This window comes from Gimesia sp., assembly GCF_048262075.1.
Classification (GTDB): domain Bacteria; phylum Planctomycetota; class Planctomycetia; order Planctomycetales; family Planctomycetaceae; genus Gimesia.
This window is the reverse complement of record NZ_JBLXFK010000003.1, coordinates 115,344-173,014: the sequence shown is the minus strand read 5'-3', so window position 1 is coordinate 173,014 and position 57,671 is coordinate 115,344. Positions and strand designations below refer to the sequence as shown.

The window sequence follows — 57,671 nt, the reverse complement described above, 5'->3', positions numbered from 1 at the left end:
CGCGGAAACTGCTCCTCGTTTCTCAACTGGACCGGAAATTGGGGATGACGATCCACTTACTCATCGCCTCGGGGGAAAGTGACGTCGTCGAGTTCAAATCCTCGTTGCGGTGGGACCACCGTCAGAAGAAGTGCAATAAGGCTCTCGAGATAGTGATTGTCAAAACGATTGCTGGATTCTTGAACCATGATGGTGGTGACCTACTAGTCGGTGTGGCCGATGATGGATCAATTGTCGGCTTGGAAGATGACTACGCCACCTTGCGAAAAAAGGACCGTGATGGCTTTGAATTGCTGCTAATGCAGTTGGTCAAAAACGCACTCGGCGGTGAGGGATTACCCCATGTTAGAGTTCGACACGGCAGACGAACTCGCACAGACGCTTGCTGACCGCTCGCTGGTTGCGCAACTGCGCGAAGCGGCGTGGAACTTGCGATCAAATTACGATGCGGCACGCTACGGTCCGGTGCTCGCTCAGTTCCTGAATCGACTGCTTTAATAGCAAACGATCAATTATCAGGTGTCCGGTCGAATCAGGATGCGAGCAGAAGGGCTCTCGGGTAGTGCTCCAGGGGGGCATGATCAAAGCATCCAGGCTTACGTTCCAGTAAAATCAGATAATGGATCGCGTTAAAACAGGTCCGTTCCAGGCCCCAGTCCCGCTTGTGCCAGGCGATTAACGTCTCTTCAAACACCAGCCGCACATCAGCGATGGTGGCCACGATGGTGATCTGACGATGCGCTTATTTTGTCGGGACCGAGTAACTGTTGGTATCAAAGCGGACCAGCGACAGGGAATTGGCGTGTGCCTGTCCCAGCCGGCAGGCTTCGAATGTCTGCTGTGGCAGGGGACGCAGGAACTGCTGTTGTTTTTCCGCCAGCAAGCTGTGTTTGGGGGAGGTCTGTCCACGCAACTGGCGATTCAGATCGTTCCGGTCACTCTGTAGAATCTCATGAATGATTAGCATGTTCCAGGCAATCTCTACCGTCTTAATTTGAAAGCCAACTTCAAAGAAAGGAATAGTATGCAAACAAGACAAGAAATCATGTTGATCAGAGCTAATTGGACTTTATGTCCCCGTGACCTAGACTTCAGCAACGTCTGTCTACGGCTTAATTGCATTTTTCATTTTCAGAAGCGGGCTGAATTAACATGGGCTACTCTATCACCCAGGCCAAACCGAGTGACGATCAGGAAGAATTGATTTCCCTGATTAATCGGAATTTTCAGAAAAACGACCCCCAGTGGTTTAACTGGTCTCAACGGCAGAATCCATTTGGTGAAAACCTCTGCTGGCTGGCCCGGGAAGAATCAGCCGGCAAACTTATTGGTTCTACCGGCATGTTGCGAAGGCGTATGAACTATGACGGCCAGCCGTTCACAGTCGGTCAGGCTGAAGCAATCAACATCGATAAAGCACACAGATCGGCTCAGGCAGCGCTCAAACTGCAACGTGCCTTAATCTCTCACCTACCTGAAACCGACTTTCACTTTGTGTACGGCATGACGGAAACTGCGGCGGCGGTCTTTAAACGATGTCGCTACAAACAAATCGGCACCTTCCAGCATTGGGTCAAACCGCTGCGCAGTGAATACAAGATCAAGAATAAAATCTCAAACAGATTTGTCAGAAAAGGAGCGGCAGCACTCGTTGATCTGGCACTGCGTCTCTACTCTCTCGAATCCAGAACATTCATGTCGCATCGCCTCAAAGTAAATTATGACGCAACGATTGATGAACGGTTTCATCGGCTTTATGAAGAGCATGCTCACAATATTATCATGGTCGAGCGCACGCGCGAATTTCTGGAATGGCGTTTTTGTCATGAACCGTCGGCTCGCTACCAGATCATGACTTTGGAGAACCGTGAGCAGGATCTACTGGGCTATCTGGTTTATGTGATTGGAGAAACCGGCCGAAATGGTGACCATGCAGCGGGAATTCAGGACTTTTTCTATCGTGACCAGAAATCATTCCAACAGTTACTGGCGGCGTTCACCCAGCACTGCCGTCAGATCGGTATGGAAACGATCGTCATGCATTATTTTGGTCGAAAAGAGATCGCAAACATACTCTCGCGATTCGGCTTCTTTCAACGTAAGTCGTCGGCCCAGGTCTTTGTGCATGACAATCCCCAGTTTAAAGACTTTCAATTGGAAGCCCTGCACGACTCCAATTGCTGGCACCTGACAAACGCCGAACGGCTATAATCGTCTCAGGAAAACACGGTCTGTCAACGAGCATCGAAAGCTATGCCTTTGAGAGTCATCTGTAACTAAACGCAGCGTAGAACCACTGTCAGTTCATCGTCGTCGGGGACTATGGGCTTCCGGGTGGTGTTTTAACCATTGGTCTGGCAGCAGTTCTTCCGGCCGATGGCGCTGGGACGCAAGGTGCGTTCGGCCAGATTGTTATCAATCGATAGAATTCCCTGCGTACAATACCGCGTAAAACCCGACCAGCGACTTAACAGATAATGGACGGCCGCTGCCACCAGCGTTCACGGTCCACGGATCATAAAACTTGCGTCGCGCATGTGCCCAGCACAAAACCTGCTGAATCCTGCCTGACCGGTAACGGTTGCAGGAATTCCGCAGTTTCCAGTACCCAGCGGCTCATGGTGCTCCGTGAGAGCTGTACGCCATTTCGGCTGAGAATCGATTTATGACGATACAGGGGGAGATGATCTGAGTATTTCCCCACCAGGATCGTCGAGAGCAAACCAGGCCCGGAGAAGCTCTTGGCAATCGGCTGGGAAGGAGTCGCCGCCAGCGCCACGTGTTCTTCATACTCCCGGCACGCGTATTTGAAACGTACGTGCTCGATTACTTTCAGGCTGGCTGGAATGAATTCCAGCTGTTCGTGGCTGATTTCTTCGATCCGCTGACGCCTCTGGTCACAGCAGGGACAGCGTTTTTCGGATTCGGTCAGGTCATGCTCTACCCGTTCTCGAGGCAGATGATCGGGCAGGTTGTTGCGGCCGTCGGCACGACGGCGATGTGTGGAAACCGCCGTAGACGGACAGCGCAGGGCAATATCTGTAATGCTCTACTGAAATTCAGAATTACTTCCTGAAGTGGAATCGCTTGTTCTGCATCAAGATAAAGTAATCTGTTTGTCCAAAAAACGTACTCATAGAATAATTCTGGTTGCGATTTAAATATAGAATAGAAAACAACCTATCCCCCCATACCATGTCTAAATTGAGAATCGAAAAAAAGGTAGTAAGAACCTCAAAATAATGTCCTTTGACATGAAGAAAGCACGAGTAGGTTGCATCCAATATCGAAGAAGCCGGGAATGTGCGCCCCTCTCTTTACACATTACAACGACATGAACTAGCAGGAACGTGTTATATGGCAATTGATCCAATTTGCGGGATGCAAGTTGAAGAAGCAACAGGGTTAAATTGTGAGTTCGGTGGAGCAACATTCTATTTCTGCAGTAAGAATTGTAAAGAGAAATTCCAAAGGCAACAGACTTTGGCTGCTCTACTGATTCCAGACAATCAGCATTCCAGTATGAAGACCGGTGCTGGTAAAAGCCATGGAAATTGTGATCTTGAATCAGAGCTGGGAGGAAAAAACACCACAACAAAACTTGTAGCAACTGCGAAGTCCCACAAATATTTCTGCCCAATGTGCAAAGGAGTCGGAAGTGATCTACCAGGCGAGTGTCCTAAGTGTGGAATGGCCTTAGAATTAGTCAAACCAAATCTTGCAAAGACTCGTACGATTTATACCTGTCCGATGCACCCAGAAGTTGAGCAGAATGAACCAGGTACTTGTCCAAAGTGTGGGATGGAACTTGAACCGAAGTATGTAACCGCGATTGAGGAAGATGACGACACTGAACTTAGGAGCATGACACAACGATTCTGGGTCGCCGTAGTTTTGGGGATACCGGTGCTGCTGTTGGCGATGTTACCAATGGTCGATAAAGCACTGGAACTCTCACCGCTTGTTTCGCGTTGGGTTCAATTTGCGCTGAGTTCACCGATTGTACTCTGGGCTGGCTGGCCGTTCTTTGAACGTGGCTGGCGGTCCTTGGTCAATTGGAACTTAAACATGTTCACATTGGTCTCGCTTGGTGTTGGCGCAGCGTATTTATATAGCACAGCCGCGCTGCTGGTGCCCGGGATGATTCCAGATTCTTTCAAAGAAAATGGTCACGTTGCAGTATATTTTGAAGCTGCTGCCGTAATCATTACCCTGGTGTTATTGGGACAAGTGCTTGAATTGCGTGCCCGTCGTCGAACTGGCAACGCAGTTCGTGAACTTTTATCACTAGCACCACCAACGGCCCGTGTTGTCGTTAACGGGCAAGAGCAGGAGCTTCCATTAGAAGAAGTTCGCGAGAGCGACATTCTCAAAGTAGTTCCTGGCGAAAAAATACCTGTTGATGGAGAAATCATTTCCGGCAAGAGTTCGATTGACGAATCAATGTTAACCGGTGAGCCAGTTCCGGTCTCGAAGCAAACGGGCGATCTAGTGATGGGCGGCACGGTGAATCAGACTGGTTCGTTCCAAATGCGAGCAAAACATGTAGGTGAGGATACTGTATTGTCACAAATTGTGCAGATGGTTGCTGACGCTCAACGCAGCCGTGCACCAATCCAACGTATCGTTGACGTGGTAGCAAGCTGGTTCGTGCCCGCAGTAGTCTTAGTTGCCTTAGTTACATTTGTTGTTTGGGCATGGTTGTCACCAGAAGAGCCGCGGCTTGGCTTTGCATTGATCAATGCTGTGGCAGTACTCATCATCGCTTGTCCTTGTGCGTTGGGCCTGGCCACACCGATGTCAATCATGGTTGGCATCGGTCGTGGAGCACAGGAAGGTGTACTGATCAAAGACGCCGAAGTCTTAGAAGTCCTGGAGCAGGTGGATACGATTGTCGTTGATAAAACAGGTACACTGACGGAGGGGCGGCCAAAACTCACCGAATGCATTCCTACAAAGTCCATTTCAGAGAAGGAACTATTGGAATATGCGTCAGCGGTCGAACGAAACAGCGAACATCCACTAGGCCGTGCCATCATCGATGCTGCCAGGGAAAAAGGAATTGACTTGGCAGCAGTTGATGAGTTTGATTCCACAACCGGGAGTGGAGTATCAGGAACGGTTAAAGGCAAGAGCGTTTTGATTGGTAAACTTGACTTTCTTGTCGATCAAAGAGTTCGTAACATTGAGACAATGCGAGAACGTGCTGAAGCGCTGCAGCACGATGGTCATACAGTGATGTTCGTTGCTGTTAATGGGCAATTCGCCGGACTACTGGCTGTCTCTGATCCTATCAAAGCGTCAACCCCCGACGCTGTGCAAGAACTACACGATTTGGGCTTACGAATTATTATGCTCACCGGTGACAACAAGCGTACTGCGCTGACAGTGGCCAAGAATCTTGGCATCGACGAAGTGGAAGCAGGTATTAGTCCACAAGACAAAAACGCGAGAGTACGAGCACTGAAGACAAAAGGTAGTAAAGTGGCGATGGCTGGCGATGGTATTAATGACGCACCAGCACTTGCTGAAGCTGACGTAGGTATTGCGATGGGGACAGGCACGGACGTGGCCATCGAAAGTGCCGGTGTGACGTTAGTGAAAGGAGACCTACGTGGCATTGTTAAAGCTGTCCGATTGAGTCGCAGTACTATGCGCAATATCCGCCAAAACTTGTTCTTCGCATTTATCTACAATATTCTTGGCGTGCCCGTTGCCAGTGGAGTACTGGTTCCGTTTCTTGGAATGGGGGCTCTGTTGAGTCCCATGATTGCTGCTGCGGCAATGAGTCTTAGCTCAGTTTCCGTCATTGGCAACGCCTTACGTTTGCGACAAGCGCAATTGTACAAGTAATGAGTATTGATCAAAATGAATTCTTCGGAAAGCGGAAGACATTATGGATAATATTATCCTAAAACCATGAGGATTGCATCCAGCACTGGTCCACGTTCCAATTGCATTTCTTCTGGGGGGCGTCGTCCTCTTACTGTGGGCGTGATGGAGAGCGAATAAGATACAGCATCGAGTGGCCACAGGAATGTTACCGGTTGGAATGTTTTCGGGCTGGCTCGCCGGCGGATTGGCGTACTTTACGGTGCCAGTTCATACCGCGTAAGGCCACGTACTCATGTACTGGCATTTCGGATACGACTAATAATTAGCGTGACCTTTACCCAAGATTAATTTCAAGAATCGAGAGAATATTTCGTCACCTTTCTTGTTCGACTGTCCTACATTCTTTTGCGTTTCGATTGAGAAAGGAAAGATTCTGCAGCCATTAGTCGAACTGATTCTGTTTCAAATTTCTGCAGAAATTGTGCTCTGAATTGGAAAACTTTCGATCACTTCTCTGATAGCTAAAAATAAGGATCTCGGGCCACCACTGCAGGTGGCCCGAGATCCCATGTCATTTCTGTTTGCATTTCTCTAATATGTCTGCTCATTTTAAACTTCATTTTACGTATGTTTCACCAGCAAGAAGATTGGAGGTGGTATCAAAATCAACAGGAATATCTCGCAACCAGCGAGTGAATTGATGTAGCATCAGGCCGGCAGCAATGCTGGCTGCATAAATCGTACTGCGTGAGGTACAGCTTCCGGTCTGTGCCTCATTTTGTGGAAAGAGTGTTTCTTCATACTGTTTCATTCCATGATGCTGAGTTGCTGTCAGTATCCGGATTGTTTCTCCCAGCATTCTTCCATCTGTCCAGAACTCGCATTTTCTACTAACAGGCCGCCAGATTGCGAACCGCGCGGAAATGGAATCGACGCAGCAGAACACCGCCTGACCAACGGGCACAGATGGGCGAAACCGATCGGAAGTCACCCTCACCTGAATCGATTCACCAAGCTCCTGGATGGCTCTGGCCGTCGCGTCCACTTTAGACTGTCCCAGATCCTGACACCGATATCCCTGTGTCGTGATATTTGTAGATTCCACAGTGTCAAAATCAATCAACTTGATTTGCGGCGTCCCAATCGCTGCCAGTTGCAGGGCCACCTGACGACCAATGGCTCCTACACCGATGACAGTCGCATTAACTTGGGAAAGCCGTTTCGCCGGGATCAGATCGCTCTGTCTTTGGAAACGATCCGTAGTCACATTTAATTTATTCAAATCTGTTCTCCCTTCAATTCGTTCGCAGCAAAGAGCCAGTCTTCTTCCCAGTCAAAGTCTGCGTTTCGATTAAAATCAGACTGGATCAGACGACTGTTATGTTGCGGATGCACGTGACCTAAATACTCATCCTCCCATTGGTCTGGATCACATCCGGCAAATGCGTGAGAGTAATCCCGTTTGACCGGAATTTCATATTCAGCCGTGGGACCCACATTGAATTTTAACCGAGCATAAGTTTGCCCTGTCCGTGCCAGAATAAACATCACGGCCCAGTCGGATCGACCAAAGACACGATCAAAGGTTTTTTCATCAGTCGGACTGGGTAACGGACAATCCCCAGGATGCGTATGAATCCAGATCCGACCAAACTGCTCAGGATGGAGACCCGCATCCACTTGGTCGTCAAAGAAATTGGCGACCGCATCATCGACGAAGGCCACATGAGCCAACGAACAGGTCTGTTCCACAATCTGCAGATCCTGCACCAGCAGCAGGTCGTCCTGCGGGGTAATCCCGAAGCCTCCGACTTCGGTCTCTCCATAGTCACGCAGGTACAACAGTTTCGCCCAGGCAGTCGGGCTGAACCGGAATTGCGGTAACCGGGATTGTTGCTGAGGTATGGGTTTCCTGTAATTCTTCATTCGTTTCTTCGAGTTCTTCTGCATCACAATTAGAGCACCTTTCATTTTCAAGTAAACAGCGTTGACAACAGTCGGCATTACATTGAATGCACTGTTTTGAACAGGACGAACAGCAATAGCTGTGACAAGAATCACAGTGCGTCACACATTCATGACAAAACGGACAATCACAGTCCGAACAATCCTTGGCACACTCCGTACAGAGTGTAATTTCACAGTTTTCACAGCGTGTCTGTTGGTGAGCCATGACCACATCGGCACACTCCGTGCATTCGACACTGTCCCAGTCACTGAGCGCCACATACGGACTGTCGGGGTTATAAGTTCGCAGCAGGCTGGCCACCATCGTGAAAAAATCAAACAACCGTCCCTGTTCCAATGACCGGCTTATTACCAACCGTCCTTCCCCTTCACAGACGACTTCAGATTGGACGTGCGGATGTGTGACGCTGTCATTAGTGATCGCCGGATTGGGGTCTCTGGCAATCACGCGATAATGGAGTGATCCATCAGTGTTCGGGCTTCCATAGTGGAAACAAATCTCAAATGGCCCCAGATAGACGGCCTCTAGTTGAATTGGTTCTGTGATAACTGAAATGGTCTGCGCACGGAGATCCAACTTCAGTTCACCAAATTCATCTTCTAACGCCAGCAGTTCTGCATAGAGTTCCTTGACTGAGGAGATCTGCTGTGGTGAATCAGACGATAACTCCGTATGTAGTGCTGTTAGCTGTTGGATTAGCTGGGTAACACTTGTTTTCAGATCTCGTTCCATTTTTAAAGCCGCAGATTTCCACCCCCTTCGTAGTGCCCGCTGACGTTTCCGAATCAATCGGTCACAATTCCACCAGTCTTCGAAAGGGAGTTTTAATTGTGTCGCGGAGTCTTGCGAGACCAGACGGTCATGAATACTACTACCAGCCCGCCAGAATCGTTTTCGTAAATGTTTCATTGTCTCCTCTTTTTAATAAAGTGATTCCAGAACAGGCTGCCGGATACAAAATCCCGACAGCCTGTGAGAAAACAAAAGCTAGGAACGCGCCCCTTCAATTTTTGTCGGCGTGATCGAAATTCGATCGGCGTCCTGTAACTGCTGGTCCGGGGGACAGGGCTGTCGATTCACGCGAATCAGGTAATCGCGTGCTTCCGCATCCCCCATGTGTTGTTCAAAGAGTTGTGCCACAGTCGTTCCTGCGGAGACATCGATATAATCAGCGAAACCACCGCCATCGTTGTTGATCAATAAAAGTTTCATAAAAGTCCTTTCCATTGCAATTAGAATTTGGTTAAAAACACACAATGTTTGTTTATGGGAGCGGCCATCGTTTACGAGGTCGTTTCCTGCGGCGTGTATTACCCTTCACACCACGCCGTCCCTTGATGCGACCAGCGTGCATCGTTTGCCGCAGGGCTGACAGCGAATTCGACCGAGCACTGAGGTCACATAAGACAGTTCGACAGCATTCGCTCGTTTGAAGATCAGGCCACCACTGGTTCATGGTGCGCCCCTTGTCGTTCGGAATTTAGTCGATTGGTTTCCAGTTCATCCCAGTCGATCACATAGGGCCCCGATTCCTCTGCTGCGGGATCAATGGCCTCATCGGGCTCTGCCAGTAAAAAGCCCAGACGTTTCACTGTCGACATGCTTTCGCCGGTTGCCAGGGCAACCGCCCGATTCAATTCTGCCTGTTTCATTAGTCGTCTCCTTCGAAATGAAAGTGTTTAAACAAAAAAACGGACCTGCAGAAACGATTCTGCAAGACCGGGGCGTACTGTTGTGAAATTTAATTATCAGTTTTCAGGAACTGGTAGGCGGCAACCAGTGCTGCTCCAGCCAGTTCGTTTCGGATTTCAGGGCAGCACTCCGCTGCGCGAAAGGTCCCAGTTGCGGCCCATCCACGGGGGACAGATCCACGAGCCACTGACCTGCTACATTCGGTTCGACATAAGAGCCACGTGAAATGGTCAGTCGACCGATGGTTGCCAGGTCAATGGCTTCTGCGTAAATGCAGTGCACTGTCCCCTGTGGCGAGATCATGAGTTTCATCTGGCATCCTTATTTTGGAGTTCGGATAATCTGACGCCGCGGACGATCAATCAACAGACCATCCAGGGTGGCCTGGACTCCCGACAACTCGGAAGCGACCTGCTGACGGAGTTCACCGCGTTTTCGCAATTCTTGGGGCTGGATGCCCTGCACGATCCCCTGACACTGGGCTACCAGAGTATCCAGCTGTTCGTTGGAACGCACATTCAGGGAACGGAAGCGTTCAAAGAATTCGTGCAGGTTACCGATGGCGGAATCCCGAAAGACTTTAGGCCGGCCATCAGCTTGTCCACTCAAACGGTCCGTCAGATGAGACACCAGTTGTGACAGTTCTCCCAGAAAGGCATCTTCAGCCAGCCTGACTGCTTCCTCAAACCGCGATTGCACCCGCTGGCACTCCTGTTCGTAGAGTTCCGGGTTGAGCTGCCTCAGGTAATCCGGCGGTTCGACGCTGGGAAAATCCCAGGAAACCTCGAACAGACCAGTCAAGGTCATGGGATAATCAGTATCGTTGAAGAGACTTCCCAGTCGCTCCCGGGCCGCTGACTTCAGAGACAGATATTGTTCATCCAGTTGTGAGACAGCTTCATTGAGTTCTTCAGTAAACTGGTGCATCTGTTCCTGGAAAGCAGTCAGGGCATCCTGCCGCAATAACCGTATCCCGGGTTCTGGAAACGGCAGGCTGATCGAAGTCCAGTACGAGCGCACCCGTTGACGAACCGCGTTCACGGCACGGAAACGGGGATGCCCCGTATCGAGCAGTTTCTTGCCCGCACTCAGGAAGGTCCCCTCCGCCCCAAACGATTCGGCAGCCTGAGTCTTCTGGTCGCGTGTCAGGGACTTGCGTGTGCCAAACCATTCGAAACTGATGCGTGTGGCACACATCGTCGCTCGCAGCCGATCGATGGGATCGGTGCGGGTATTTACATCTTCGATGGCAGTCATAGTCATAATGTCTCCTTTAATAGAGTGTGGTTTAGTTTCTGTGAGGATCGCGTGAAAGGTTCCGGCGCGAACGCGAACCGGAACGTTCGTCGTTACTAAAAACACCTGGCTGTTCGGCAGACAGACAGCGTTTGCTGGCCCAGCGTCGTAAACGGGCCACCGATTCAGCGGCTGTAACGGCCACGGGAACCACGTTTTCAGCTGCCTTGGTTAAAGGGATGTCGAGCAGTGCCGCCAGACGACAGCAGGCCCGGATTTCTGAGCCGGTCCAGTGTCGGTCATCTGGCAATGGCTGATCGGATGTAAGTCCAAACAACTCACGGTACAGGCACCAGATCGCCTGCTTCTGATCATCTCCTGGTAAATCCAGAAAGAACAGCGCATCAAAACGTTCGGCTCGCACAAACTCCGGTGGCAGTTTGGAAATGTCGTTGGCCGTACAGACCACGAACACATCAGATGTGTGGTCGTTGAGCCAGCTGAGCAGAGTCCCTAGCATGCGCGTGGAAACTCCGCTGTCTGACTGTCCGGACGAGGCAGCACCTCCCAGTCCTTTTTCGACTTCATCGATGAACAGGACAGCCGGTTGCATCGCGTCAACGATCCGAAGTGCTCGTCGTGTTCGCTCCTCCGTTTGCCCCAAAAGCGAACCCATCAGAGCCCCCACGTCGAGTGTCAACGTGGGACGTCCGGTCTCTTTTCCGAGTGCTTTGGCAAACGCACTCTTACCGGTTCCGGGAACCCCCAGTAGCAAGACGCCACGCGGACGAACAACTGTTGCATCCTGTGACCGGGGACGGAGAGCTTGCAGACAAAAGGCTTTGAGGGCTTCCAGGCCTCCCAGACCATCGAACGATTCCGATCCCTGGTGCAGTGATAACAGTCCGCTTTTGAGGAGCGTCTGAGATTTCAGTTCCAGTACGACAGAGGCTTCGATGCGCCCGTGCCGTACCAGCGAGAGACTGAAGGCTCCTTCTGCTTCATAACGGGTTAGCCCCGAAGCGGCATCCAGGACTCGCTCCAGTTCCGGTCCCTCTGGTAATTCACCGAGTTCCGTAGCGATACTGTGGGCGATTTCTTGTAGCTGGCTCCGGTCGGGAAGTTCATGCTCCAGGCAGACAAACAGTTTTTCCAGTTCCGTGGGGATCTGCACCAGACTGGAAAGAATAACAATAAACGTCCGCGTCTGTTTTCCGACGTTGATCTGTTGTGTCAAAGCCTGAATGATTTCGGGAGAATTGATAAACCGATGGAAGTTTTTGAGGACCAGAAGCGTGGGATGATCCGGGTCGGCCTGACTGTTTAAGCTGTGGATGGCCGCCAGTGGATCGGGGGTTGACGTGTTGCCGTCATCAACGAGTTCCGTCCCTTGAAGTCCCCGGTCAATGTCCCAGGAAAGTAACCGCCAGTCTTCGCTGTGGCAGAGTCGGGTCATCTCCAGCAAAGCTTCGTCATGTTCATGGCTCTGAATCCAGATCCCGGTAAAGCAGGCGCGTACGTTCTCCGCAAGTCGTTCGGATAGTAACATAAATGTTTCCTTGATGGTTTGAAGAAAAAGAAAGTGAGAAATGTTCTTAAGCGGTTTCAGCCAGTTGGCCAACCGACTCCAGCCATGAGATGATTTCCACGCCAGGAGCGCGTTCCTGTAGCAAGGAACTGTCATGACAGTTTTCGAATACTTGTAGGGAAGTTTTAGGAATGAGATCCAGTAAGACGCGAATGTGTTGATTCTCGAAAGCTAATTCTCCTGTGTTAAATGGTTGGGTTGATGTTGGACACTCTGGTGGTATTCGGCAGTCAGTTTTTCTGAGGAGACCTTTCCCAGCGCTGCTTCCAGAAACCGGCTGGCGTCCTTGCACCGGGAGCCTGTAAAGCCATGGGTTTCGATCCGGGACTGACCGACGGTAGAAATGATGATGTCGATTTTTTTCAATGATCCGCTCCGATCTGAATGGTAAGTTTGATGGAACCGTCGCTCAGCTGGTTTTCCAAGACCGAATGCCCCTTCCGACGTGCCTCCAGGCGGCATTTTTCCACGCCATAAAATTGAAGTAGTCTGTTGAGGTGCGCCGGCTCTCCCCAATGACCTTCAAAGTTGTCGTAACGAACCTGGCCTTGATCCACGTCGAAGACAACAGGATACCGCCAGTCCGGTAGACGAACACAGTAGCCGGTCGCTTCACCGCTAAACAGAGGGACGGTTTCGTGAACGGGTTCGCCCAGTTCAAGCCGGTGGCAGGCCAGACCCAGTGCCTCGGCGTCGCGAACTTCTGTTTGGATGATAACAATATGTGACATTTCAGTTTTCCTTTTCTGTAGATGGGTTTTCAAGAGATTTTGGTAAATCCGTTAATCGGCGTTTGTCTGGCTTTGATTTAGCAGGTGGCACCAGACGTGGTTCCGTTGAGACCAGATCGTCCAGCAGTAATTCTGTGATCTCATTCTTGTCCGTCGGTTCAACCTTCTGCTGCAGTAACAGCCAGCAAATCAACAGGGGCAGCAGACTGACCACTACAAACGCCACCCTGGTGATCGCAGCCGCAATGATCGGATCTCGGTTTCGGCTGTCAGCGATTTCGCGACGTTCTGCTTCCAGTTGATCTCGCTGGAAACCGATATCATTTTGCCCAGCCTGGATTTCGCGTTGAAGAGCTGTCATCTCCTGTCTGGCCTTGGCATCTGCCTCCACCAGTTCACGAGAACCCGAAGCGACTTCCTGTTGCAGTTCCGACATCCGGCGGTTTTGATCTGCCTGGCGTTCCAGTTGCTGTGTAGCCAGATCAGCCACGCGACTGTTTTCGTCTGAATTACAACTGGCTCCGGTCAGCAGGATCAGAATTAGTGTGATTCGAAGCGTCTGTTTTTCCATGTGCCCTCCAGCGATGAATCAGGTGTCTGAGAATTCCCTGTAACGTCAGTCGCAGCCGTCGCTCTTTGATCAAAGCGACAACGGCCAGCAACAGCGCGACAGAGACAAACGTTAAAACAATAATTTCCAAGCAATGCTCCTTTCTGTTGAGGTTTCAGAGTGAAAAGCAAAACACCTCGCATTCCTGTGAAATGCGAGGCGTTTTAAAATGACGACGATCTGAAACCGGTGATTGATTTTGATACAGAATAGATAATCCGTGCCCCTATTTATTATGACACGTTTCATGCTAAAATTTAGATAGTCGGTGATTCCACTGTTTTAAAGTGACAATCTGAAATGCGCTCGTGGTAATCAGCCAGGAACCGACTTATCCATCCTTAATTCACCGTATTAACAAAATCATTTGTAATACGTCTGCTGGTAGATTCCAGACTTCTTACAAAATCGCTTAATTGTTATTTTTGGAGTTCAATTCATTTCCCAGATTCAAGGTCGACAGTGAGAGTCTTTTTGTATTTGTAATTCGTATTGGGAAAAGAAACCTCGAAATCAACCCTGTCTGGATCGAATGTCAAACCTCCCTTTGGTGTATTAAACGTCTTTGTTTCTCCTTTCATCCAGGAATCATGATTCCAGTGCCAGCCTTTCGATTGGTCACCTTTTCGAAACGCAACATCAACCCGACACTTTGGAAGAAATGAAACTCCATTCAAGGTAAATTGAGCACCACGCTGTGTATCCCAGATAACCCCTGATTCGTAAGGTTGGTAAGCACCCTGAAAACTCAAGTCTTTACAAATATGTGTAATGTCTTTGTCTTTTTCCGCTCCCTGATAAACATATTGAATCTGCGTTGCGAATTGCGGTGAATAGATTGTAATGTCCAATTTTTGCACGTGCTTAACAGTCGTCCTTTCCACTGTACGTCCCAAGACTTTCTCTCCGCTTTGATACCGCCCCCACATGCTGGTATTAGATGGCCATGTTTCTAGGAAATGTACGTTTTTTCGCACCTTTCCGCTTGCCCCAGTCAATTGCACCAAAATGGTACAATTTTTAAGTGATTCCCCACGGTTCTGAAGTACAAGCCAATCATTTGGTCCGGAGTTTCCCCAAGATTCATTAAAATCGACTACGATACGACCAGCCGAATCACTTAAGGTTGCCGAATATTTTTCAGCAACTTTGGGAAGCAACAGTAGCGCTGCTTCAAGTTGATCGACCGCGGCAATAGCTGACTGTAATTCTACATTTAAAGCATTCTGCTTCGCCTCTGCATCAAGGCCACGGTGATAACTACCCAAAAAATTACCAAAGAATCCATCAAGCATCGAACCTACAAACAGTGTTCCCTCATTGGGAGGCTTTGGGAGGGCGTTCAATTTGTTAATACATTGCAAGAATAAGGTATTCGCATTTTGGACTTGATCAGCAAGATACATAATCTCTTTATCGTTTGATTTGATCTCACGTAAGTCTAATAAGGCGGACTGTACCTCCGCCATGATTTCTGCTATTTCGTGATTATCCCGAAAATGGCCTGGATCAGATTTCATCTCCATACTGAGGTGTGAAGCAAGCACTCGGTATTCTTCAGGCAAGGGTTTACTGGAGGGTGTCGAGTATTTAGGGAGATTGCTTGCTGTGTTGTCGCTACCACATCCCGAAAGCATTAGAGCCAGCGGTAACACGCATACAGATACAAATATTTGATTCACCGAAATCCTGCTTTCGATGGCGCAGCTGATTCTTCTTGATAGTTGCAACATTGATCATCTCCTCTTTCAGTAAAGAATACTTTTGAATCACTGTATTCTAATTGTCCAAGTTTACACTTAATAATGATACTCATAATCCGTGGTGTTATCGTCATTGTCAAGTGTTAAATGCTCATATGACAAAACGAGCAGACATATTGATGAGATTTGGAAAGCGAGTCCGCAAACTGCGCAAAGAGCAAGGCTACTCTCAAGAGAATTTTGCTTATGCGTGTGAGCTGGACCGGACCTATGTCGGCGGGATCGAACGTGGAGAACGAAATCTTTCATTACGGAATATCGAACGGATCGCCGATACCCTCGAAATCAGCCTGGCCGAACTAATGGAAGGGGTTTGAGGGAGCTTAGACCGCAGGGTCAACAACCAGGACGACTCCCAGTTGGTCAGAGTCGTCAATTTTTGCCTGATTGGCTGCTACTGGAGTAATAAACAGGCAGGGACTTTTTACGCAAGTTGCATCATGCTGGCACACAGCATACCGTAGTCGTGCTGTCAGAAGCTGCTGACGTAACCGCTGGATGTCTTCCCCACTACTTGGTGGCTCTATCGGGGAGCCACCAGCGTATATCTCGAAGATTTTTACATCTTCGAGATCCATTTCTTCATACCAGAACTGCAAAGCGGCTCTGATCAACATAATATCTTGTCTCTGTAACATCGATCTCCTTTCTGTCCCCTGGACTAAATGTCGAGTTATCTTGCTTGAACATCATTCTTTCACACTGACTGAATCGTGAGTTTGAACTGTTTTCATAATCGCTAAGCTACGCCCTGGTTATCATGACATTTTTTAGGACAAAAATTTAGGTCTTACCGTAATCACGTTTTGTGTCGTCTGGTTCGTACTTTTTGACGATTGATTTGGCAATCAGTTGCAGTAGTCGATGAACGGGGCTTCCCGTCAGGGCTGGTTCAGGTTGATGATTTTGGCTCTTTTTTGATTTAGATTGTCTGGACTTCAAAAGCAGCTCCTTTCAGATAGCGCATTAAAAAACCCCGGCAAAGTGCCGGGGTCGGTAAAGTAAATATTGTGATTATTTATTTTCAGAGCGGAGGTCGCTGATAACCGGCCTTCACCTGAAACGAATACTTCTTATTCTTGTGCCTGCGAAGTTTTTTGTAGTCTTCAGGTGGTTCTTCTAAAAATATATACGGACTTGAAAGCCCCTCTTCCTGCATCTGCCGATGCAGGAAGAGGGCGTAATAGACCGCTGTCTGGGTGGGTTTACCTTCCAGCTGACGAGCGATTTCCCGTTGTTCCATACCGACAGTAGCCAGTCTGATGGCTTCTGGACGAATCAACTCGCGTTGAGGAGGCTCAAAGAGATCCAGGGTCAATTCCCGGGTCAGTAACTGCTGTAACTCTGGAGACGCCGCCGCATCGGGAATGCTCCCGGCTAGATTGAGGCGGATCTTTGCACGAGGCAACAGATGACCGCCATCAATGAGGCGTACCTGGTAGACATAGATTTCAGGGACCAGTTCCCGGATCAAGTCACCGAATTCATGAGAGTGAATATCGATGGCTTCGAGGTGATGTAGCAGTATTTCTTTGAGCTCCAAAGTTGATTTCGGAAGATTCAATTGCCGGTTTTTTGCTAGCTCGAATGCGACACGGTCCAGCGATAGCTTTTTTTTCCGTTCGGTCAACTCTGACGACAGTTCATATAGAATATCTGCGTTAAAATTCTCGACTTCTCGGACCAGTTTTTTGATCTTTTCACCTTCACGCTCAATTTCTTCCTCGGCCCGGTTCAGCTTGTTTTCACGGGTACGAAGTTTTTCAGGCCCACCAGATTGTGCCTGCTGTAAGATCTCCTGATACTGAGCATCAATCCCCTCCAATGACGAAAGGCTCTCCAGGATCACTCCCAGCAGTTTCTGGGCGGCTTCAGGCCCATTAAACCCAATGGAGTTCCAGCAGTGCCAAGACCGCGAATTAGAACACATCAGACTGTCGGTTATGCCATTGGCTCCCCAGACGTAATGATGGCCACAGTAATAACAGGTGGCATGCTGGCCAAAGGCCCGTGTTCGTTTCTTGGGAACTTGATATCTGGAATCTACGCCGTTTGTTTTTTTCTTACGCTTATAATGGGCATTCTTCTTTTCCAGTGCTTCGAGGACTGGGTCAATTTCATCAGGTGAGAAGAAGGCCAGATGAGGTTCCTCACGGTAAGTGGGCCCCTTTGGATTGAGAGTAGAACTTCTTCTGCCCGTTTTATGCTTCTTAGTGGTATGCATAGTACCCCGTGCTGGTAAGCCTTTTAAAATCGAGTTGCGATAGTATCGAAGTGTCATTTTTCCGTCCCATTTTTCATTTTTACAATAGGGGCCTGGAGAAAATCCCACTTCATTAAAGTACTCCGCAACTGCTTCACCATTCAGTGTCCTTCTCAGTATCTGTAACCCTTCCTTGAGGTACTCAATAGCTTCCTCATCTTTAGACCAGTCTGAGAATGTCTCGGCTCCATCTGGTTTGATATAACCGGCGATGGGGCAGGGAGTCGCAGCGCCATATTTTTTAAACCGGTTCATTTTTTTCTGTTTGATCCGGCGTGATGTATGCTCATTATGCTTCATATGCTCTTTGCATGCATCCATCACTTTGGCTTCCCAGTCCGGATGGTTTGTATCAATATCATCATTCGGTGAAATCACTCTAGTACTTTGGTCCACCGCAGTAGCAAAAATAAAACAAGCCGTTACTCCGCGTACCAGACGCCCGACATCCTCAAACGTCAGTAAGTCAAATTCGTTAGCAGTGAGTCTGGCTTCAACTTCGGCAAGCTCAGGACGGTCAAGTCGTTCCCCCTTTCCTGTCGTCGCGATGATCCTGAAATCGATCTCTCCGTCATAATATTCCCTCGCAATTTCTTTTCCGTGGTCAACCTGGTCCTCAAGGCTGAGTTCCTTCTGGTTTTGACATCCAGAAATTCGCGCGACAATCCCAACGATTAGGGTATGACCGTTCCGTGGTACAAGTTCAACTTCTTCTCTATAGCTCATTATTTATCACTCCGTTTTAAATAGTTTTTTTTTAAATGTGTTTAAAGCAAGTCAGTATGTTTAGAGTCACACTTTGTTAGAACTGGCCCATTGCCTCGCAAAAGCAAGAGACTGAGGCCAAAGACGCAGTGCTTGTTCGATTTCACGTTTTTGTGTCGTGGCACGGGTGTGCGTATAAACGCCCGTCATGCCCAGGCCGCCGCCACGGGCGTCCTCGCTCGGTTTATGCCCCAGTGTGATCTGCCGTATGAGCGGATCAACATTGGCATCCTGAAGTAGAGTGGCAAAAGAATGCCGCCAGCTTTTGGGGCAAGATGACTGTTTCAGGCCTGCTGCCTTGGCGGTACGGATAAATGAAGTCCGCACACGCTCAGATCGTACCACGCCTGCTTCACGCCAGACTGATCTGGCGAGCTTCTCCTCCACTGTTTGTGAAAGAGTGAGCACACTCCCTGAGGCTGCATACGAGATTCGCTGCTGAAGCAATTCCTGGAGTGCCATCTGATCCAGGTTCCCCAAAGGGGAACTGAAGGCGTCAAACTGGTGCCGGATAAAGACAGGACCTGACGTTCGATTGCCAATCACCCTGCGTAAGACGGCGACTGCTTCCTTTACTAAGGGCACAGAACGTTCTCGCCTGGTTTTGACTTTCCAGTGCAACTCAGGCTTATTGCGTACATGCACCCATCCGCTTTCCAGATCGACGTCTTCGATCAGCAGATGGATCAGTTCGCCCGACCTTAATCCTGTCTTGGCCAGAATAAAGTGGATGGGGAATGTCCAATCATCTGCATTCTGAAAGAAACGCAATTCATCCTCAGCATCGAAGACAAAGATGGGTTTGGCATCTTCGATTTTCATCCGCTCCAGGTTGAGCTTGGAGAACGGGTTTTCGAAAGTAGGAGGAAGGAACCGTTGTTGGGCGGCGTAGATATAGACCGACCGGCAAACTTCCAGTATGAAACGCAGCCCTTTATCACGAAGTGCCCGTTTGGCCGTATTAGGATGGCCGTTAGGGGAAATTTTCTGTTTCCTCAACCAGGCCACAAAATGATCAGCCCGGATGGAATGGGCCAGATCAGATGAGCGGCATTCATTGAAATAGTTTTCAAGATGCTGCGTTGCCGATCGATAGCGCCTGATCGTGGCCGGTGAGGACCTCACCACAGTTTCATGGTGATTGAGAAAGGCCTGCCGCAGTTTTGAGAAACTGACAGACGTAAATGAAAACAGTGTTGGGCTGGATGAAGCCAACTGCGCATTAACTTGCGCTGCAATTTGTGCGGCTTCGTCTTCAGTTTCAGCCACTTTGGAACGTCGTTGTACCTTTATTCCATCTTGGTATTCAAGGTAATAAAGAAACCAGGCACCGTGATGAAGATAGTACGAAACGCGCCCCACGCGCTTTCGTTTTGAAGACTTCTTGCGTCGTCTCATCAAAACCTCCTGTGCACAATGTGTGCACCAACTGTGCACCAGGAGGTTTATTATGTCGCGCAAAAAATAACGCTAAGCTATTGAAATCAACAGCTTAGCGCGTTTAGTCAGTTTGATAAGCGGAGAGAGGGGGATTCGAACCCCCGGTCCCGTTTCCGAGACACAGCATTTCCAGTGCTGCACAATCGGCCACTCTGCCACCTCTCCGGGGTGACTCCGTCAAAATGATGGGGAGTCGTTATCTCTGCGTGAAGACTGTGGTCTAGTCTTCTGAAGATTCGGAAGCTGCGAGTCCCTGCTTGATTGCTTCTTCGCGATCTTCGATGACTTTAAGGGACTTCAATCGTTTCATGATCTGAAGCCGTTGGGCGTTGACCTGCTTCCACTTCGGATGTTTTTTGCGTTGTTCCGGAGTCAGCTTCTGCTCGTCCAGGACCTTGCTGTAATCGGCAATTGCGGTTTCAGCGTTTTGTAACTGACGTTCCAGTTGAGATCTTCGTAAAGACATTGTCTTCCAGTGTCCCTTAGTTTGTATGTAATGACGGTTTTATCGTGTCGGGGGTTCACCCCGAAACTCTGTGCGTACAATGACTATTTCCCCGTAGAAACGCCGGGGAACGGGGATTCTAACAAGATTCGCACGGAATTGACAACGGTCAGCCTGCGCAACCTGATGTATTGTCATGTTTTTTGCTGGAAAGTATACATAAAAACATGTCAATGAGAGCGTAAAGTCTTAAATCGTTCTCAGTTGTGTTTTTACCGTCAGTTCAGTTTGTGCTGAGTGTCGGCTGACCTGTTTGATCCGGAGTGACCGTCAGTCGATTATGGACCTGCCTGACCCCCTGGATGCGGCTGACTGATTCCTGGGCCAACTGTTTCGCATAATAGCTGCCGACGATGCCCGTGAGAACAACCTGTTCCTGTTCAATCTGATATTCAACATTCTGGTTGGCGACCAGTACAGATGTGGAAATCGCCTGTTTGATTAGTTCACTCATTTGATGAGCGTGATCTATGGTGATGTGTTGTGACATATTGAAGCCAATACTCAGAGGATCTTAAAAATTCATTCTATCCTTATACCTGTTTCTCATCCTGAGATTAAAAATGACACATTGTCTGCGGGTACGCATGCTGGTTACTTCGACAGTCCGTCTTGAGTCAAATCAGAAAAAATGTGATGATTCGACCGGTTCCGTAGTTCTGGTTAAGTTCAGGGATTACAATCAGAATATTTGTCAGGAGCAGTTCTTGTGTACGGTGAAACATGTTGTCTTGATTGATGTTAAACCCTGCCTGGTGTCTGCCATCTGAGGTATTTTCCTGTATGCAGAGTGTTCTCTGGTTTTCAAGAGCGATACAATACAGGCTGATTCAATGAAACTTATATTTGAGTGATCTTGCATCGTGTCAGCGGGTGGCAGTCCACCTGCGGTCATGAATGCGTGGAAGGATAACCCCTTGGTAATTATCAGTGATCAGGAACTGTTGCAGCGATCGGTAGAACCTGCTCAGGATCTGTTTCCGGTGATGCGACGTGCGGCGGTGATGTCGCCTCTGGTGGCGTTGCTGGCACTCGGGCCGGGCCTGCTGGCCTTTCACTCTTACCGCATCGACGAACTTTCTGCCTGGTTTGGTCTGCAGTGTCTGGGGAAAGCGGAACTGATTGGGGACAGCACGAATGCCCTGATCTCACAGCCCCCTTTGATACGCTGGATGTTCACGGGGCTGCTGTCTGTGATTGGTCACTGGTCTTCTTCACTGGTTCTGTTTTCCTATTTTTCAACGGCCGGCATGCTTTATGTGGCCTATCGGCTGACCAGGAAAGTGTGTAATCCCCGCTATGCGCTGGTATTCTGCTTTCTACTTGCGTTTCATCCGGTGGTACTGAAACAGGTGCAACTGATCGAAGCGCCTGCGTTTCCGATTCTGTTTGCGTTGCTTACGATCTGGGGCTTTGTTACACATCTGCGTTCCGAATCGGGAATAGTCTCTTACAAACTATTGAGTGGCGGGATTTCGCTGGGACTGTGTCTGCTCTCGGGGGGCGCGCTGGCACTGGCTGTGCTGCTGATGTTGGGGCTTTATATCTTGAATCCAGCGGAATTGCCCAAAACCCGATCAGGGGGCGAACAGAAGAAGGCACCGGTGATCAAGCAGGCCGTCCGCATCTGGAAATCATTTTTTATCCTGGCCTTTACCGGATTTGCAGTCGGAGGCTGGTGGGAACTGATGGTGGCATCTCAGGTCGACGGATTCTGGGGTAAGTGGTTTGCCGGCCCGGGGCAGCCGAATATCAGCCTCTATTGGAAAACGGAATTTTATCCGTCGTATTTTATACGGGATATCATTTCTTCCATGGGGTTCCTGTTGGGGTTCGCCGTGTTCGGGCTGTTCCATGGCCTGAAGCGGGTCATTAATCCCCAGGGGAACGTACAGGAGATTGCCTGGTTAAGACTGATTGTGATGTGGGTGTTGAGTGGTGCTCTGTTCTGGTGGGGCGTGCAATATTTACCTGAGATGAATGCCAGCACCCGTGCCATGTGGAAGCTGTTTTTTATCATTCCGATGCTGGCCATTGTCGCCTGGGAGTTTCAGCAGATCGCGCTGCGTCGTGTCAGTTACCCGACGGTCCTGGGGGTGTTTACGGTGGGGGTCCTGGCAGTCATCTTTATCAGTGCTTCGCAAACAGATACGCTCAGTCCCCGGATCTCAGCTCATTTTCTGCGACAACTGATCATGCTGGGATTGTCACTGGTGATGGTGCTCTGGTACAGCCATCGATTTAAAAAGGAGCAGGGGCATCGGCTCGTGGAGATTGCGATGGTCATTTCCCTGTCCGCGCTCCATGTTGTCTATGGAGTGTATTCCGTTCCCAAACCAAACCCGGCAGGTGAGCGGTTGCTGCAGTTTGAAAATCAATTGAGACTGACTCAGAATGTGGATCATTGTCTGCTGGTCAGTAAAAGCGAACCGCCGCTGGAACTGACCTTTCTGATTTTCTATCTCTGGGGAAACATTGACTACAAACAGGTTCAGGGGGCGGTGATCCCGCAGGATCTGGCGATACCGGTGGAACAAAGTACGGCAGTTGCAGCAGAAAAACCGGACGAAGAAAAATCGGATGTGGGAAAACAGGTGATTGTTCGCTGGGGGGCTTCTCCTGTATCGTTACGAAATCTGGTGAATGCCGGCTTTGTTTTGAAGCCTGTGGCGGCACCGGATGTCTATAAGCAGCTGGAACTGCAGGCTGATCTGATTACAAATGCACCCCCGGGTTTTTGAGTGTTAAACAATCTTTAACTGAGAGATCTTTTACTTCGGAGCTATCAACATGCATCATTTTCAACACGATTCTGCCTGCAGGCCTTCACTTCGTCTTCCGGCAGTCTGTCTGCTGTTTCTGGTCTGTATCTGTCTGGCAGGTTCGCTGGCAGGTGCCGCAGAAACGATGGAGTTAAAAGAAACTGCGGACCAGAAGTGGTACAAGGGAAATTTACATACCCATTCACTCTGGAGTGACGGAGATGATTATCTGGAAATGATTGCGGACTGGTACAAGTCCCATGGATATGATTTCCTGTCGTTTACCGATCATAACGTCCTTTCAAATTCAGAACGCTGGACGGTACCTGAAAAAAACAAGGGGAAGCTGCATGCTTACGAAGAGTTGAAGAAGCGTTTTCCTGACTGGGTTGAAGAACGAAAAAATAAGGATGGTCAACTTGAAGTTCGCCTGCGCACGTTCGAGGAAGTCTCGGACAAACTGGGAGAACCAGGTAAATTTCTGATGATTCAAAGTGAGGAAGTTACGGATCGTTACAAAAATTATCCCGTGCATATGAACGCGACCAACGTACATTCCCTACTGACGCCGCTGGGTGGTAAGAGCGTATATGAAGTGATGCAGAACAACACCAATGCCTTACTATCGCAGCGGGAACGAACCGGACAGAAAATGATGATTCATTTAAATCATCCGAACTTTCATTATGGCGTCACAGCGGAAGATTTGATGAAAGTAATTGGTGAGAACTTCTTTGAAGTTTATAACGGACATCCCGGTGTGAATGATTCGGGGGATGAAGCGCATGCCAGTACGGAACAGATCTGGGATATCGTCCTGACGAAGCGGTTAGCAGAACTGAAGCTGCCGATGATGTACGGACTGGGGACTGATGACGGACACAATTACCATAAAATTCCGAGCCGCGCGAGTGAACCAGGCCGGGGTTGGGTTGTGATCCTGTCGGAAACGCTGGAACCCGAAGCCTTGGTCGAATCTCTGGAAGCCGGTCGGTTTTATGCTTCTTCCGGAGTCAAACTGAAGTCGGTGACATATTCTGACCAGGGGATTCAGGTCGAAATCGATCCGGAAGAGGGGGTGACCTACACCACCGATTTTATCGGTACGCTGGAAGGATATCCCCAGCGGGGTATTCCTGTTCTGGATAAGCAAGGCCAGGAATTAAACACGACGAAACGTTACAGCAAGAAAATCGGCGCGACATTGAAATCGGTCAAAGGGACTTCTGCAGGGTATGATTTGACGGGGAAAGAAATTTACGTCAGAGCCATCGTCCGGTCCTCCAAACTGCATCCAAATCCATCGGAAATTGGTGAAGTGGAACGCGCGTGGGTGCAACCTGTCGCAGGTCCTGCTGCTCCGAAAGAGTAACGTCTTAAGGATCCTCAGCCGATGCGGGACTGGTCTGACTGCTGCAGTCAGTGACTACCAGTGTCTGTCGGCTGAGAAGCAGATTGGAATCAGCGTCATAGACTGACGTTTCCAGTTTTGCGATTCCAAACGGAATCTGGTCACAGAGCCAGAGGTCTTTGCGATACCGCAGTTTCTGCTCTGCTGCTGTTTTGGCGGCGATGGTAACGGAGACCTGGGAGGCTGCCAACTGACATTCAAAAGCATCTTCACGGAGTGGGGTAAACAGGTGACGGAGTTTACCCGGATTGTACTTTCGGGGACGAGGCATGCCGTAGAAGAAGCGGTTGGCAGCAAATTTTTCGGTCTGACTGACTTCCTTGCTCGGCCAGCGCAGGAATTCCTGTGGCCATTTTCCTGCGTTAAAGTCGGCGACATTGATCGTGTATTGTTTCGTATCGTGTGTCTCGCTGCCGATCGAGTGTGTGACCTGAATCGTGCGTACAGAATCATCGGAAGATGGTAGCAGACTGATTCTGAGTTTGACCAGGCGACCGTCATTGGCAGGGCCGGAAAATTCGACGAAGGGTTCAGGTGTTTTCCGAGTGGGCTCGGGAAGGGATGCCAGCCAGGTCGTCAAGGGGCGTTTCAGGGCAGGTGGGGGTTGTTTATATTCAATCCAGCCGGCCTGCTCCAGCATGGTATAGATCCAGGGAGCCCGCCAGGGGTTATGCAGTGGATGATGTGCGGAGAAAACAGAACCCAGCAGGCAGAGTGTTCCGAGTCCTTTCAGCCAGCGTTTCTCTGCGAACTCATCAAGCAAGGGGATCATACTGATGAGCCAGAACGGTGTCAGCCAGAGCATCCAGCGGAGCGCTGCACTGTTCCCGCCATAGTTATAATTGTCCGTTCGTGAGAGGTAAAAACCAAACACGATCACGCTTAAGGTCAGACTGATCCACAACAGCGGACGCAGGAGATGCGTTTTGTTTTTGCTGATTCTCAACCAGGAGAAGAGTGTGAGGAAATAGAGTGGCGAGAGTGAGAAAATGCCGTGATGGCCGAGTGTGCAATGGAAAAAGTAGACCAGGGGGGAATCGAGATTGCGGTCGAGGTCTTGCGGATTGTTCCAGTAGCTGGGAACTCCCTTGTGCTCGTACAAATACTTTTCGGTGCCGTAGTACATGTAAAAAGGTTTCCAGCCCCCCGTCGCCGCATAATTGGTGATGAAGAAGCCGAGCAGGGGAACCAGTGCTGCAGGTGAAAAGACAAGTAAGGTCAGACGTGGATTGGCTCGGAATAATAACCCAAACACAATCAGGCCAAACAAGGCCGCTGGCAGTTCATTGCAGCAGGTCAACATGGCGAAGAAACCAGCCAGCAGAAAATAGCGTTTGCGCTGTTCGCCGTCGAGCAGGATTCGCATCAGCGGATAGAGCGTGAATACGGCACATGATGCAGCGATGGAATGATTGTTTAAGGTTAATAGAAACGGTGTCAGCAGCGTGCCGAAACAGGCTGCGATGACCACAAAATAGCGTGTGAAGATTTTTGTTGCGTACCGTTCCACTATTCTGCAGATCAGCAGCAGCGCAATCAACATGGGAATCAAATTGACTGCGATCAGGATCAGATGGGCTACATCGTGCAGATTGCGGTTCAGGTTCAATCCCGTTGTGGTTTTGATGAACCAGTAGATACCTGCGACCATGGTCGGGAACAACGGGGGCTTCGATGAATAGAAGTGACCCTCATGTCTGACTTTATCAATACTCGACCAGCCGGAGCGATCGTTGATGGCATCGATCTGGTAGGTGCCTTCTTCTACCAGCGACCAGACCGTGCACCAGCGGGAACGGTCATTGGCGCTTTGCAGCGGCGCGCTGTTCATGATGGCTGCCAGGCTTTGTCCGCATGTGACTGTTAACAGCAGGATATAAACAGACCAGCGCAGGTGCGAATCCTGTGAGGATAGATTGAGAGTTTGGTCTGGTGTCGAAGCAGCGGAACTGGTCATGGAATCCGATTGATTTCTGAAAGAGCGGCGGGTGGTTTGATATCAACAGGGTCTGCGAAATCGAGATCCGCAGCGTATGCAGCGGGGATCTCTGCATGCAGATTATCTGATGCTCCCGGAAAATCAAACGGGGAATCGCAGGGTTTAGCGACGGATTTCAATTATTTTAGACTGAATCCAGTTTTATTGTAGCGTCTCCAGGGACCTTTGGACCGGGTATAATAGATTGAGAGACGCTATGTTTAAATCTGATGTGCTCCAGAGAGCGTCCCGTTTCACCAGCTCGTTTTTCGAGCTATTTCAATCGAATTAAATGGTGATTGAGAGTCTGCAATCGAACCGGGGCAGTCTGAGAAATCGAAATCAGAGACTGGGTCTGAGTCATGAGAAGTGTGTATGGTCAGAAGAGTTCGTGAATCGGTTCGCCATTTTCAACAGCAAAAATGGGGCGGCCCTTATCATCAATGTAGTGAGTATCGAGGGGGACTCCCATGTAACGATAGATGGTCGCTGCCAGATCTCCCGGTCTTACGGGGCGGTGTTTGATTTCGCTGCCATCATGCTCGCTGGCACCGATGACCTGTCCGTGGTTCATTCCGCCGCCTGCCAGGCACATTGACATGACGACCGGCCAGTGGTTGCGGCCGTCTGTACTGCCTTGCGTTCCCGAAATGGGTGAGCGACCGAATTCTCCCATTGCGATTACGAGTGTATCATCCAGAATAGAACGTTCTTCCAGATCCGAAACCAGCGTCGTCAACAGATGGTCAAACAGGGGGAGCAGGGGACCGAGCCCATTTTTAATTCCGCCGTAGGGGGGAATATTGTCACCATGGTTATCCCAGGTTCCGGAAGCGGTATGGTAACTCAAGTCCAGCGTGACGAAGGAACTGCCTGCTTCTACGAGTCGTCGAGCCAGCAGCGCCTGCTGACACCAGAGGTGTTTGCCATAGCGGTCGCGGATTTCCGGGCTTTCCTTATTGAGATCGAAAGCGTCCTGCACGCGTTGTCCCAGTACCATGTCATAGGCACGGCGACTATAACTGTCGATGGCCTGCATGGAGCCAGCCTGATCGATGCCACTTCGCATCTGATCGAACTGCAGCATCAGATCTCGCCTGTTTTTCATGCGATCAAAGGAGAGCCCGGGGGCAAACTGAAACATTTTTCCGCCACTAGTTTTTCCGGTATCATTGCCCACCATGTCATAGACGGGCAGATCTGCTGCATCATTGGCGATGAACGGGTCGTATTGTTTTCCCAGATATCCGCCCCAGGCGATATGGGAATCGTGTTTCATGAATGAGACATAGGGGGGCATACCGGGATGATTGGCGCCGTGATGCTTGGCCACAATTGATGCCATGGCCGGGTACCGGTCGCCTTTCCGATTGGTACGGGGAGTCGCGAGCAGGTTGGATGTCTGCATCACCTGGTTGGGTTGATGGCTGCTCATTTTGGGATCAACAGACCGAATCAGCGTGAAGCGATCCATCATTGCGGCCTGCTTGGGGAGCATGTCTGTAATGGTGATGCCGGGAACTGAGGTTTGTGTCACGCCGAACGGGCCACGGTTCTGAATGGGACGATCCGGTTTGGGATCCCAGGTATCAATATGACTGGGGCCGCCTGTCATCCAGAGGAGAATAATGCTTTTCCTGGGTAGAGAAGATTTTCCCGCCAACTGCAACTGATCAGAGGCTTTTAACAATCCGGGCACGGACAGACCAGCCAGTCCCGCAAGGGAAGCTTTCAGCATGTTACGACGACTCTGCAGCACTAAACCTTCCGGAACCAGCGGATTAAACGCTGTGAATGCATGCTGTGAATGAGTGCGCGAATGGGGACCGAACTTCATTTCCGATTCCAGTTCCAGTGGATATTTTCAAAGTCTGAGCGGCATCAGGTCTTATATTGTTAATCTTATTAAATATATCGTCAAGACTTGATGTGTTCAATACGATTCTGTGTGACTGGTCAAAATAAAGGACAAATAGGCGTGATGAGACTGGTTCTGACGTTTTTAAACGGAATTGCCTGAGGGAAAAACTACAATTCAGGTCAGGGTAAGTGGAGTTTTCAAAGTGGGATTATCTGGGTTTATCGGCTGTTGTGACCTGTTCGAAGGTAATCCAGTTCAGGCAGGTATTGGTGCCTGCCTTTGATTTTCCGATCTCAATCGTCAATCGACCATCTCTGACTTCCACCTGGATTTGCTTTTCCTGAAACGATCCGCCGGTTGTGGAAAGGTCCTGGATGATCTGGTTTCCTTCGACAGAGACCCACTGTCCGATCTGATCATGGCTTGCATCCCCGACGCAGACCGTGACCCGCCAGTTACCATTAGGGACCGTACATTCCCAACGGTCATGATCGCGGGTAAACACGAAAGTATCACGATAGGTTTCCGGTACCTGTTTGCGCTGGCGCACATTCTGACTCAAGTCACGCTGCCAGCCATACCCGCGCTGCGGATTAAAGATGGCTCCCTGATCTGCTTCAAATCCAGACAAGGGAGGGAGATTTTTTCCAGCGAAATTAATCCGGCGTTCCCGGGGGGATTTTATAAGATTCACAATGCCATCCTGATCTGCAACAGTGACAGGAGTGGTTTTTTTCCACTGGACTGGTTCACCGGGCGTAAACGGTGTGGGATCATCCCGATCCAGGATGCCGTCTGCATCTGCGTCATCTGGTTTCTTGCGGGTGTAAGGTGGGAGAGGCAGGTCTTTCAATCCACTCCATAGCTGCTGACAAAATTCTCCGCGACTCATGTTTTCGTTGAATGTAAACGGGAGGTTCGCCACACTGACAGATTGACTCGCGCGTTGCTGTACCTGTTGGCGCCATGCGAGAGTCGCAGGAGCATCGGGGTGGAAATCCACTTCGCGAACCTTCAGAGGTAAAACGCCGCGCGCCGCCAGTCGGTTCACAGCGATAAATGCGGGATGTGCAGGAGCCAGATCACGGTATGGCCAGATCAATAAGGCGACGCCTGTTTCTGATCCGCCGCATAAGGCATTCCTGACCTGTTCCAGTTTTTCACGATCGTAGGGGATTTCCCGAGGTGCCATCTCGTGTTGTAATGAAATCGCAGCCGTCGCGCCTGCTGCCTGACCGATGGCGACACATTGATCGTGCAGTCGAATCGCCGCACTGACAATGCTGCTGTAGCCCACATTTTTCTGGGCACCCAGTAAGCCATCCATTTCGACGGGCACCAGGCTTCTTAAAGGAAACAGACTGCGGTCACTGACCAGGCTGGTGTTACGCCCCGGTTTTTCATAGTCAATCCAGGGGCCCGAATTTCCTTCTGATTTCAGGTAGGCACGACCTGTACGATGGAAGTCGTAATGAAACTGCCAGGCAAACAGTCCGTCCGGATACATGACCTGCGAGAAACGCTCGCGCGCGAATTTTTTGTCAGGACCATCCTGATTGCGCCCGTCCTGTTCGCGCATCATATACATGGCTTTCAACCGCAGGGACTCACGAATGTAGGGTTTGGGGGGCAGGTGGTCTGCTGTTCCGAACTCGTCACTCAAATGAAAATGACGAAAGCTGTTGGTTTTGTCGGGAGCACGATCATGGACAAAATTCTGCAGGTGATAGAGCAGGCTCAGGGAATGCCGTTTTGCGTCCTCAAAAATTATCTGGCGCTGTGGACGTGACATTAAGACGATGTTTTTCTCGGCTGCGCCTGGTTCGGTGGCTTCAAGTGCTGTGACGACATGCTGAGGCAATCGCTCAAGTGGGTAATCCTGACCGAGCATGTAATTCAGCAGGATACTGGTGCGCTGATCTTTGCTGGTCTGGCCATCTACAATCCGCCGCACAGTAAATATGGAAAGCTGCCGCGGAGACGCTTTGCCTTTGTCGGGCCAATGCGGTATCGAGCCCAGTTTGACGGGACGATCCCATTTTAATGGTTTCATTTCTGCCAGGCTCAATTTGGAAGTGCGGACAAAATTTCGATCGTCATAGTGATCGGGTTGTGGAACAGGAGTGTCCCTATTTGATTCTTCCACGATCATGGCCCAGGTGATCGGATTCATTTCATTGGCAGGATAGTCAGATAAGTCCAGGGGGGCACTTGGTTCCTGGTAGCGCGAACGGGGATCAGCGCCCATTTCAAACTCAGCACCGGAGACCTGAATGACATCGCCCCAGTCAGAGGCATCAATGGTCAGTCTCGCCTGAATGTGCAGGTCCGGCTGTTCTGAACCAATGGGCGCAAACCAGAGGCCCGTTAATCGGGGGCGAGGTCCAGATTGTTTGAGATCCGCTTTGACGGGGTAATGTCGCGTGATGAGTGAGACCTGTCCCTTGTCGATATAAGGTTGTAACAGTTCCCGAAAAATGGCTTCTGCTTCTGCAGGCCGAAAAGTGGATGGGCCATGAAAGGGGCGACCCGGCATGGGGGAGCCATACTTTTCCGTATTAAAGGCTTCGATGCGATCCATCAGTTCTTTGAACAGTCCACTGCGGTGGAAGGAGCGTTTCATGGGATGCCAGTCGACTCCCCAGCCGACTTTCCCCGGACCTTTATTTTCATCCACACAGGCCAGCGCCTGTTCGGTGTATTGTCCGCCCAGCCAGTCCCCATCCAGGACCAGCGTAATGGACTTCACCCCCTGCCGGGCAGCTTGAATTGCGGCAGCCCAACCGGACTCGGTTCCTCCCACAATGAGCAGATCTGTTTTTTTTAACGATGGTTCCGCCTGGGCAGTGTTCAGGACAAGACATGTGAGAGCCAGGAATGCGAGCGTAACTGATTTCATAGATCATCTGACCTTCAATGAAAGTATGTTGGGGGACATTCATTAGTCCATGATAAGGTGCGGGACGTGTCTTGTCAGGTATGGAATTGTTTGATGACTCAAAAAAGATTCATTGAATTCCAGAAAGAAAGTGGCACTGATTTTGCTTAATTAAGGTTTGTTGAAAAAAGCCGATTTTCAGAATCCAATTCAGCACAAAATTGTCGCAGCCTTGCAGGTTCGACAAGCAGTTGAGCAGGCAGCCTGAACGGAATGATTCAAATTATTTAATTTCATCCAATATATTTCCAGGAGATACTGATGTCAGGGTTTGTTCAACGTAAACGCGGTTTCACTCTGATTGAGTTGCTGGTGGTAATTGCGATCATTGCGATTTTGATTGCACTCCTGCTGCCTGCCGTACAGCAGGCGCGCGAAGCAGCCAGACGTTCACAATGCAAGAACAATTTGAAGCAACTCGGGCTGGCGTTGCATAATTATCATGAAACATTTTCGGTGTTGCCACCAGCTCATATCGGTCGCTGTACGACTCCCCGGTTGATGGCCTCTGGTTTGACAATGATTCTTCCCTATCTGGATCAGTCAAACCTCTATAATCAGTATAACTCCAGTGGCTGTGCCACGACACACTCCAGTATCTCAACGGGGCCAGGGACTCTGTCTGCGGGGGATGATCCTGTGACGAATGGAAATGCAGCCGTCGTCAAAACTCTGGTGACTGTGTTTCTGTGTCCTTCTGATTCAGGAACCGAATTTATTTCCGCTCCTACAAGCAGCTATGGGATTTCAGCAACGAATACCGGTACCGGGGGTGCCAAAACGAATTACGATTTCATTACCATCACTCCGTATAACTCTTGCGAAAACTGGTCCGGGACAGCACCCACAAATCGCTGCATGTTTGGTGACAACAGTAAATGCCGCCTGGATGATGTCAAGGATGGTACCAGCAATACGATGATGGTCGGTGAAACGACACGCAATGTTTACAACGGCGGTACCAATGCCTGGGGTTATCGCGGTCACGTGATGGTCGGTTTGAACCTGGTCTCTTATCCGATCAATCGGTTCTGGTACAGTTCTGCTTCACCGCAGCAACAGCCACAGGGAAAACTGGGGAGCTGGGCTTATGCGGGAAGTCTGCATACGGGTGGCGCTCACTTCACACTGGCTGATGGATCCGTTCGCTTTATCAGTGAGAATATCGATACCACCACACGACAGAACCTGGCCCGTATGGCAGACGGTAATGTGCTGGGAGAGTTCTGATTGTAAGCCGGTCGTTTGAGGATCATTTCACAGATTCAAATCTGTCGCTTCCGATGTTTCAGATCAGTCAGAAGCCGGACTGCAGACAGATGCTTCAAATTAAATCCGAACTGATTCTGTATGTCATAGCATAAACGGAGCAGCCCGGAATTTTCAGGAAAAACAGCAATGTACTATCGTCTGAGTCTTTATTCCCTGTTACTGGTTTTTACAGCAGGATTAACCGGGTGTGGTGGAACAACGGTCGCGGAATCGTTGCCTGATACGGCTCCTGTTTCGGGAGTCGTGACATTGAACGGAAACCCGATCATGTCTGCTACCGTGACCTTCGTTCCGATGGGAACGACAAAAGGAATTGAATGTGTCGGGGTGACCGATGAGTCAGGGAAATACACGTTGCAGCAGATTCGAGGAGCCGCGGGTGCACCTCCGGGAGAGTACCGCGTTGTAATCAATTATTTCCTGAAAGCAGATGGAACTCCAATCAAAATTGATGGATCAGAGCCACCGGCTAACCTTGGCGCTGATGAAGCACTGCCACCCATGTATAGCAGCTTCACCGATTCGAAACTGACCGCCAAAGTCACAGAGGCAGGTGGTGAATTTCCTTTTGAGTTGAAGGCAAAATAGTCTGATCTGATGGGGTGCAGCGGTTACAAGGTGGAGCTGCCTGTCTGCATTTGCCAGTTCCCCAGGCTGAATGAATCTATTTTACGTAGACTCCCGCGATCGACTTGCGTCAATATAATATTGATACGTATACATAATATTACGATGCTTTTTGCCTGATCGAACATATTGTCCCGGTGGTAAAGTCTGCTTTCGCTATCTGGTTGGTATTGTGGCATCGATTTTGCGGATTCCACAGTTAACTTTAAAATCTCCCTGAATCCATATTTTACTGGGCTGGTTTCAGCGCACAAAGCATGCATCGATGGAGGTTCTTGAGGCAGAATTCTTAGTACTCTTGTAGTTCATCAAAATTATTTTTTATTTAATTAAGGATTTTTTATGTTTCATTCTCTGAAGCGAAAACGGGGATTTACGCTGATCGAACTGCTGGTGGTAATCGCGATCATTGCCATTCTGATTGCTTTACTGTTACCGGCGGTTCAACAGGCCCGCGAAGCAGCACGACGCAGTCAGTGTCGTAATAATCTGAAGCAGCTGGGGCTGGCATTACATAATTATGTTGATACCACAGCTGGCGTGATTCCGCGTGGGGTGAATCATTACAACTCCCCCTCCTGCTGTTGTACTTATGATAATGGGAACTACGCCCATACTGTCTACACCATGCTGCTACCTTATCTGGATCAGACCAATCTGTATAACACGATTGATTTCGCAGTCGATCCACAGAATTCGGCCAATGCGGAAGCACGGAAAACAAAGGTAACGGTCTTCATGTGTCCGAGCGCGATCGTTATTGATGATGCGACTTATGCACAGCATAACTATCCAACCGCCAGTGCCAATCATGGCTACGGATTGTGCGGGGTGCATGGCTCAAGAACCACGAATGGTCTCTTTGCCTCACGCTGGGGAATTGCGGATAGTGTCTCTGGTGCTGTGGCAGATCCGCAAATGCGATTGCGAAATATTACGGATGGTACCAGTAATACGATCACCTTTTCCGAGTTCGCCAAAGGGCTGGATTATATCCTGCCCACCTCTCATAAAAATAATATGGGACGCAGCTGGTATGACGCGACAGCCGGTTATGGAAACGTTGGTTTCTCAACACGCATCGATGCAACTCCTAATAATCCGAAGGCAACTTACAGCACCACAATCAACTGGGGCACGGTGGGTAGTGCCCATACCGGTGGTGTGCATTGTGGATTTATGGATGGTGCGGTTCGTTTTATCAGTAGTAATATCGATGGTAGACAGTGGCAGGCACTGTGCACTCCCATGGGAGGGGAAGTTGTTCAGGTTCCCTGAGTCTGGTTCTTTGTCTTAGTACAAGAAAACAGATGATAACGCACGCTCTGGACAGATCCAGGCGTGTGTTTTCGTTTCACAGGGGCATTGGTCGATGCGAATCCGGGGATTCAGAATGCTGATCTTAAAGGTGAAGAATTTTCATTGAAACCCATTTCCAATAAACAGGGTTAAGAAAATCAGGTTAGTTAATAAAAAATGGTCAAATTATTAATTAACTAAAATTAGTAAAAAGAGATGATAATAATATTGCTATTTATAAGTGTATTTTGATGTAATTGAGAGATCCAATCTGAGCATTCCGCTCATTAAACAGCTACCACTGGAGAACTAAATAATTATTTACTGACCTTTCTATATTAAATCGGTTCTTTTTCAGGAGTATTGTGATGCCTCATTCTTCGAGACGTAAACGTGGTTTTACTTTAATTGAACTATTGGTGGTGATCGCGATCATCGCCATTTTGATTGCACTTCTTTTACCCGCTGTTCAGCAGGCCCGCGAAGCCGCCCGCCGCAGTCAGTGTCGCAACAATCTGAAACAACTGGGCCTGGCGTTACACAACTACATTGATACGACATCCGGTGTGATTCCCCGTGGCGTGAACCATTATAATGCCACTTCCTGCTGTTGTGAGACCGACAACGGGAACTATGCCTATACCATTTACACCATGTTGTTGCCTTACCTGGATCAGACAAATCTATATAACAAAATTGATTTCTCGGTAGATCCACAAAACGCTGCCAATGCTGAGGTACGACGCACCAAAGTAAATGTCTTCATTTGTCCCAGTGCACTCCTCATTGATGATGCGACTTATGCACAGCACAATTATCCCACTGCGAGTGCCAATCACGGTTATGGGCTGTGCGGTCGTCATGGTAGTGATACTACCAACGGGATCTTCGCATCTCGCTGGGGCATGACGGATGATGTCTCCGGGGCTGTTTACGCTCCCCAGATGCGTTTACGAAATGTGACTGATGGAACCAGTAATACGATCACCTTTTCAGAATTTGCCAAAGGATTGAATTACGTCCTGCCTACTTCCCATAAAAATAATATGGGGCGCAGCTGGTTTGACCCTGCTGTGGGGTATGGCAATATTGGATTCTCGACGAGAACTATATCAACACCTAATAATCCCGTGCCGACTTACAGTACTACGATAAACTGGGGTACTGTAGGCAGTGCCCATACCGGGGGCGTGCATTGTGGGTTCATGGATGGAGCCGTGCGTTTCATCAGTAACAATATTGATGGCCGTCAGTGGCAGGCACTTTGTACTCCGATGGGCGGAGAAATAGCGGAAGTGCCTAATTAATGTTTGTGAGTGAACTATTTTGTTTTTTTCAATACACACTGAAGGGTTCTCAGTGTGTATTATTTTTATCCGTTGATTGAATGATTTAGAAAAAGTGAAACAACTATGAGAACGTATCGATGTTTTATGCTGATGATCCCCGTATTTTTCAGTCTCATCAGCCTGGGCTGCTCTGAACAGAAAATGGTTGATCCCAGTGAAGCTGTAGAGATAACGGGTGTTGTGACCCTGGATGGAAAACCGCTGCAAGAAGCAGAAGTCACATTTGTTCCCGCCGACGGCGATCCGCTGGTTGGTCCAGCTCTTGCGATTACGGACAGCAAAGGCAGTTATACCATGTCAGTGAACGCGCCCCGCGATTATAAAATTACGGTGGATCGGATGTCGAATGGTGGTCCCAACCCGGCACTCAAAGAATACCAGGGCGAAGAAACTTCACTCAAAGCCGGGGTTTCGAAAGAAGACAAAACCTTCAATTTTGATTTAACCAGTGCAAAATAATTTGAAGCTTTGAACTCAATAAAGACAGGCTGGCAAAATCTGTTTCTCCCAGCCTGTCTGTGTTTTACTGTCTGGTATCCGGGGTAATAAAATCTGCTGGGAGAGTCGGTCCTTTTCAACGCATAAAAGATAGGTTATATTAAATCGAGTGAGATCAAACGGTTCCGGCTTCCCTATGTGGCAGAGGAGATTTGATGCGAGATCGATTATTTCCCTGTATGTCGGGTTTTCTGAATCTTCACCTGCGCGTCGGTTGTGTGCTTCTGCTGATGTCTCTTTCGTTCGCGTTTGCGGAAAAAGAGAACAACACACAAAAAACGGATGCGATTCCATTTACGCGTGAGATCCAGCCCGTTCTGGAAACACACTGCCTCAGCTGTCACGGTTCGGAGCAGCCGGAAAGCAGTTTCTCACTGACTTCGCGAGAATCTGCTTTGCGCGGCGGTAACTATGGAACGGCGATTGTTCCCGGTAAGCCAGATCAAAGCCCGCTCTTACAGATGATTTCCGGAACGCATCAGGATGAAATCGTCATGCCTCCCGAGGGAGAAGGCGAACGACTCAGCATGCAGGAAATCACTGCGATTCGTCAATGGATCAGACAGGGAGCTGTCTGGCCGGAAAATCTGGTTCTCGGTGCGAAATCAATACAGCGAAAGCAGCACTGGTCGTTCCAGCCGATCATCAATCCGGAACTGCCTGTCGTTCAGAATGAAAACTGGTGCGAGAATGAAATCGATCACTTTATTCTACAGCGTCTGGAACAGGAAAAAATATCGCCTGCGGAAGCCGCCGACCAAACCACATTGATTCGACGCGTAACGCTTGACCTGACCGGTCTGCCTCCCACGCCGGCAGAAGTGGATCAGTTTTTGAACGATTCCAGTCCAGAAGTCTATGAACGACTGGTTGATCGCTTGCTGGCTTCACCCCGCTTTGGTGAGAAGTGGGCTCGACACTGGTTAGACCTCTGTCACTATGCGGACAGCGATGGCTATCTGACAGACGCGGTCCGTCCGCATGCCTGGCGTTATCGAGACTGGGTCGTGAACTCATTGAATGAGAACAAACCCTTTGATCAGTTTACAATTGAGCAACTGGCGGGTGACCTGCTGCCAAAGACAACACCTGCACAACACGCGGGAACGGGTTTTCTCAGGCAGACACTCAGTAATCGCGAGGGGGGAGCCGACCTCGAAGAATTCCGGGTGAATAAAGTCGTTGATCGTACCAAACTGATGGGCACGGTCTGGCTGGGGCTCACCCTGGAGTGCTGTCGCTGTCACAATCATAAATACGATCCGATCACGCAAAAAGAATTTTATCAGTTCTATGCGTTTTTCAATTCCGCTTATGAAGTCAATATCGATGCGCCCTTAGAGGGAGAGGAACAACGTCTGCAGCAGCAGGCAGAGTACCTGGAGAAACGCCAGGCTCTGATTGATCCGATCCGTGAACCACTGGAAAAACTACAGCGGGAATGGGAGCAGAAAATGCTCTATGCCGCCATGCATCCGGCCGACGATCATCACTGGGCACGTGCCTGGGAAGTAATGGGGCTGGTCTGGGGCGTAGGGACCGGAGAAGGGCAGCAGGAAGGGCTGGAGATACTCAAGATGGAACCCGCTCAGCGTAATCAGAGACAGCAGGACGATCTGCTCGATTATTTTCTGGGGCGGGGGCATCTGGTCAATGGAGGCAAATTTAAAGAACTCAAGTTGGGGGAACTCGCCAGTAAACTGGGTGAACTCCGTAAAGCGTATCCTGCCGTCTCCCGGGCACCGGCGGTGAGGGAAATGCAAATACCGCAACTGGCGTTTGTGCATTTAAGAGGTTCTTTTCAGTCTCCCGGAATTCCGGTCGAGCCGAGCACTCCCGTTTTTTTACCTGCAATGGAGCAGCAGAAACAGAACCGCCTCGACCTGGCGCGGTGGCTGGTCTCGAAGGACAACCCGCTGACGGCGCGGGTGACGGTGAATCGGATCTGGCAGGAATACTTCGGGCAGGGGATCGTAGTCTCCTCAGATGATTTCGGCACGCAAGGCGATGCGCCCTCGCATCCGCAGTTACTGGATTGGCTGGCTTATCATTTTCGCAGTCAGGGCTGGAATGTCAAAGACCTGCATCGTCTGATCGTGACTTCTGCCACGTATCGTCAATCAGCTCGCATGCGGGCCGATATTCACCAGCAGGATCCCTCGAATCGGTTGCTCAGTCATCAGGTCAGTCTGCGACTGCCGGCGGAAACGGTCCGCGATCAGGCACTGGCGGTGAGTGGGCTCTTATCAGAAAAACAGGGTGGCCCCTGTGTGCGACCGCCTCAACCTGCCAGTGTGGTGATGGAAGGCTTCGGTTCAAACTCATGGGACATCAGTACCGGAAAGGAGCGTTATCGTCGCGGGCTTTACACGCTGACCTTAAGGACTTCACCGTATGCACAGTCTGTGATTTTTGATGCACCCAATCCCAGTCAGAGCTGCAGCCGTCGCGATCGTTCGAATACACCGTTACAGGCTTTGACGCTGTTAAACGATCCGGTGTTTTTTGAAGCCGCCCGTCACCTGGCGCAGCGCGTATTGCGTGAACAGCAAAGTGATCTTGAGGAACAACTGCGCTATGCCTTCCGGCTTTGTCTGGCACGAGAACCACAGGAACAAGAGCTGGAACGATTAAAGTTACTGTATCAGCAGGAGTGGAATCAGTCGGAAGCATCAAAGAGAAAGTGCACCAAGGAAGAGGCGGCGTGGACCGTCGTGGCTAGTGTATTACTCAATCTGCATGAATTTATTACACGGGATTGAATACGATGAGGGAACCAGAGCAGCATCTTCAGTTGAAACGCCGCCACTTTTTACAGTCCTCCGCGTGTGGCCTGGGTTCAATTGCGCTACAGCAGCTGTTAGCGGAAGAGTCTGTGGCAGGGATGTCAGCTTCCAATGCCGTCAATCCCCTCGCCGTCAAATCGCCTCACTTTAAACCCAAAGCAAAAAATGTCATCTTCATTTTCATGTCAGGCGGACCGAGTCAGATGGATCTGTTCGACCCTAAACCAGAGCTGCAGAAACTGCATGGTCAGCCGGTCCCGGAATCCTTTCTGAAAGGCATCAATGATGCGCTGATTAAAACGACGGCTCGAGTCATGGCGTCTCCGCGGCGCTTCAAAAAATATGGTGCAGCCGGGATCGAGTTTTCTGACCTGCTGCCTCACCTGGGAAGCGGCGCGGATGACCTGTGTATGATTCGCACGGTGCACACTGATGTCAGCAACCATCATCCGGCCCAGATGCTGATGAACAGCGGTTCGACGATGTTTGATCGACCCAGTATGGGTTCATGGGTGACCTATGGGCTGGGCAGCGAATCGAAGAATCTGCCGGGTTATGTGGTGCTGCTTTCGAATTCGGGAAAAGGCGTTGATGGCGGTTCTTCCCTGTGGACAAATGGAATATTACCTTCAACGTATCGGGGGGTGACGTTTCGCAGTCGAGGAGAAGCAATTTTGTATCTCTCTAATCCGGACGGTATTTCCCAGACCACGCAGCGTAATCGTCTGGATGCGATTCGGGATCTGAACGGTCTGCGGTTCGATCAGATTGGTGATCCGGAAATTGCGTCGCGGATCGCCTCCTATGAACTGGCCTATCGCATGCAGACTTCCGCGCCGGAACTGCTGGACTTTAAAGATGAGTCACAGGCAACGCTTGACATGTATGGGATCAATCACGAAACGACCAACTGGTTTGGCAGTAATGCGCTGCTCGCGCGGCGGATGATTGAGCGCGGCGTGCGGTTCGTCCAACTCTATCATTCCACCTGGGATGATCATTCGAACCTGAATCAGAATCTGAAAACCAACTGCAACATGACCGATCAGCCCAGTGCTGCCTTGATCAAAGACCTTAAACAGCGCGGCATGCTGGATGACACCCTGGTGATCTGGGGAGGCGAATTCGGGCGTACGCCGATGACGGAAGTGCGGAGAGGTTCCACGCCCGGCAAAGAAGGCCGCGACCATCATCCCTTCAGTTTTACCATGCTGATGGCCGGCGGCGGGATCAAACCAGGAACGATCATCGGCAAAACCGACGAACTGGGATTTCATCCCGTGGAAGACGAAGTGCACATTCATAATCTGCACGCGACGATCCTGCATCAACTGGGTTTTGACCACACCAGGCTGGTCGTCAAACACAAAGGGCTCGACTATCGACTGACGGGTGTCGAGGGCAAAGTGCTGGAGAATCTGATTGTCTGATGGACTTGGAAGTTGATCTCTTAAAAGCCCTCGATTTCCCGCGTCGCCGAAAAAATGACTCGATGGCTTATTTCTGCCTGGTTTTAATTGGATACTGTACCGGTGTGTGCTATGCTGGGGGTTCTTAGTCAGCAGTCGTCACAGTGATTTTTCAGGGTGGTTTTCGCATGTCGTTTTCAGCTCATTTTAACCGAGTTCGTTTTCTTTTTTCGAGCGTTTGTTTTCAACAGCCCATGGCTGGGAAACGAATGAACTGGGCCGGGCTGCTGCTGATCGGTATTGTCTGCGCGACGGGTTTGTTTTCATCGACTTTGGAGGCGAGTCAGAAGCTGTCAGCAGCGGCATTGCGACAGCCCGTTTATCTGGATCTGCAGAAACAGGATGTGAATGTCCGGGTGCCCAGCATCTTAGTTCGCGAGCTGTTTCGGCAAGCCTTTCTGATCGCGGCGCGCGAGGAAATGGGCTATCGGACACGTGATGCTTCTCTGGGAGATCAGCTTCCGCCACCGGGGGCCACCGGGGATGTTCCGGTTTTCAATGTGCATGTCACCATTAACCGCAGGCATCGATATATTGTTCAGGTCATGCAGCGGGATGGTGATACAGAAAAGCTGATTGAGAAGCGGGATCTGAAAATGACCAATCGCACTCCGCTGACTGATGTAACCCGCTTAGCAGAAGAATACTCTCGCACTTGGTTTAAAGACCTCCTGCAGCAGGCTGGTTACATCCCGCTGAAACGAAAAGCAGCGACGACTGAACTTTCACGGAATCAGCCCCTGTTTATCAAGCCGGAAAAATTAAATTATCGGCAACAATTCACCCGGCTGATCGATACGCACCGTGAGATCAACGAGCAGGGGGAGTCTCCGGAGCGGCTGGCGACTCTCGCGCAAAGTTATGCTTTATATGGGACGTTGACGGAACAGTACTGGAGCCTGATTCCCCTGGCGGCCAAAGCACGCGGGTTATTGTATGCGGAGCGACTGCAGATCAAGTGTCCGCACAAAGCCTATGCGTTTTCGTACCGCGCATTGGTGCGCACCTTAGTCGGCCTGGATCGGATGGCGCTGAAAGATCTGGAAACGGCGTCCGCTCTCCAGCCAAAGCTGAATGAATCTCCGCAGTGGTTACCTGTGATTGAAGCACACTGCCTATACGACAAAAAGCTTCTGGAAGGCAAGAAGTTAAGCCCGGAGAATGAACTGCTCCGACGCTATCTCAAGCTGTTAGAGGTAACTTATTTCGGTACATCTCAACAGAAGAATGAAGCCGTCGATGCCTATCTGGAACAGGATTCCCGCTCCCCCCGGGCATTTTATACCAGCCCCAGAACCATCAGTGATGGCCAGAGTCTGGCGATGATTCATGATGCAAACGAGGACCTGATTAACTACGCATTTGGTTATATTGAAGAAAAAAATGTTTTGAGAATGCTGCCGGAAAGAACCGGGACCAAACTGCCAAACCTGATTAAGAGTCGCGATTCCATCGTGGCTGATCTGAATGCTATGGGAACCAGTCCGGATGAAAAAAACGAGCCCTCATTTTCGATGCTGGCAAGTACAGTGCAGGAACTGACGATGCTGCAGGCCTGGGATTTAATCAGTCGTATTCAGGAACTGAGGGCTGTGAATGCGGACCCGATTCTCGATCTGTTTTTGATGTCGCTCGCAAAGCATCCCTTCAAACCGTTTCTGCAGAGCTTTGCCTGGCAGCAAGCGGTCGCGACTGACGCGTTTTCCGAATTGCGTTTTGTGCCGGGACAATACTGGACGCCGGCAACGTATCCCATTCTGGTGCGAGATCGTCAGATCAGCCTGCCTGACGAACCATTGGAATCGGTTCGGTCTCCTACCTTTATTCGCAATGCCGGTCATGTAATATCTGAACTGGCTTACGCGATTGACCATGCAGTCCCCGAAGCGGAAAAACAGCAGTGGGTTCCCTATCTGACAGCCGTCAGTCCGCATGCGCCTTATACGATCATGCAGGAACTGAATTACAACTGGGAGCAGAACCAGCAGCGAATCACTGAATTACTCAAGAATTATGCTGATGCCGATTTGCTGATTCGTGCGATTGCACGGCAGTATCTGCTCAGGTTTGATTATCCCCGCGCCGAATCTATCTATCAGACAATGTACAATCAGGAACCTTCCTATGAAAATATTCAGCCATTAATTAATCTGGCCCGGGTCCAGGAGAACGCGGAACTGGAATTGAAGCTGCTTAAGGAAGCGCTCAAACTGGCAGACAAAAGATCGCTGCAGAAGCGGCGTCAGCAGGCTGATCTCGCGGAATATTATATTCGACAGGGAGATTATCAGCAGGCTTTGTCCTATGCTGAACTGGTAGTGAAAAATAATTCCAGTCGGGGGTTAAGAATCGGGGCGGAGTGTCATCGACTGCTGGGTGATCTGGACAGTGCCTTCGAGCTGCGAAAACAGGAGTCGCTCCGCTATAACAATCAATTTAATTTTCACGCCTGGTGCCGCGCTCACGGCTTGGAACCTCCCGGGCCGCTTCAAGACCAGCTTAAGCCTGTGCTGGAATATTATTCCAACGTGCCGCTGCCTGATAATCGTTTTCTCATCGCGGACCAGCTGATATATGGTCAACTCTCTGCGGTCGGTAGTTATCTGATTCTGGAAAATAACCCACGGACCGCGATGAAAGTCTGGAACTATTCCGCAGAGGAATACGATTTCGTGGCGGAAGCGTTTCCGGCGATCATAGCTGCGTTGCTGGCAGACGAACTAGGGTTGACGAAAGAGCGGGATGAATATCTCTCGAAAGCGATTCAGATTGAATTTCGTTCCCAAGGCAAAAGTTATCATGTACCGCAGATCAAGCAGATCCTGTTGTTCAAACAGATTCTGACCGGAAGTGACATTCCGTCCGCCGAAGTGATCGACTGGTATCTGCAGCAGCCACCCAATCAGCAGATTCGTACCAACTTTCAGTACTTCATCGGCAAAGCCTTACTGCAGAAAAAGCAGCACAAGCTGGCCATCCCGTATCTGCAGCAGGCAGCAGATTCAGGGAATTCGGAGCAGAGAACCGCCCGGCTGGCCGCATTTACGCTGCTCAAATTGAAAAACAAGCCAAAGCCTGCCGACACGAAAAAATCAGAGAATACCCCGGCAGGGTTACCGGGGTTGTTAGATCGAGTGCATGCTTACGGGTATCATAAGAAACGCGACCTGGAACTGGTGACGTTGAACCGGGCGGCTGAACTGTTCCCCGAATCAAGCCTGGTACTGGTCAGGCGGGGCCATCTGTATGCGACCTTGAAAAAACGTGATCTGGCGCTGCAGGACTTTGACAAAGCAATCGAACTTTCACCACAGGTGCCGGAAGTCTGGATGAGTCGTGGCGAATTTTTGGAATCGACGGGCAAGGATCAGGCTGCCATCAAAGATTATGAGCAGGCAGTGCAGTTGGATTCGAATAACTACTTTGCTCATCAAAAAGCCGCATTACTGCTGGCTGCCAGTGCGGATGACAAGGCACGGAACGGAAAACGGGCCTTTGACCATGCCCGACAGGCGGCCCGACTCCTGACCGAGAAGAAATCTGAAAACATGGCGTTACTGGCAGCCGCTTATGCCGAACTCAAAGAGTTTAGTAAGGCGAAGGAGTACAATCAAAATGCGATTGAGAGCGAAAGCAACTTTCGTCTCAAACGACATTACCAGAAACGCCAGAAACTCTATGAGGCGAAAACACCTTTGCGATTAGGGAAGCGTTCCTGATCGGGAGAGCAAGTGTACCTCTTACTGCGTGTGGCAAAATGATCTGCGTGAACTTCTTTTCCGTTCTGCCTTCTGTTTCAATACTGCGCACTCACAAATCCATTTTGAAGAACACTCACGATCGGGGGTGAAAATCTTCTCTTCGCTTGATATTCTTCAAGACAGTTGCTGATCCTGTGGTATGCATGCAGCTAAGAAAACAGATCAATTTCGTTTTCTTCTATCAAATCCACAATCATTCTTCGCTGATCTGTCTCCAATAGAAAACCGTCATGGAAGAACGTCGCCAGAATAGACAGGGATGGGAGTGCGTCAAGTCGGAGGGGCCACCTCCGTTTATTACGCACCGAGTGTTTCGGCATGCGAATGGCTCAATACAGGAATGGCTCTCGCGCAAACATCGTAAGAAACTGGTTACCCGGGAAATCGGCCTGGTCGAAGCGGTCGGCAAGCTGTTACTCCGCTGTCTGTGGATGCCACACGAATTGAACTGGTGGATTGGTGTTGTCTTTGCCGTGGGGGCGTCCCTGTTTGCCATCGCCAGTATTCTGAATCTTGCTCCTGATCTGGCGGCAGCACTTTTTCTGGCTCCCTCTCAGGTCAATGGGATCTACTTTTTCGGTTCGATCCCGTTCACAACAGCGGCTTATCTGCAACTGTTTCAGGCAGCGAATTCAGGCGCACTTCCCGATGAAGAACAGGAACAACCGGGTCGTCGGAAAGTGTTTGGCTGGAAACCGGCCAGCGCAGGCTGGCTGAGTTGTGCTCTGCAGTTTGCCGGAACGATTCTGTTCAACATCAATACCTTTGATGCGATGCTGCCGTCCCTGTCCTGGTTCAAGACCGATCTGCTGGTCTGGATTCCGAATTTCGGGGGTTCGATTCTGTTTCTGGCGTCGGGTTATCTGGCTTTTATCGAAACCGGGCATCGTTATTGGGCCTGGCAACCGGGAAATCTGTCCTGGTGGATCGTGTTGATCAATCTGCTGGGATGTATCGGCTTTATGATTTCTGCGCTCCTGGCGATATCATTACCCGCACCCGCTGCGACATGGCGAGAGACACTGTCGGTGGCATTGACACTGCAAGGCGCGGTCTGTTTCTTCCTGGGAGCAGTGTTAATGCTTCCCGAAACCGTTCGAGAGGAAACAAGTCAGCTCTAATATCCGGGTTGCATGCGATCGCCTCAGTACGACATTTTTGCGCAGCTGAAAATGCTGTATCTCAGTGTGTCAGATGCCATCGGTGTGGGGATGGTTACGCGATCATTTGGGCGGGGTTAACAGTCCTACCCAAAGGGCACACGCGGCGGATCTTTTCTCTCTGATTTCCACTGGTCATGTCGCCCCGGGGATAATAATTGTACTCAGGTAGTTGCAGCACGAAATCCTGGGGGGTATGATAGGTTTAGGCAAAATGGTTGTGGTGGATTACGTAAAGTGGTCAGACTTGCCCAGTGTCTGGATACTTATAAATCAGGCCGCCCACTGCCAAAGGCAACCAGGTTCTCAATCTTACAGATAGTCTATCAACGATCTATCAGGAGGTCTTATCATGCAGCGTAATTTGGTTTTTGTATTCACATTGGCCGTATCCCATTTCGCCTGCACTGCTTATTCCCAACAGGGTAATGAGGGACGTCCGGCAAGACCGCTGGAATCGCGAGAGCAATGGCGGATGATCTATGTGGGAGGCTCGAACATTGGCTATGTTCACGATGCAGTCGAAACAGTCAACCGGGACGGGAAACAGGTTGTCGTTAATCAGCATACTTCAGTCTTCGATGTTACGCTGCCACGCCGAAAAGGGGGAGTGCGTGTTCCCTCCGATACCCGTTCTAAAATTACGATTCAGACTGAGGAAACGATTGACGGCGATGTGCTCGCCTTTCGATACCAGGTCCAGAACCCGCCCTTAGCTAGCACGCGCAAGCAGGGGCGTGTTGCAGATGGTCAATTGCAGATTAAGACGGAAGCCAATGGCCGGGTAGCGACAAGAACTGAAGAATTTCCGATTGGGGTGAAGGGCCCGGCTTATGCCGACCGGATGTTGTTGAAACAACCGCTGAAAGCAAATGAAACCAGGGTCATTTCCACATTTGATCCCAGGTCGGCTCAAGTGGACACGATCCGCTTTGAGGCGCGTGATTTTGAAAACACGCTGTTCCAGGATGGTACTGAGAAACGTCTGCTGCACGTGGTGGTCACACACAGCACCGCGCCCAATCAGGTGTTTCATGAGTTCCTCGATGCAGAGGGGGAATGCTGGAAAACAACGATTCCTTCCCAGGACATGGTGGTCTACACTACTTCCAGAGCAACAGCACTCAAGCTGTTTGGAGACGTCAAAGTTCCCTAAACGGCATGTAATAAAAACCAGTCTTAGACTGTGTCCCGTTTTACTGTAGCGTCTCCAGGGCTGTTTGGCCCGAGTACATTAGATTGAGAGACGCTATAGTTAAATGTGATGTGCTCTAGCCTCGCTTCCCAGAGCGTGGCTTTTTTTATGCCGCAGGTATTTTTGTGGACTCCTCATTTCAGCAGCTTGCACTGTTTCTGCTCAGTGCAAGCTGCAATTGGCGAGAGTTGGTTGTGATGTCTGAACTTCACCTCGCCTGGCTTGTGCTGATCTGTATGATGTGCTGTTTTCTGTTCGCTGCGCTCGGCCTGAAATTGATTCAGGCCTATCTATTGATGTGGTGGTGTGGGGGTGATTCTGTCTTTGAATAGAAGCTCTGCGGAATGGAAGCTCTGTTGTTCAATTGATAAGGAGACGAAAAAAATGTTGTGCCAGTGGGGTGGATTTTCTCGAATGGCGTGGGGGAGTCAAGAGCTTATGCAACAAAAGTTGTGGCGATATTTGCTGATCTGTGCCGACAGGAAGGCGATGCCGGGGCGCCCCGTTGTGATAGCGGGGCGTTGTGTGTCGACCCACAGAGAATGTTTGAGCAGCTTTTATTCAAAATTGTTCAGAAACAGGGGACTTTTATAGTGCGGGTTTTCTCAGTGGTTTGTGATGATCAGGTGCAAAAATAGTGGACCACGCGCGCGACTCACATTTAAGCGGGAATGATGGCGAACGGCGGGCAGGCGTCAAGGGGAGTTTCATCAGTGAGAGAAAATATATTCACAAGTGAATGTCAGGAGCAAGTAACTTCATGTGCAGAACCATCTGGTTACGTGGTCTGCAGTTGTGACAGGGGCGCCGTTCAGGAGAGCGATTGTTGAGCCTGTTCCTGGATATCCATACCTACGAGCTGGCTCCAGGCACTGATCAGTTTTCTGGTGATCGGGCCGACTTCGCCGTTGCTGATGGTGATGCCATTAAATTTTGTGGCGGGCATAATGCAGTAGGGAGTGCTGGTAAAAAAGGCTTCATCGGCGGTGGTGACATCGTAGGGAAGCAGTTGACATTCTTCGATGGGGATTTCCAGTTGATTCGCCAGTTGGAAGATGGTCTGACGGCTGATGCCATTCAGACAGTTGATGGTGCTGGGCGTTTTAATGCAACCATTGGTCACCAGAAAAAAGTTGCCGCCTTTATTTTCGGAGAGAAAGCCATTGGTATCGAGAATGAGACTTTGTGCGAGCGGGTCGACCAGTTTGACTTCTGATTCGGCCATTGTGTAGAGGAAGCGGCTACGGTTTTTAATCCGCGCATCAAGGGATTGAGCCGGTTGTACGCGAGTGAAAGGAGTGACAGCATGACAGCCTGTTCGAAAGAATTCAGCCCAGTAAGAGAGATCGAGAGGGAGTGTAACGATCATGACGGTGGGCTTGGACTCAGGCGGCTTCTGTCCACTGGAGGGAACCCATTGGCCGGGTGTGATGTTGTGAATGATCCAGGCATCGGTATCAACGGGATAGTGTGGTCGATTTTTCTCCCAGACTTCGAGGGTGAGTTGTTCCATTGTTTCGAGCGTCATGCCGGCATCGAAGCGGGCTGCTTTGAGACTGAGGTAGAGACGCTCAAGATGATCTCGCAAGCGAAATGGCTGATGGGCGAAGGTTCGTGTAGATTCGGTGACAGTCATGCCGAGGCTGATCGCGCCGTCAAAGATCGAGATTTTCGCTTCAGCCGCGGGTACATATTCGCCATTGAGATAGACCAGATTCTGCATCATGTCGGTTCCAGTTTATTCTTGATTAGGTTTCAGCTCATAGCAGAAGAAACAGGGGGATTCATAAGACTTCATCTTATCGTTTTCATGACGCAAAATCAGGCAGGCAGTACCTGGTTTCTGTTTTAAAAGTTTGATTCCTGCAACAGGACCGAGAACACTGATAGCGGAGGCGAGACTGTCTGCTGTAGTGCCATCGGACGCGATGACTGTAACTCGACTCTGGTCGGTGAGACCCAGGCCCGTGCGGGGGTCGACGATATGTGAGTACCGTGTGCCATCAATGACGACATGCTGCAACGCATCACCCGAGGTGGCGACGGCCATATTGTGCAGATAAAGGAAGCGGTCGATTTTTGCCTGCGGAGCGTCTGACGAAGAGATGCCGATTTTCCAGCCACAACTGTCCGGCGGTGGGTCGCCGAGAACGAGGTCGCCACTGGCATCGATCATGGCGCGGTTGATGCCGCGTTCTTTCAAAACCTGCAAGGCGACATCGGCTGCATATCCTTTGGCAATCCCTCCCAGATCGAGTCGCATGTCATCCTTCAGCAGTTCGACGGTTTGTTTCTGCTCTGATAGTTTCAGGGACTGGTAACCGACTTTGGCGCGAGCGTCAGCCAGTCGAACAGGGTCCGGCAGTCTGGTTTGTCTGCGGGCCCTTCTCCAGAGACGGACTACCGGGCTGATGGTAACATCAAATGCTCCTGCTGTTTCCCGTGAGAGTGCTTGACTTCTTTTCAGTACCTCCAGCAGGGGGGAGCTGACCGGGATCGGCTTTCCGGGGCCGGATAACCGGCATAACTTATTTAACTCGCTTTCCGGGTCATAATCACTGAGCAGTTTGTTAAGTTCCTTTACACGCTGAAAAGCATTTTGAGCGGCATTGTTTGCGATTGGTTTGTCGGTAGCATATAATACGATTCTCCACTGCACTCCCATATGTACTTCCTGAAATTCATACCGATTCAGAATTTCGCTATCCGTGCACTGTTGATTGCCTGACAATGTGGAGAGCAGCAGGCACGTCTGAATAATGTATGACATTATCAATCCCGATTCAAAGTCCGATTGCAGCTTACCGATACGGAGTAAACTAATATGCTTAGCGTATGTCGTCACAGTCTCTTAATGCAAGGCAAATTCACATTCCTTGCCGCGATCCTGTTTTCTGTCTCCATGGCTTCTGCAGAAGAAGCAAAAACAGAAAAAGAGATGAAGCCTTATACGGAAAAAATTCTGAATACCGATGTCACTTTTGACATGGTTCCCATCCCTGGCGGTGAATATATGATGGGAAGTCCTGCCGGTGAAAAAAATCGTGAAGACGACGAAGGTCCCCAGGTCAAAGTCAAAATTGAACCGTTCTGGATGGGCAAGCATGAAGTCACCTGGAACGAGTATGATATCTGGAGTTTCAATCTCGATATCCAGCGCCGGAAGCTGTTGCGTGGCAAGTTTGATGAAAAAGAAAAAGCAGCCGACGCAGTGACCCGTCCAACCAAGCCATACACGGACATGACGTTTGACATGGGCCACGATGGTTATCCTGCGATCTGCATGACACAGTTGGCTGCAAAAACTTACTGCAAATGGTTGAGTGAAAAGACCGGGCATTACTATCGTCTTCCTACCGAAGCGGAATGGGAATATGCCTGTCGTGCCGGTACCAAGACTGCGTATTCGTTTGGCGATAACGCTGCTAACCTGGATGACTATGCCTGGCATTATGCCAATTGTAATGACACCTACCAGAAAGTCGGACAGAAGAAGCCGAATCCCTGGGGATTGTATGACATCCACGGAAATGTATCCGAGTGGGTTCTGGATCAGTATATTCCCGATGCTTATAAAAAATGGAGCGGTAAGGGGACGTTGAAATTTCCAGTCAATGTTCCTACGACGCTCTATCCCCGCGTCGCCCGCGGCGGATCATGGGATGATGAACCTGAGGCACTTCGCAGTGCGAACCGGATTGCATCCAGTGCCGACTGGAAAATTCAGGATCCACAGATCCCTCAGAGTATCTGGTATCATACTGATGCCATTATGGTCGGTTTCCGGGTGGTTCGTCCTCTGAAAGTGCCAACCGCTGAAGAACGGAAAAAATACGGCCTCGATCCTGCGATCCCGGCTGATGAAGGTCGCTGATCGTCGGCTTCGACATCTGAAATTATAGTGAAACAGCTGCATTTGCTGGAATATAATCAACAATCGATCCAGCAAATGCATATGTGTATTAGAAATATTTCTATCTTACCAAATCATCCTGCAGATTAGGGAAAGGCCTCTGATGACTCAATCTAACAATCAATCTACTTCCAGGCGCGACTTCTTGAAAGTAACAACTGCCACTGCGGTGGGAACTGGAATCCTTTCCACACTGGGCTCAGCAGCTCATGTTCACGCGAGCGGCGATGATACCATTAAAGTTGGTCTGGTTGGCTGTGGTGGCCGTGGTACCGGGGCTGCTTCCCAGGCATTGTCTACGAAAGGAAATGTCAAGCTGGAAGCGATGGCAGATGCTTTCAAAGACCGTATGGACAGCAGCTTGACTAATCTGCAGAAACAGTTTTCCGGTCGCCCCGAACGTGTTGATGTTGCTGAAGACAAGATGTTCGTTGGTTTCGATGCTTATGAGAAACTGTTGGATAGCGGCGTCGATGTCGTGATTCTGGCGACTCCCCCTGGTTTTCGCCCGATTCATTTTGAAGCAGCCGTCAACAAAGGTGTCCACATCTTTATGGAAAAACCGGTTGCCACTGATGTGACGGGCGTGAAGAAAGTTCTGGAAGCTGCCAAGAAAGCCAAAGAAAAAAACCTGGCAGTGGGAGTAGGACTGCAACGCCATCACCAGGCTCCTTACATTGAAACGATTCAGCGTTTAAAAGATGGTGCCATCGGTGATATCACTTCCATGCGTTGTTACTGGAACAGTGGTGGAGTCTGGGAACCACGTCTGGCCCGTGAAGATGCCAAATCGGAAATGGAATACCAGATGCGAAACTGGTATTACTATAACTGGCTCTGTGGTGACCACATCAACGAGCAGCATATTCACAACATCGATGTCTGTAACTGGTTGAAAGATGATTTTCCCGTCAAAGCCTATGGAATGGGGGGACGCCAGGTTCGAACTGACAAAAAATACGGTGAAATCTACGATCACTTTGCCGTCGAGTTTGTCTACGCCGACGACACGCGGATGTACAGCCAGTGCCGACATATTCGGAACTGCTGGAACAGCGTGACAGAGCACGCTCAGGGATCCAAGGGATCCTGCGATATCAGTGGTGCCAAGTATGAAACGACTGGCGGCTACAAATGGAAATATCGTGGTAAGAAGACCAATCCTTACCAGGTTGAGCACGACGATCTGTTCGCAGCAATCTATAATGGAACTCCTTACAATGAAGCCGAATATGGTGCGAAATCTACCATGACTTCCATTCTGGGACGCCTGGCAACCTACAGCGGTAAGCCTGTCACTTGGGAAGAAGCGATGGCTTCTGAAGTTAATCTGATGCCAAGCGATTTTTCCTGGGAAGGAACTCCTGTTACGGTTCCCGATGAAAATGGTTTCTACCCGATTCCGACTCCCGGTGTCTCAGATGTTCTGTAAAATACTTAATTGAACTATTTATCAGCCGCCCTGTTTCTCTGAAGCGGGGCGGCTTTTTTTATTGATTAAATCAGGGTAAGCTGTTGACTCGATTTTGCTAAGAACGCGCCCATCTAACCCTTAATCTGTTTTCTTATTTGTTATGACTCTTTCATTTCAGATTTCGAATATCACATCAGAAGATCATCCCCGGGTACTGGAAGTCTGGGAAGCCTCCGTGCGGGCGACGCATGACTTTCTGGATGAAGCGCATATTCAATCGTTGAAACCACTGGTGCAGAATGCCTGTTTAAATTGCATGCCCGTGTTCTGTGTTCGTGATGAAAATCAAACCGTGATTGGTTTTGTCGGCGTGGAGTTTCCGAAAATCGAAGCGCTGTTTATTGATCCTGCCTGGAGGGGAAATGGGATCGGGCGTCAGTTGGTAAAATATGCGATCGATGAACTGGGAGCCGAACTGGTTGATGTGAACGAGCAGAACAAACAGGCTTTAGGTTTTTATCTGCATCTGGGCTTTGAAGTGGCTCATCGATCTGATCTGGATGGCTTTGGGAAACCGTTTCCCTTATTGCATCTGAAGCTCGCGGAATAAATGACGCGTTTCTTCTGTTTATAGCTGATATTCTGCGGGTGATCTGGTATCGTAAAATGGAATCTTTTACCCACCAGGAGTATCTACCATGCCTGTGACTGCCTTCCATTTTCAGTTTGTGCTCTGTCTCACAATTCTTGTGAGTTCTTTTCAATCCGTTTCAGCGGACCCACCCGTGGATATCGGTGACCGGCGCGAACTGTTTATCGAACAGGCGTTGGTCGATCAAATCTCCGGTGATGCTGAAATTCGTCTGCAGAAGCCGGTTCCGCGCGAAGTCGTCATTAAGTTTGATCAACCCTGGGAAGGCAGCAGTTCGGGGTATCACACGATTATTCAGGAAGACGATCTGTATCGGCTTTACTATCGTGGCTCACACATTATTGTGTCAGAAGGAAAACTGAATACCGGAAGCCATAAACCTTATTATTGTTATGCGGAGAGCAAAGACGGTATTCACTGGACGCGACCGGAACTGGGGATCATTGAATTCAAGGGAACGAAAAAGAATAACATCATCCTTGAGGGGAAGGGATGTCATAACTTTGCTCCCTTTCTGGATGAGAATCCAGCTTGTAAACCGGAAGCAAAATTCAAGGCGCTGGGAGGCTTACAGGGCGAAGGGGGCCTGTTTGCATTTCAGTCTGCGGATGGAATTCACTGGGAGCTGATGCAGGAAGAGCCGGTCATCACGAAGGGGGCGTTTGATTCACAGAACCTGGCGTTCTGGGATTCGGATCAAAAGCAGTATCGGACCTATTACCGGGTTTTCACAGCAGGGGTCACTGATTCGAAAACATGGAAACCTGAGGGGGACCGCGCAATCCAGACGGCGACCTCCCCGGATTTTCTCAAATGGGAAAACGTAGCAGATCTGGTCTACGAAGATTCGCCCAGCGAAGAACTCTATACGAATCAGGTATCGCCTTACTTTCGCGCGCCGCATCTCAGGATCGGTTTTCCGGCGCGCTATATCGAACGGGGCTGGTCGGAATCCATGCGGGCGCTCCCAGATTATAAACGCCGACAACTGCGGGCTTCATCAGTCGAACGGTACGGCACGGCTCTCAGTGAAGGATTGTTGATGGCCAGTCGGGATGGAGTGCATTTCAAACGCTGGAATGAAGCTTTCCTCAGACCGGGAATCGAACGTCCGGGAACCTGGCAGTACGGACATCAGTTTATAGCCGAAAATGTGGTTCAGACAGAGTCTTCCTTTGAGGGGGCACCCGATGAACTTTCCATCTATGCGGCTGAAGATTACTGGCACGGAAAAGGAGGCTCGCTCAGGCGTTATTCATTGCGACTCGATGGCTTTACTGCCCTGCATGGATCAATGAAGGGGGGTGAGCTGCTGACTGTGCCGATCGTCTTTACCGGAAAAGAATTGTCTCTAAACTTTTCGACCTCGGCTGCCGGCAGTCTCTATGTGGAAATTCAGAATGCGTCTGGCGAGCCGATACCGGGCTTTACCTTCAAGGACTGTGATGAATTATTCGGTGATACGGTCAACCGCACGGTCACATGGAATAAAAAATCAGATGTCAGCAGTCTGGCCGGGAAACCGGTTCGTCTGCGATTTCGCTTGAAAGATGCCGACCTGTTTTCTTACCAGTTTCAGAATTGAATCAGGCAAACCCTTTTAATTCACCTGTACTGTCGTCAAATTGGCTGGCCTGAATTTTCCTTCGCTCAACAAACGCATTTTATCAATCACCTAAACCAATTGCTTGATATGCCAGAATCACAAATTTATTAATGATCGAAAGTATCTGAATGTCAGAACCAAAGATAACACCGGAAATCAAGTCGCGTGACTGGCGGGATCGCTGGTACGAAATTATCTTCGAGGCGGATACCCGGGCCGGGAAAACATTTGATGTTTTGCTGTTGATCGCCATTCTGTTGAGTGTGCTGGTGATTATGCTGGAAAGCGTCAATTCACTGGATCAGGAATATAATGTCCCGTTTCATTATGCAGAGTGGTTTTTCACGATTCTATTCACAGTAGAGTATGTCGCGCGTATTGTCTGTGCCCGCCGTCCCCTGCGTTATATTTTCAGCTTTTATGGTGTTGTCGATCTGCTTTCAATTCTGCCGACTTATATCATGAACATTGTGCCCGGCGAAACTCAGCGTCTGGGAGTGATTCGCGCACTGCGATTGTTGCGTGCGTTTCGAATCTTTAAACTGGCGCATATGCTTTCAGAGGCATCGGAGTTGAAACGCGCTATCTGGGCCAGCCGTTCTAAAATTGCAGTCTTCCTGGCAACCGTATTAATTGCGGTTGTCATTGAAGGGGCTACGTTGCACTTGATAGAAGAGGACAAGGATAGTGGCTTTGATTCCATACCAGAAAGTATGTACTGGGCGATCGTCACAATGACGACTGTCGGCTATGGTGATGTTGCTCCAGTGACTCCACTGGGAAAACTACTGGCATCCATTATCATGATTCTGGGGTACAGCCTGATTATCGTGCCGACGGGCATCGTCTCTGCGGAACTGGCCCATGGAGGAGAAAAGTCAAAGCATGGGCGGATTACGACGCAGGTCTGTCCTGAATGTATGCGGGAAGGTCATGATCCCGATGCCGTGTTCTGTAAGTTCTGTGGTGGGCAGCTCTGACAGAATCAGACTCAGGATTCTGTAGCTGATACTTCCTGTTTCTTAAACAGCTTCGGAGGATGCGCTGTCCAGACCGCGGCGGCTGCAATCAACGGGATTGTGGTGAATAAGTAGAGCACCGGGTTATAAGAGCCGAAGTAGTCAATCGACATGGCAACCGGAAGGGGGCCTAATGCGGAAGCCAGTATCATCATCGACCAGGCAACCCCCCGGACGGCTCCCTGATTCATCCTGCCATAGTAGTTAATCCAGACTACAGTTGCCGTACTGCGAAACACACTGCCTGTTAAACCGAGCAGAAACGTATAGACGACAACCATCCAGATGGCCGGCATGGTTAATACGATCAGATTTGCCAGTGACAGGCAGATCATCGAACCGCTGAGGATATATCGGCTGGGAAAACGGTCGGTCAACCAGCCTGCCGGAAACATCAGGATGGTGGCGCAGATCGCTTGAAAGGACATCATGCGAATCGCCCAGTTCATGGGGACTCCATGGCTGCCTAACAAGGCGATCTGATGAAATACAAGTCCGGTTCCTACTAAGGCGTGCGTGGTAATTACAGACAATAATTTCCAGAACGTCGGGTCGCGTAAAACCTGGCGGACCGTCCAGGATTCGATGGTTGCCGTAATTAACGGGCGTTTTTGTTTCTGGCCGGGGAGTACTTCTTCCGGCTCAGGTTCTTCTGCAGGGTCGATGCCATCGGGGTGAAGTCCCAGATCTTCCGGACGATTTCTAACAAGAAAGATACCTGGAAGAATGAGACAGACGGCAACAGTAACTGCGTGAACCATCCAGCCGGTCTGCCAGCCATAATGGGTAATCAACCAGCTGTTGAGCAGGGGAACCGTCATTACGGAAAAGGCGCTCCCAAATCCCGCGAGCGCTGTAGCACGTCCTCGTTTTTTCTCGAACCATTCTCCCACCATCCAGACGGAGATTAAAGTGAGAGCACCTTGTCCCAGGCTGCGAACGAGACTGAATCCGATATAGAGTTCCGACAGGGAGTGGATGCGCGACATGAAGAAACAGGCGGCAGCAAGCCCCACGGCGATAATGGGGAGAATGATTCTCGCTCCAAAGTGGTCCAGCAGGCGTCCGACGAATGGGAGTAGACAGGCACTCACGATTGTGGCAAAACCATAAGCGAGTGAGTACTGAGTTTCAGTTAATCCCAGAGAGATCCGCATTGGATCTTTAAAGACAGCTACGGAAAATGACTGACCAGGGGCTGATAAAAACTGCGCCATCGCTGCAATTCCCAGCATGGTCCAGCCGGGAAAATATTTGTAAGTGGTGAGGGCGAGTTCGGGGGAGGATGCATTCAGCTCTGCGTCAGCAGTCGACTGCGAATTCATTACAATTAATTTCTTACCTGGATTATTTGAGGTAGTAACCCGGGGCGGGCGACCGGTGGGCTGAATTCAAATATAGCAGATCAGGAAATACACGCGTAGCGTAGAAAGTAGATGCTTTCCACAAAAACCAGATCTTCATCAGATTCTCAACTGATAATAATCCATAAGTGATCTGGGGAATGGGGTTTACTTTGTCTGTCTATGGAATCGAAATCCATCCGTCAGGAGCTGAACTGCCGGTTTCGTCACTGACCCATTAAAATCAAATTCCCAGCCAGTCATTAAACAGGAAAACGAGTCGACCACTGAGCAGGGCGATTCGCCCCATGACAGTGTAAGCAAAGCTGGCGCCAAAGGTGACCATCAAAAACCAGATTCCCAGGCGGGAGATATATTTGACGGCACCTTCATGTTCGATAGAGAAAAAGAAATAAACCATGCAGGAGAGCACTCCTACGATGAAAATGGTATTCTGCAGCGATTTGATCCACATCAGTGAGCCATCAGAAGCGAAAACAAGGAAGGGCATGACGGTGCTTTGCAACTGTCCAATAAAGTCTGTTTCCAGATAGCTGATCAGCCGAATGCCGGCTGTCGCGCCGATAAAGAACGCCAGTGGCCAGCGGGCAATCCAGCTCCCTTTGGGAGACAGACGCCATAGTAGCAAAATACTCAAGACGAGTGGGACCAGGTAAAGTTCGTCCGGTTTGGCTGTGGAATCGATATCAGGGAAAAACGTAATGCGCGCCAGACCTGGCAGAAGTTTCGCATACAGATTGGTCATGATTTCTGTCCAGAACGCGACGACCATCGCATACGCGGCAGAGACTCCAACAAAAACCGATTCGGTAAATTTATAGATCGGGTTGTCACCGTACAGAAAGGAAAAAATGGCCAGCGTACAAAATGCCGCAACCCATAATCCCAGCGTTCGTGAAAAACTGAAAAGAACATCTGGTGCTCCTTTTTCATTTTCCGT

53 protein-coding genes and 1 tRNA gene (2 of these 54 cut by a window edge) are annotated in these 57,671 nt (G+C 49.8%); 23 read left to right on the top strand and 31 right to left on the bottom strand.

Annotation, left to right across the window (positions count from 1 at the left end):
• Positions 1 to 389, top strand: partial view of a helix-turn-helix domain-containing protein gene (locus ACN0YH_RS08155; RefSeq protein WP_417379076.1) — the 3' portion only. The gene continues 379 nt to the left of window position 1, outside the view; 389 of the gene's 768 nt are visible here — the last part of the coding sequence; its start codon lies off the left edge, out of view; its stop codon occupies positions 387 to 389.
• A 143-nt stretch (positions 390 to 532) separates the two neighbouring features.
• Here ACN0YH_RS08155 and ACN0YH_RS08150 read toward each other — a convergent pair whose 3' ends face one another.
• Positions 533 to 721 (bottom strand): hypothetical protein, encoded by a 189-nt coding sequence (locus ACN0YH_RS08150; protein ID WP_417379075.1) that lies wholly within the window; start codon positions 719 to 721, stop codon positions 533 to 535.
• 21 nt (positions 722 to 742) lie between these two features.
• Positions 743 to 967: a Mu transposase domain-containing protein gene (locus ACN0YH_RS08145; RefSeq protein ID WP_417379074.1), complete on the bottom strand. Its 225-nt coding sequence runs from the start codon at positions 965 to 967 to the stop codon at positions 743 to 745.
• 185 nt (positions 968 to 1,152) lie between these two features.
• On the opposite strand from ACN0YH_RS08145, the gene ACN0YH_RS08140 reads away from it, so the two are divergent.
• On the top strand, positions 1,153 to 2,211 hold the full coding sequence (locus tag ACN0YH_RS08140) for a hypothetical protein (protein WP_417379073.1): 1,059 nt from the start codon (positions 1,153 to 1,155) through the stop codon (positions 2,209 to 2,211).
• 131 nt (positions 2,212 to 2,342) lie between these two features.
• Here ACN0YH_RS08140 and ACN0YH_RS08135 read toward each other — a convergent pair whose 3' ends face one another.
• Together ACN0YH_RS08135 and ACN0YH_RS08130 are read right to left on the bottom strand one after the other, a co-directional pair.
• Positions 2,343 to 2,495, bottom strand: coding sequence for an IS66 family transposase (locus ACN0YH_RS08135; RefSeq protein WP_417379072.1), 153 nt, complete (start codon positions 2,493 to 2,495; stop codon positions 2,343 to 2,345).
• 20 nt (positions 2,496 to 2,515) lie between these two features.
• Positions 2,516 to 2,872 (bottom strand): transposase, encoded by a 357-nt coding sequence (locus ACN0YH_RS08130; RefSeq protein WP_417379354.1) that lies wholly within the window; start codon positions 2,870 to 2,872, stop codon positions 2,516 to 2,518.
• Between ACN0YH_RS08130 and ACN0YH_RS08125 the strand changes: the two genes are divergently transcribed.
• Both ACN0YH_RS08125 and ACN0YH_RS08120 read left to right on the top strand, forming a co-directional pair.
• Positions 2,819 to 3,076, top strand: coding sequence for a hypothetical protein (locus tag ACN0YH_RS08125; protein ID WP_417379071.1), 258 nt, complete (start codon positions 2,819 to 2,821; stop codon positions 3,074 to 3,076). The genes ACN0YH_RS08130 and ACN0YH_RS08125 overlap by 54 nt on opposite strands.
• 281 nt (positions 3,077 to 3,357) lie before the next feature.
• A complete protein-coding gene (locus ACN0YH_RS08120; protein ID WP_417379070.1) occupies positions 3,358 to 5,853 on the top strand; it encodes a heavy metal translocating P-type ATPase in 2,496 nt (831 codons plus the stop codon).
• A 598-nt stretch (positions 5,854 to 6,451) separates the two neighbouring features.
• On the opposite strand, the gene ACN0YH_RS08115 is transcribed toward ACN0YH_RS08120, so the two are convergent.
• From ACN0YH_RS08115 to ACN0YH_RS08055, 13 genes are all read right to left on the bottom strand, one after another.
• Positions 6,452 to 7,117, bottom strand: coding sequence for a HesA/MoeB/ThiF family protein (locus ACN0YH_RS08115; protein WP_417379069.1), 666 nt, complete (start codon positions 7,115 to 7,117; stop codon positions 6,452 to 6,454).
• Entirely contained in the window at positions 7,114 to 7,677 is a 564-nt protein-coding gene (locus tag ACN0YH_RS08110; RefSeq protein WP_417379068.1) for a hypothetical protein, read from the bottom strand. The genes ACN0YH_RS08115 and ACN0YH_RS08110 overlap by 4 nt, the downstream gene beginning before the upstream one ends.
• Positions 7,664 to 8,713 (bottom strand): hypothetical protein, encoded by a 1,050-nt coding sequence (locus ACN0YH_RS08105; RefSeq protein WP_417379067.1) that lies wholly within the window; start codon positions 8,711 to 8,713, stop codon positions 7,664 to 7,666. Before ACN0YH_RS08105 ends, ACN0YH_RS08110 begins: the two co-directional genes overlap by 14 nt.
• Positions 8,714 to 8,791: 78 nt before the next feature.
• Positions 8,792 to 9,016: a MoaD/ThiS family protein gene (locus ACN0YH_RS08100; RefSeq protein WP_417379066.1), complete on the bottom strand. Its 225-nt coding sequence runs from the start codon at positions 9,014 to 9,016 to the stop codon at positions 8,792 to 8,794.
• 224 nt (positions 9,017 to 9,240) lie between these two features.
• Positions 9,241 to 9,456, bottom strand: coding sequence for a hypothetical protein (locus tag ACN0YH_RS08095; protein ID WP_278446842.1), 216 nt, complete (start codon positions 9,454 to 9,456; stop codon positions 9,241 to 9,243).
• 103 nt (positions 9,457 to 9,559) lie between these two features.
• Positions 9,560 to 9,808 carry a hypothetical protein gene (locus tag ACN0YH_RS08090; RefSeq protein ID WP_417379065.1) on the bottom strand — a complete coding sequence of 83 codons (249 nt, stop codon included), beginning with the start codon at positions 9,806 to 9,808 and terminating at the stop codon, positions 9,560 to 9,562.
• A 9-nt stretch (positions 9,809 to 9,817) separates the two neighbouring features.
• Positions 9,818 to 10,759 (bottom strand): hypothetical protein, encoded by a 942-nt coding sequence (locus ACN0YH_RS08085; RefSeq protein ID WP_417379064.1) that lies wholly within the window; start codon positions 10,757 to 10,759, stop codon positions 9,818 to 9,820.
• Positions 10,760 to 10,784: 25 nt separating this feature from the next.
• Positions 10,785 to 12,281 (bottom strand): AAA family ATPase, encoded by a 1,497-nt coding sequence (locus ACN0YH_RS08080; RefSeq protein WP_417379063.1) that lies wholly within the window; start codon positions 12,279 to 12,281, stop codon positions 10,785 to 10,787.
• Between the two features lie 210 nt (positions 12,282 to 12,491).
• Positions 12,492 to 12,686 (bottom strand): DUF2997 domain-containing protein, encoded by a 195-nt coding sequence (locus tag ACN0YH_RS08075; RefSeq protein ID WP_417379062.1) that lies wholly within the window; start codon positions 12,684 to 12,686, stop codon positions 12,492 to 12,494.
• Positions 12,683 to 13,051, bottom strand: coding sequence for a DUF1257 domain-containing protein (locus ACN0YH_RS08070; protein WP_417379061.1), 369 nt, complete (start codon positions 13,049 to 13,051; stop codon positions 12,683 to 12,685). Before ACN0YH_RS08070 ends, ACN0YH_RS08075 begins: the two co-directional genes overlap by 4 nt.
• Before the next feature lies 1 nt (position 13,052).
• Positions 13,053 to 13,622, bottom strand: coding sequence for a hypothetical protein (locus ACN0YH_RS08065; RefSeq protein WP_417379060.1), 570 nt, complete (start codon positions 13,620 to 13,622; stop codon positions 13,053 to 13,055).
• Entirely contained in the window at positions 13,561 to 13,752 is a 192-nt protein-coding gene (locus ACN0YH_RS08060; RefSeq protein WP_417379059.1) for a hypothetical protein, read from the bottom strand. The genes ACN0YH_RS08065 and ACN0YH_RS08060 overlap by 62 nt, the downstream gene beginning before the upstream one ends.
• Before the next feature lie 346 nt (positions 13,753 to 14,098).
• Entirely contained in the window at positions 14,099 to 15,394 is a 1,296-nt protein-coding gene (locus tag ACN0YH_RS08055; RefSeq protein ID WP_417379058.1) for a hypothetical protein, read from the bottom strand.
• 125 nt (positions 15,395 to 15,519) lie between these two features.
• Here ACN0YH_RS08055 and ACN0YH_RS08050 point away from each other — a divergent pair, with 125 nt between their 5' ends.
• Positions 15,520 to 15,741 carry a helix-turn-helix domain-containing protein gene (locus ACN0YH_RS08050; RefSeq protein ID WP_417379057.1) on the top strand — a complete coding sequence of 74 codons (222 nt, stop codon included), beginning with the start codon at positions 15,520 to 15,522 and terminating at the stop codon, positions 15,739 to 15,741.
• 6 nt (positions 15,742 to 15,747) lie between these two features.
• On the opposite strand, the gene ACN0YH_RS08045 is transcribed toward ACN0YH_RS08050, so the two are convergent.
• The 7 genes from ACN0YH_RS08045 to ACN0YH_RS08015 all read right to left on the bottom strand — a co-directional run bounded on the left by ACN0YH_RS08045 (position 15,748) and on the right by ACN0YH_RS08015 (position 20,851).
• On the bottom strand, positions 15,748 to 16,062 hold the full coding sequence (locus ACN0YH_RS08045; RefSeq protein WP_417379056.1) for a hypothetical protein: 315 nt from the start codon (positions 16,060 to 16,062) through the stop codon (positions 15,748 to 15,750).
• A 145-nt stretch (positions 16,063 to 16,207) separates the two neighbouring features.
• Positions 16,208 to 16,366 (bottom strand): hypothetical protein, encoded by a 159-nt coding sequence (locus ACN0YH_RS08040; protein ID WP_417379055.1) that lies wholly within the window; start codon positions 16,364 to 16,366, stop codon positions 16,208 to 16,210.
• An 82-nt stretch (positions 16,367 to 16,448) separates the two neighbouring features.
• Positions 16,449 to 18,413, bottom strand: coding sequence for a recombinase family protein (locus tag ACN0YH_RS08035; RefSeq protein WP_417379054.1), 1,965 nt, complete (start codon positions 18,411 to 18,413; stop codon positions 16,449 to 16,451).
• A 66-nt stretch (positions 18,414 to 18,479) separates the two neighbouring features.
• Positions 18,480 to 19,850: a tyrosine-type recombinase/integrase gene (locus tag ACN0YH_RS08030; RefSeq protein ID WP_417379053.1), complete on the bottom strand. Its 1,371-nt coding sequence runs from the start codon at positions 19,848 to 19,850 to the stop codon at positions 18,480 to 18,482.
• A 120-nt stretch (positions 19,851 to 19,970) separates the two neighbouring features.
• A tRNA-Ser gene (locus ACN0YH_RS08025) sits at positions 19,971 to 20,057 on the bottom strand.
• A gap of 55 nt (positions 20,058 to 20,112) precedes the next feature.
• Positions 20,113 to 20,358: a hypothetical protein gene (locus ACN0YH_RS08020; RefSeq protein WP_417379052.1), complete on the bottom strand. Its 246-nt coding sequence runs from the start codon at positions 20,356 to 20,358 to the stop codon at positions 20,113 to 20,115.
• Positions 20,359 to 20,620: 262 nt separating this feature from the next.
• The gene (locus ACN0YH_RS08015; protein ID WP_417379051.1) at positions 20,621 to 20,851 is read right to left on the bottom strand and encodes a BON domain-containing protein; all 231 of its coding nucleotides are present in this window, start codon (positions 20,849 to 20,851) and stop codon (positions 20,621 to 20,623) included.
• Between the two features lie 463 nt (positions 20,852 to 21,314).
• Here ACN0YH_RS08015 and ACN0YH_RS08010 point away from each other — a divergent pair, with 463 nt between their 5' ends.
• Positions 21,315 to 23,138: a glycosyltransferase family 39 protein gene (locus ACN0YH_RS08010; RefSeq protein ID WP_417379050.1), complete on the top strand. Its 1,824-nt coding sequence runs from the start codon at positions 21,315 to 21,317 to the stop codon at positions 23,136 to 23,138.
• Positions 23,139 to 23,187: 49 nt separating this feature from the next.
• Positions 23,188 to 24,531, top strand: a complete 1,344-nt coding sequence (locus ACN0YH_RS08005; RefSeq protein WP_417379049.1) for a hypothetical protein — start codon at positions 23,188 to 23,190, stop codon at positions 24,529 to 24,531.
• 4 nt (positions 24,532 to 24,535) lie between these two features.
• Here ACN0YH_RS08005 and ACN0YH_RS08000 read toward each other — a convergent pair whose 3' ends face one another.
• From ACN0YH_RS08000 to ACN0YH_RS07990, 3 genes are all read right to left on the bottom strand, one after another.
• The gene (locus ACN0YH_RS08000) at positions 24,536 to 26,527 is read right to left on the bottom strand and encodes a hypothetical protein (RefSeq protein ID WP_417379048.1); all 1,992 of its coding nucleotides are present in this window, start codon (positions 26,525 to 26,527) and stop codon (positions 24,536 to 24,538) included.
• Between the two features lie 400 nt (positions 26,528 to 26,927).
• Complete coding sequence (locus tag ACN0YH_RS07995) at positions 26,928 to 28,385, bottom strand: DUF1501 domain-containing protein (protein WP_417379047.1); 1,458 nt, start codon at positions 28,383 to 28,385, stop codon at positions 26,928 to 26,930.
• Positions 28,386 to 28,617: 232 nt separating this feature from the next.
• Positions 28,618 to 31,308: an FAD-dependent oxidoreductase gene (locus ACN0YH_RS07990; protein WP_417379046.1), complete on the bottom strand. Its 2,691-nt coding sequence runs from the start codon at positions 31,306 to 31,308 to the stop codon at positions 28,618 to 28,620.
• Positions 31,309 to 31,608: 300 nt separating this feature from the next.
• Between ACN0YH_RS07990 and ACN0YH_RS07985 the strand changes: the two genes are divergently transcribed.
• The 11 genes from ACN0YH_RS07985 to ACN0YH_RS07935 all read left to right on the top strand — a co-directional run bounded on the left by ACN0YH_RS07985 (position 31,609) and on the right by ACN0YH_RS07935 (position 47,095).
• Positions 31,609 to 32,577, top strand: coding sequence for a DUF1559 domain-containing protein (locus ACN0YH_RS07985; protein WP_417379045.1), 969 nt, complete (start codon positions 31,609 to 31,611; stop codon positions 32,575 to 32,577).
• 168 nt (positions 32,578 to 32,745) lie between these two features.
• Positions 32,746 to 33,207, top strand: coding sequence for a carboxypeptidase regulatory-like domain-containing protein (locus tag ACN0YH_RS07980; RefSeq protein WP_417379044.1), 462 nt, complete (start codon positions 32,746 to 32,748; stop codon positions 33,205 to 33,207).
• A gap of 381 nt (positions 33,208 to 33,588) precedes the next feature.
• A complete protein-coding gene (locus ACN0YH_RS07975; protein WP_417379043.1) occupies positions 33,589 to 34,524 on the top strand; it encodes a DUF1559 domain-containing protein in 936 nt (311 codons plus the stop codon).
• 389 nt (positions 34,525 to 34,913) lie between these two features.
• Positions 34,914 to 35,852: a DUF1559 domain-containing protein gene (locus tag ACN0YH_RS07970; protein WP_417379042.1), complete on the top strand. Its 939-nt coding sequence runs from the start codon at positions 34,914 to 34,916 to the stop codon at positions 35,850 to 35,852.
• A 105-nt stretch (positions 35,853 to 35,957) separates the two neighbouring features.
• Positions 35,958 to 36,353, top strand: a complete 396-nt coding sequence (locus tag ACN0YH_RS07965) for a carboxypeptidase-like regulatory domain-containing protein (RefSeq protein ID WP_417379041.1) — start codon at positions 35,958 to 35,960, stop codon at positions 36,351 to 36,353.
• A gap of 194 nt (positions 36,354 to 36,547) precedes the next feature.
• Positions 36,548 to 39,154, top strand: a complete 2,607-nt coding sequence (locus ACN0YH_RS07960) for a PSD1 and planctomycete cytochrome C domain-containing protein (RefSeq protein WP_417379040.1) — start codon at positions 36,548 to 36,550, stop codon at positions 39,152 to 39,154.
• Between the two features lie 5 nt (positions 39,155 to 39,159).
• Positions 39,160 to 40,608, top strand: coding sequence for a DUF1501 domain-containing protein (locus ACN0YH_RS07955; protein ID WP_417379039.1), 1,449 nt, complete (start codon positions 39,160 to 39,162; stop codon positions 40,606 to 40,608).
• A 248-nt stretch (positions 40,609 to 40,856) separates the two neighbouring features.
• A complete protein-coding gene (locus tag ACN0YH_RS07950) occupies positions 40,857 to 44,366 on the top strand; it encodes a tetratricopeptide repeat protein (protein WP_417379038.1) in 3,510 nt (1,169 codons plus the stop codon).
• A 272-nt stretch (positions 44,367 to 44,638) separates the two neighbouring features.
• On the top strand, positions 44,639 to 45,529 hold the full coding sequence (locus ACN0YH_RS07945; protein WP_417379037.1) for a hypothetical protein: 891 nt from the start codon (positions 44,639 to 44,641) through the stop codon (positions 45,527 to 45,529).
• Positions 45,530 to 45,920: 391 nt separating this feature from the next.
• Positions 45,921 to 46,724, top strand: coding sequence for a hypothetical protein (locus tag ACN0YH_RS07940; RefSeq protein WP_417379036.1), 804 nt, complete (start codon positions 45,921 to 45,923; stop codon positions 46,722 to 46,724).
• Positions 46,725 to 46,960: 236 nt separating this feature from the next.
• A complete protein-coding gene (locus tag ACN0YH_RS07935; protein ID WP_417379035.1) occupies positions 46,961 to 47,095 on the top strand; it encodes a hypothetical protein in 135 nt (44 codons plus the stop codon).
• Between the two features lie 479 nt (positions 47,096 to 47,574).
• On the opposite strand, the gene ACN0YH_RS07930 is transcribed toward ACN0YH_RS07935, so the two are convergent.
• Positions 47,575 to 48,489 carry an aminotransferase class IV gene (locus ACN0YH_RS07930; protein ID WP_417379034.1) on the bottom strand — a complete coding sequence of 305 codons (915 nt, stop codon included), beginning with the start codon at positions 48,487 to 48,489 and terminating at the stop codon, positions 47,575 to 47,577.
• Between the two features lie 12 nt (positions 48,490 to 48,501).
• On the bottom strand, positions 48,502 to 49,533 hold the full coding sequence (locus ACN0YH_RS07925) for an FAD:protein FMN transferase (protein ID WP_417379033.1): 1,032 nt from the start codon (positions 49,531 to 49,533) through the stop codon (positions 48,502 to 48,504).
• A gap of 54 nt (positions 49,534 to 49,587) precedes the next feature.
• Between ACN0YH_RS07925 and ACN0YH_RS07920 the strand changes: the two genes are divergently transcribed.
• The 5 genes from ACN0YH_RS07920 to ACN0YH_RS07900 all read left to right on the top strand — a co-directional run bounded on the left by ACN0YH_RS07920 (position 49,588) and on the right by ACN0YH_RS07900 (position 55,328).
• Positions 49,588 to 50,637 carry a formylglycine-generating enzyme family protein gene (locus ACN0YH_RS07920; RefSeq protein WP_417379032.1) on the top strand — a complete coding sequence of 350 codons (1,050 nt, stop codon included), beginning with the start codon at positions 49,588 to 49,590 and terminating at the stop codon, positions 50,635 to 50,637.
• Positions 50,638 to 50,779: 142 nt separating this feature from the next.
• Positions 50,780 to 52,108: a Gfo/Idh/MocA family oxidoreductase gene (locus ACN0YH_RS07915; RefSeq protein ID WP_417379031.1), complete on the top strand. Its 1,329-nt coding sequence runs from the start codon at positions 50,780 to 50,782 to the stop codon at positions 52,106 to 52,108.
• A 142-nt stretch (positions 52,109 to 52,250) separates the two neighbouring features.
• Positions 52,251 to 52,700, top strand: coding sequence for an acetyltransferase (locus ACN0YH_RS07910; RefSeq protein WP_417379030.1), 450 nt, complete (start codon positions 52,251 to 52,253; stop codon positions 52,698 to 52,700).
• An 88-nt stretch (positions 52,701 to 52,788) separates the two neighbouring features.
• Entirely contained in the window at positions 52,789 to 54,327 is a 1,539-nt protein-coding gene (locus ACN0YH_RS07905; RefSeq protein WP_417379029.1) for a hypothetical protein, read from the top strand.
• A gap of 149 nt (positions 54,328 to 54,476) precedes the next feature.
• Positions 54,477 to 55,328, top strand: coding sequence for an ion transporter (locus ACN0YH_RS07900; protein ID WP_417379028.1), 852 nt, complete (start codon positions 54,477 to 54,479; stop codon positions 55,326 to 55,328).
• An 11-nt stretch (positions 55,329 to 55,339) separates the two neighbouring features.
• Here the strand turns inward: ACN0YH_RS07900 and ACN0YH_RS07895 are convergent, their stop codons facing one another.
• Both ACN0YH_RS07895 and ACN0YH_RS07890 read right to left on the bottom strand, forming a co-directional pair.
• Positions 55,340 to 56,692, bottom strand: coding sequence for an MFS transporter (locus ACN0YH_RS07895; protein WP_417379027.1), 1,353 nt, complete (start codon positions 56,690 to 56,692; stop codon positions 55,340 to 55,342).
• Positions 56,693 to 56,954: 262 nt separating this feature from the next.
• Positions 56,955 to 57,671 carry the 3' portion of a hypothetical protein gene (locus ACN0YH_RS07890; protein ID WP_417379026.1) on the bottom strand. The gene runs 177 nt beyond the window's last position, so only the last 717 of its 894 coding nucleotides appear in the window; its start codon lies beyond the right edge, outside the window; it ends in the stop codon at positions 56,955 to 56,957.

Excerpts from the sequence above, each read along its gene's own strand:
- ACN0YH_RS08145 (WP_417379074.1), bottom strand. The coding sequence starts at position 967 with ATGCTAATCATTCATGAGATTCTACAGAGTGACCGGAACGATCTGAAT.
- ACN0YH_RS08140 (WP_417379073.1), top strand. The coding sequence starts at position 1,153 with ATGGGCTACTCTATCACCCAGGCCAAACCGAGTGACGATCAGGAAGAA.
- ACN0YH_RS08120 (WP_417379070.1), top strand. The coding sequence starts at position 3,358 with ATGGCAATTGATCCAATTTGCGGGATGCAAGTTGAAGAAGCAACAGGG.
- ACN0YH_RS08105 (WP_417379067.1), bottom strand. The coding sequence starts at position 8,713 with ATGAAACATTTACGAAAACGATTCTGGCGGGCTGGTAGTAGTATTCAT.
- ACN0YH_RS08100 (WP_417379066.1), bottom strand. The coding sequence starts at position 9,016 with ATGAAACTTTTATTGATCAACAACGATGGCGGTGGTTTCGCTGATTAT.
- ACN0YH_RS08095 (WP_278446842.1), bottom strand. The coding sequence starts at position 9,456 with ATGAAACAGGCAGAATTGAATCGGGCGGTTGCCCTGGCAACCGGCGAA.
- ACN0YH_RS08090 (WP_417379065.1), bottom strand. The coding sequence starts at position 9,808 with ATGAAACTCATGATCTCGCCACAGGGGACAGTGCACTGCATTTACGCA.
- ACN0YH_RS08085 (WP_417379064.1), bottom strand. The coding sequence starts at position 10,759 with ATGACTATGACTGCCATCGAAGATGTAAATACCCGCACCGATCCCATC.
- ACN0YH_RS08080 (WP_417379063.1), bottom strand. The coding sequence starts at position 12,281 with ATGTTACTATCCGAACGACTTGCGGAGAACGTACGCGCCTGCTTTACC.
- ACN0YH_RS08070 (WP_417379061.1), bottom strand. The coding sequence starts at position 13,051 with ATGTCACATATTGTTATCATCCAAACAGAAGTTCGCGACGCCGAGGCA.
- ACN0YH_RS08065 (WP_417379060.1), bottom strand. The coding sequence starts at position 13,622 with ATGGAAAAACAGACGCTTCGAATCACACTAATTCTGATCCTGCTGACC.
- ACN0YH_RS08055 (WP_417379058.1), bottom strand. The coding sequence starts at position 15,394 with ATGTTGCAACTATCAAGAAGAATCAGCTGCGCCATCGAAAGCAGGATT.
- ACN0YH_RS08050 (WP_417379057.1), top strand. The coding sequence starts at position 15,520 with ATGACAAAACGAGCAGACATATTGATGAGATTTGGAAAGCGAGTCCGC.
- ACN0YH_RS08045 (WP_417379056.1), bottom strand. The coding sequence starts at position 16,062 with ATGTTACAGAGACAAGATATTATGTTGATCAGAGCCGCTTTGCAGTTC.
- ACN0YH_RS08035 (WP_417379054.1), bottom strand. The coding sequence starts at position 18,413 with ATGAGCTATAGAGAAGAAGTTGAACTTGTACCACGGAACGGTCATACC.
- ACN0YH_RS08030 (WP_417379053.1), bottom strand. The coding sequence starts at position 19,850 with ATGAGACGACGCAAGAAGTCTTCAAAACGAAAGCGCGTGGGGCGCGTT.
- ACN0YH_RS08020 (WP_417379052.1), bottom strand. The coding sequence starts at position 20,358 with ATGTCTTTACGAAGATCTCAACTGGAACGTCAGTTACAAAACGCTGAA.
- ACN0YH_RS08015 (WP_417379051.1), bottom strand. The coding sequence starts at position 20,851 with ATGAGTGAACTAATCAAACAGGCGATTTCCACATCTGTACTGGTCGCC.
- ACN0YH_RS08005 (WP_417379049.1), top strand. The coding sequence starts at position 23,188 with ATGCATCATTTTCAACACGATTCTGCCTGCAGGCCTTCACTTCGTCTT.
- ACN0YH_RS08000 (WP_417379048.1), bottom strand. The coding sequence starts at position 26,527 with ATGACCAGTTCCGCTGCTTCGACACCAGACCAAACTCTCAATCTATCC.
- ACN0YH_RS07995 (WP_417379047.1), bottom strand. The coding sequence starts at position 28,385 with ATGAAGTTCGGTCCCCATTCGCGCACTCATTCACAGCATGCATTCACA.
- ACN0YH_RS07990 (WP_417379046.1), bottom strand. The coding sequence starts at position 31,308 with ATGAAATCAGTTACGCTCGCATTCCTGGCTCTCACATGTCTTGTCCTG.
- ACN0YH_RS07985 (WP_417379045.1), top strand. The coding sequence starts at position 31,609 with ATGTCAGGGTTTGTTCAACGTAAACGCGGTTTCACTCTGATTGAGTTG.
- ACN0YH_RS07980 (WP_417379044.1), top strand. The coding sequence starts at position 32,746 with ATGTACTATCGTCTGAGTCTTTATTCCCTGTTACTGGTTTTTACAGCA.
- ACN0YH_RS07975 (WP_417379043.1), top strand. The coding sequence starts at position 33,589 with ATGTTTCATTCTCTGAAGCGAAAACGGGGATTTACGCTGATCGAACTG.
- ACN0YH_RS07970 (WP_417379042.1), top strand. The coding sequence starts at position 34,914 with ATGCCTCATTCTTCGAGACGTAAACGTGGTTTTACTTTAATTGAACTA.
- ACN0YH_RS07965 (WP_417379041.1), top strand. The coding sequence starts at position 35,958 with ATGAGAACGTATCGATGTTTTATGCTGATGATCCCCGTATTTTTCAGT.
- ACN0YH_RS07960 (WP_417379040.1), top strand. The coding sequence starts at position 36,548 with ATGCGAGATCGATTATTTCCCTGTATGTCGGGTTTTCTGAATCTTCAC.
- ACN0YH_RS07955 (WP_417379039.1), top strand. The coding sequence starts at position 39,160 with ATGAGGGAACCAGAGCAGCATCTTCAGTTGAAACGCCGCCACTTTTTA.
- ACN0YH_RS07950 (WP_417379038.1), top strand. The coding sequence starts at position 40,857 with ATGAACTGGGCCGGGCTGCTGCTGATCGGTATTGTCTGCGCGACGGGT.
- ACN0YH_RS07945 (WP_417379037.1), top strand. The coding sequence starts at position 44,639 with ATGGAAGAACGTCGCCAGAATAGACAGGGATGGGAGTGCGTCAAGTCG.
- ACN0YH_RS07940 (WP_417379036.1), top strand. The coding sequence starts at position 45,921 with ATGCAGCGTAATTTGGTTTTTGTATTCACATTGGCCGTATCCCATTTC.
- ACN0YH_RS07935 (WP_417379035.1), top strand. The coding sequence starts at position 46,961 with ATGTCTGAACTTCACCTCGCCTGGCTTGTGCTGATCTGTATGATGTGC.
- ACN0YH_RS07930 (WP_417379034.1), bottom strand. The coding sequence starts at position 48,489 with ATGATGCAGAATCTGGTCTATCTCAATGGCGAATATGTACCCGCGGCT.
- ACN0YH_RS07925 (WP_417379033.1), bottom strand. The coding sequence starts at position 49,533 with ATGTCATACATTATTCAGACGTGCCTGCTGCTCTCCACATTGTCAGGC.
- ACN0YH_RS07920 (WP_417379032.1), top strand. The coding sequence starts at position 49,588 with ATGCTTAGCGTATGTCGTCACAGTCTCTTAATGCAAGGCAAATTCACA.
- ACN0YH_RS07915 (WP_417379031.1), top strand. The coding sequence starts at position 50,780 with ATGACTCAATCTAACAATCAATCTACTTCCAGGCGCGACTTCTTGAAA.
- ACN0YH_RS07910 (WP_417379030.1), top strand. The coding sequence starts at position 52,251 with ATGACTCTTTCATTTCAGATTTCGAATATCACATCAGAAGATCATCCC.
- ACN0YH_RS07905 (WP_417379029.1), top strand. The coding sequence starts at position 52,789 with ATGCCTGTGACTGCCTTCCATTTTCAGTTTGTGCTCTGTCTCACAATT.
- ACN0YH_RS07900 (WP_417379028.1), top strand. The coding sequence starts at position 54,477 with ATGTCAGAACCAAAGATAACACCGGAAATCAAGTCGCGTGACTGGCGG.
- ACN0YH_RS07895 (WP_417379027.1), bottom strand. The coding sequence starts at position 56,692 with ATGAATTCGCAGTCGACTGCTGACGCAGAGCTGAATGCATCCTCCCCC.